Source organism: Campylobacter sp. RM12637 (assembly GCF_020137645.1).
Taxonomy (GTDB): domain Bacteria; phylum Campylobacterota; class Campylobacteria; order Campylobacterales; family Campylobacteraceae; genus Campylobacter_E.
Window position 1 is genome coordinate 57672 of record NZ_JACGAV010000002.1, and the last position, 57671, is coordinate 115342.

58 protein-coding genes, 4 tRNA genes and 1 pseudogene (2 of these 63 cut by a window edge) are annotated in these 57671 nt (G+C 28.1%); 29 read left to right on the plus strand and 34 right to left on the minus strand.

The window, feature by feature from the left end; genetic code table 11:
- The 5 genes in view from AVBRAN12637_RS01515 to AVBRAN12637_RS01535 are tightly spaced (at most 9 nt apart) and all read right to left on the minus strand, a layout consistent with a single transcriptional unit that may run on beyond the window.
- Window positions 1-600: the 5' portion of a 7-carboxy-7-deazaguanine synthase QueE gene (locus AVBRAN12637_RS01515; RefSeq protein ID WP_336615203.1), read on the minus strand. It extends 132 nt beyond the left edge of the window; only the first 600 of its 732 coding nucleotides appear in the window; it begins with the start codon at window positions 598-600; the stop codon falls past the left edge of the window.
- Window positions 600-1568, minus strand: coding sequence for a GTP 3',8-cyclase MoaA (gene moaA / locus AVBRAN12637_RS01520; protein WP_336615204.1), 969 nt, complete (start codon window positions 1566-1568; stop codon window positions 600-602). Before moaA ends, AVBRAN12637_RS01515 begins: the two co-directional genes overlap by 1 nt.
- A gap of 9 nt (window positions 1569-1577) precedes the next feature.
- Window positions 1578-2090: a helix-turn-helix domain-containing protein gene (locus AVBRAN12637_RS01525; RefSeq protein WP_214116919.1), complete on the minus strand. Its 513-nt coding sequence runs from the start codon at window positions 2088-2090 to the stop codon at window positions 1578-1580.
- Window positions 2080-2568, minus strand: coding sequence for a hypothetical protein (locus AVBRAN12637_RS01530; protein ID WP_336615205.1), 489 nt, complete (start codon window positions 2566-2568; stop codon window positions 2080-2082). Before AVBRAN12637_RS01530 ends, AVBRAN12637_RS01525 begins: the two co-directional genes overlap by 11 nt.
- Window positions 2568-3431 carry a UbiA-like polyprenyltransferase gene (locus AVBRAN12637_RS01535; protein ID WP_336615206.1) on the minus strand — a complete coding sequence of 288 codons (864 nt, stop codon included), beginning with the start codon at window positions 3429-3431 and terminating at the stop codon, window positions 2568-2570. Before AVBRAN12637_RS01535 ends, AVBRAN12637_RS01530 begins: the two co-directional genes overlap by 1 nt.
- 56 nt (window positions 3432-3487) lie before the next feature.
- Between AVBRAN12637_RS01535 and miaA the strand changes: the two genes are divergently transcribed.
- Window positions 3488-4357 carry a tRNA (adenosine(37)-N6)-dimethylallyltransferase MiaA gene (gene miaA, locus AVBRAN12637_RS01540; protein ID WP_336615207.1) on the plus strand — a complete coding sequence of 290 codons (870 nt, stop codon included), beginning with the start codon at window positions 3488-3490 and terminating at the stop codon, window positions 4355-4357.
- Window positions 4358-4408: 51 nt separating this feature from the next.
- Here the strand turns inward: miaA and dnaJ are convergent, their stop codons facing one another.
- The gene (gene dnaJ, locus AVBRAN12637_RS01545; RefSeq protein WP_336615208.1) at window positions 4409-5500 is read right to left on the minus strand and encodes a molecular chaperone DnaJ; all 1092 of its coding nucleotides are present in this window, start codon (window positions 5498-5500) and stop codon (window positions 4409-4411) included.
- 78 nt (window positions 5501-5578) lie between these two features.
- Here dnaJ and AVBRAN12637_RS01550 point away from each other — a divergent pair, with 78 nt between their 5' ends.
- From AVBRAN12637_RS01550 to AVBRAN12637_RS01620, 15 genes are all read left to right on the plus strand, one after another.
- Window positions 5579-6250: a response regulator transcription factor gene (locus AVBRAN12637_RS01550; RefSeq protein WP_214116928.1), complete on the plus strand. Its 672-nt coding sequence runs from the start codon at window positions 5579-5581 to the stop codon at window positions 6248-6250.
- The gene (locus AVBRAN12637_RS01555; protein ID WP_214116929.1) at window positions 6250-7470 is read left to right on the plus strand and encodes an ArsS family sensor histidine kinase; all 1221 of its coding nucleotides are present in this window, start codon (window positions 6250-6252) and stop codon (window positions 7468-7470) included. The genes AVBRAN12637_RS01550 and AVBRAN12637_RS01555 overlap by 1 nt, the downstream gene beginning before the upstream one ends.
- Window positions 7467-8030 carry a recombination protein RecR gene (locus tag AVBRAN12637_RS01560; RefSeq protein WP_214120267.1) on the plus strand — a complete coding sequence of 188 codons (564 nt, stop codon included), beginning with the start codon at window positions 7467-7469 and terminating at the stop codon, window positions 8028-8030. The genes AVBRAN12637_RS01555 and AVBRAN12637_RS01560 overlap by 4 nt, the downstream gene beginning before the upstream one ends.
- A complete protein-coding gene (locus tag AVBRAN12637_RS01565) occupies window positions 8020-8682 on the plus strand; it encodes a hypothetical protein (RefSeq protein ID WP_336615209.1) in 663 nt (220 codons plus the stop codon). The genes AVBRAN12637_RS01560 and AVBRAN12637_RS01565 overlap by 11 nt, the downstream gene beginning before the upstream one ends.
- Window positions 8679-10289 carry a protein-disulfide reductase DsbD gene (gene dsbD, locus AVBRAN12637_RS01570; protein WP_336615210.1) on the plus strand — a complete coding sequence of 537 codons (1611 nt, stop codon included), beginning with the start codon at window positions 8679-8681 and terminating at the stop codon, window positions 10287-10289. The genes AVBRAN12637_RS01565 and dsbD overlap by 4 nt, the downstream gene beginning before the upstream one ends.
- Window positions 10290-10343: 54 nt before the next feature.
- The gene (gene ndk, locus AVBRAN12637_RS01575; RefSeq protein WP_214116937.1) at window positions 10344-10757 is read left to right on the plus strand and encodes a nucleoside-diphosphate kinase; all 414 of its coding nucleotides are present in this window, start codon (window positions 10344-10346) and stop codon (window positions 10755-10757) included.
- A gap of 1 nt (window position 10758) precedes the next feature.
- Window positions 10759-11109 (plus strand): hypothetical protein, encoded by a 351-nt coding sequence (locus AVBRAN12637_RS01580; RefSeq protein ID WP_214116939.1) that lies wholly within the window; start codon window positions 10759-10761, stop codon window positions 11107-11109.
- 10 nt (window positions 11110-11119) lie between these two features.
- Complete coding sequence (gene rpmF / locus AVBRAN12637_RS01585) at window positions 11120-11266, plus strand: 50S ribosomal protein L32 (RefSeq protein WP_214116941.1); 147 nt, start codon at window positions 11120-11122, stop codon at window positions 11264-11266.
- Between the two features lie 5 nt (window positions 11267-11271).
- Window positions 11272-12261, plus strand: coding sequence for a phosphate acyltransferase PlsX (gene plsX, locus AVBRAN12637_RS01590; protein WP_214150181.1), 990 nt, complete (start codon window positions 11272-11274; stop codon window positions 12259-12261).
- Window positions 12239-13225, plus strand: a complete 987-nt coding sequence (locus AVBRAN12637_RS01595; RefSeq protein WP_239803065.1) for a beta-ketoacyl-ACP synthase III — start codon at window positions 12239-12241, stop codon at window positions 13223-13225. The genes plsX and AVBRAN12637_RS01595 overlap by 23 nt, the downstream gene beginning before the upstream one ends.
- A 234-nt stretch (window positions 13226-13459) precedes the next feature.
- Window positions 13460-13535 (plus strand) — tRNA-Lys (locus AVBRAN12637_RS01600).
- 20 nt (window positions 13536-13555) lie between these two features.
- Window positions 13556-13631: transfer RNA gene (locus AVBRAN12637_RS01605), tRNA-Glu, on the plus strand.
- Between the two features lies 1 nt (window position 13632).
- Window positions 13633-13708 (plus strand) — tRNA-Val (locus AVBRAN12637_RS01610).
- 16 nt (window positions 13709-13724) lie between these two features.
- Window positions 13725-13801 (plus strand) — tRNA-Asp (locus AVBRAN12637_RS01615).
- Between the two features lie 300 nt (window positions 13802-14101).
- Entirely contained in the window at window positions 14102-14539 is a 438-nt protein-coding gene (locus tag AVBRAN12637_RS01620) for a PH domain-containing protein (protein ID WP_336615211.1), read from the plus strand.
- Window positions 14540-14561: 22 nt separating this feature from the next.
- Here AVBRAN12637_RS01620 and AVBRAN12637_RS01625 read toward each other — a convergent pair whose 3' ends face one another.
- The 14 genes from AVBRAN12637_RS01625 to AVBRAN12637_RS01690 form a co-directional block, all read right to left on the minus strand.
- Window positions 14562-18398, minus strand: a complete 3837-nt coding sequence (locus AVBRAN12637_RS01625; protein ID WP_336615212.1) for an autotransporter outer membrane beta-barrel domain-containing protein — start codon at window positions 18396-18398, stop codon at window positions 14562-14564.
- A gap of 106 nt (window positions 18399-18504) precedes the next feature.
- Window positions 18505-19722, minus strand: a complete 1218-nt coding sequence (locus AVBRAN12637_RS01630; protein WP_336615213.1) for a flavodoxin family protein — start codon at window positions 19720-19722, stop codon at window positions 18505-18507.
- Complete coding sequence (locus AVBRAN12637_RS01635) at window positions 19722-20372, minus strand: hypothetical protein (RefSeq protein ID WP_336606717.1); 651 nt, start codon at window positions 20370-20372, stop codon at window positions 19722-19724. Before AVBRAN12637_RS01635 ends, AVBRAN12637_RS01630 begins: the two co-directional genes overlap by 1 nt.
- Window positions 20372-21142 (minus strand): ABC transporter substrate-binding protein, encoded by a 771-nt coding sequence (locus AVBRAN12637_RS01640; RefSeq protein ID WP_336615214.1) that lies wholly within the window; start codon window positions 21140-21142, stop codon window positions 20372-20374. Before AVBRAN12637_RS01640 ends, AVBRAN12637_RS01635 begins: the two co-directional genes overlap by 1 nt.
- Window positions 21143-21150: 8 nt before the next feature.
- Window positions 21151-21897, minus strand: a complete 747-nt coding sequence (locus tag AVBRAN12637_RS01645) for an ABC transporter ATP-binding protein (RefSeq protein ID WP_239803070.1) — start codon at window positions 21895-21897, stop codon at window positions 21151-21153.
- Complete coding sequence (locus AVBRAN12637_RS01650) at window positions 21890-22870, minus strand: FecCD family ABC transporter permease (protein ID WP_336615215.1); 981 nt, start codon at window positions 22868-22870, stop codon at window positions 21890-21892. The genes AVBRAN12637_RS01645 and AVBRAN12637_RS01650 overlap by 8 nt, the downstream gene beginning before the upstream one ends.
- A 3-nt stretch (window positions 22871-22873) precedes the next feature.
- A complete protein-coding gene (locus AVBRAN12637_RS01655) occupies window positions 22874-24838 on the minus strand; it encodes a TonB-dependent receptor (RefSeq protein ID WP_336615216.1) in 1965 nt (654 codons plus the stop codon).
- Window positions 24839-24842: 4 nt separating this feature from the next.
- Window positions 24843-25235: an ExbD/TolR family protein gene (locus AVBRAN12637_RS01660; protein ID WP_214116976.1), complete on the minus strand. Its 393-nt coding sequence runs from the start codon at window positions 25233-25235 to the stop codon at window positions 24843-24845.
- Entirely contained in the window at window positions 25219-25818 is a 600-nt protein-coding gene (locus AVBRAN12637_RS01665) for a MotA/TolQ/ExbB proton channel family protein (protein ID WP_214116978.1), read from the minus strand. The genes AVBRAN12637_RS01660 and AVBRAN12637_RS01665 overlap by 17 nt, the downstream gene beginning before the upstream one ends.
- 590 nt (window positions 25819-26408) lie before the next feature.
- Window positions 26409-26801, minus strand: coding sequence for an NfeD family protein (locus AVBRAN12637_RS01670; protein WP_214116980.1), 393 nt, complete (start codon window positions 26799-26801; stop codon window positions 26409-26411).
- Window positions 26798-27700 (minus strand): SPFH domain-containing protein, encoded by a 903-nt coding sequence (locus AVBRAN12637_RS01675; protein WP_214116983.1) that lies wholly within the window; start codon window positions 27698-27700, stop codon window positions 26798-26800. Before AVBRAN12637_RS01675 ends, AVBRAN12637_RS01670 begins: the two co-directional genes overlap by 4 nt.
- 15 nt (window positions 27701-27715) lie before the next feature.
- Complete coding sequence (gene fdh3B, locus AVBRAN12637_RS01680; protein WP_214116984.1) at window positions 27716-28291, minus strand: formate dehydrogenase FDH3 subunit beta; 576 nt, start codon at window positions 28289-28291, stop codon at window positions 27716-27718.
- A gap of 2 nt (window positions 28292-28293) precedes the next feature.
- Window positions 28294-31146 (minus strand): formate dehydrogenase subunit alpha, encoded by a 2853-nt coding sequence (locus tag AVBRAN12637_RS01685; protein ID WP_214116987.1) that lies wholly within the window; start codon window positions 31144-31146, stop codon window positions 28294-28296.
- Between the two features lie 18 nt (window positions 31147-31164).
- Window positions 31165-31362: a twin-arginine translocation signal domain-containing protein gene (locus tag AVBRAN12637_RS01690; RefSeq protein ID WP_214116989.1), complete on the minus strand. Its 198-nt coding sequence runs from the start codon at window positions 31360-31362 to the stop codon at window positions 31165-31167.
- A 127-nt stretch (window positions 31363-31489) separates the two neighbouring features.
- Here AVBRAN12637_RS01690 and coaE point away from each other — a divergent pair, with 127 nt between their 5' ends.
- From coaE to AVBRAN12637_RS01725, 7 genes are all read left to right on the plus strand, one after another.
- Window positions 31490-32122 (plus strand): dephospho-CoA kinase, encoded by a 633-nt coding sequence (gene coaE / locus AVBRAN12637_RS01695; protein ID WP_239803072.1) that lies wholly within the window; start codon window positions 31490-31492, stop codon window positions 32120-32122.
- On the plus strand, window positions 32109-32858 hold the full coding sequence (gene dapF, locus AVBRAN12637_RS01700) for a diaminopimelate epimerase (RefSeq protein ID WP_214119573.1): 750 nt from the start codon (window positions 32109-32111) through the stop codon (window positions 32856-32858). The genes coaE and dapF overlap by 14 nt, the downstream gene beginning before the upstream one ends.
- Window positions 32859-32899: 41 nt before the next feature.
- Complete coding sequence (locus AVBRAN12637_RS01705) at window positions 32900-33553, plus strand: dUTP diphosphatase (protein WP_214117007.1); 654 nt, start codon at window positions 32900-32902, stop codon at window positions 33551-33553.
- 2 nt (window positions 33554-33555) lie between these two features.
- Entirely contained in the window at window positions 33556-35358 is a 1803-nt protein-coding gene (thrS, locus tag AVBRAN12637_RS01710; protein WP_214150172.1) for a threonine--tRNA ligase, read from the plus strand.
- Window positions 35355-35879 carry a translation initiation factor IF-3 gene (gene infC / locus AVBRAN12637_RS01715; RefSeq protein ID WP_214117012.1) on the plus strand — a complete coding sequence of 175 codons (525 nt, stop codon included), beginning with the start codon at window positions 35355-35357 and terminating at the stop codon, window positions 35877-35879. The genes thrS and infC overlap by 4 nt, the downstream gene beginning before the upstream one ends.
- 265 nt (window positions 35880-36144) lie before the next feature.
- On the plus strand, window positions 36145-39000 hold the full coding sequence (locus AVBRAN12637_RS01720) for an autotransporter outer membrane beta-barrel domain-containing protein (RefSeq protein ID WP_336615217.1): 2856 nt from the start codon (window positions 36145-36147) through the stop codon (window positions 38998-39000).
- 153 nt (window positions 39001-39153) lie between these two features.
- The gene (locus AVBRAN12637_RS01725) at window positions 39154-39315 is read left to right on the plus strand and encodes a hypothetical protein (RefSeq protein ID WP_336615234.1); all 162 of its coding nucleotides are present in this window, start codon (window positions 39154-39156) and stop codon (window positions 39313-39315) included.
- Window positions 39316-39347: 32 nt separating this feature from the next.
- Here the strand turns inward: AVBRAN12637_RS01725 and AVBRAN12637_RS01730 are convergent, their stop codons facing one another.
- On the minus strand, window positions 39348-40121 hold the full coding sequence (locus tag AVBRAN12637_RS01730; RefSeq protein ID WP_214119567.1) for a 3'-5' exonuclease: 774 nt from the start codon (window positions 40119-40121) through the stop codon (window positions 39348-39350).
- Window positions 40121-40768 (minus strand): ribulose-phosphate 3-epimerase, encoded by a 648-nt coding sequence (gene rpe, locus AVBRAN12637_RS01735; protein ID WP_214117019.1) that lies wholly within the window; start codon window positions 40766-40768, stop codon window positions 40121-40123. The genes AVBRAN12637_RS01730 and rpe overlap by 1 nt, the downstream gene beginning before the upstream one ends.
- A gap of 118 nt (window positions 40769-40886) precedes the next feature.
- Here rpe and rpmB point away from each other — a divergent pair, with 118 nt between their 5' ends.
- From rpmB to AVBRAN12637_RS09765, 5 genes and pseudogenes are all read left to right on the plus strand, one after another.
- A complete protein-coding gene (gene rpmB / locus AVBRAN12637_RS01740) occupies window positions 40887-41081 on the plus strand; it encodes a 50S ribosomal protein L28 (RefSeq protein ID WP_214117022.1) in 195 nt (64 codons plus the stop codon).
- 18 nt (window positions 41082-41099) lie between these two features.
- Window positions 41100-42224, plus strand: coding sequence for a potassium channel family protein (locus AVBRAN12637_RS01745; RefSeq protein WP_214117036.1), 1125 nt, complete (start codon window positions 41100-41102; stop codon window positions 42222-42224).
- A 75-nt stretch (window positions 42225-42299) separates the two neighbouring features.
- Window positions 42300-42521: a YdcH family protein gene (locus AVBRAN12637_RS01750; protein WP_214117038.1), complete on the plus strand. Its 222-nt coding sequence runs from the start codon at window positions 42300-42302 to the stop codon at window positions 42519-42521.
- 395 nt (window positions 42522-42916) lie between these two features.
- Window positions 42917-43180: pseudogene (locus AVBRAN12637_RS09760) on the plus strand (methyl-accepting chemotaxis protein); the annotation flags it as partial.
- Window positions 43181-43306: 126 nt separating this feature from the next.
- Entirely contained in the window at window positions 43307-43621 is a 315-nt protein-coding gene (locus tag AVBRAN12637_RS09765) for a CZB domain-containing protein (protein WP_442862425.1), read from the plus strand.
- A gap of 389 nt (window positions 43622-44010) precedes the next feature.
- Here AVBRAN12637_RS09765 and AVBRAN12637_RS01760 read toward each other — a convergent pair whose 3' ends face one another.
- Window positions 44011-49542 (minus strand): hypothetical protein, encoded by a 5532-nt coding sequence (locus AVBRAN12637_RS01760; RefSeq protein WP_336615219.1) that lies wholly within the window; start codon window positions 49540-49542, stop codon window positions 44011-44013.
- Between the two features lie 177 nt (window positions 49543-49719).
- On the opposite strand from AVBRAN12637_RS01760, the gene AVBRAN12637_RS01765 reads away from it, so the two are divergent.
- Entirely contained in the window at window positions 49720-50370 is a 651-nt protein-coding gene (locus AVBRAN12637_RS01765) for a DNA alkylation repair protein (protein ID WP_336615220.1), read from the plus strand.
- Here AVBRAN12637_RS01765 and AVBRAN12637_RS01770 read toward each other — a convergent pair whose 3' ends face one another.
- The 11 genes from AVBRAN12637_RS01770 to AVBRAN12637_RS01820 all read right to left on the minus strand — a co-directional run.
- The gene (locus AVBRAN12637_RS01770; RefSeq protein WP_336615221.1) at window positions 50371-51303 is read right to left on the minus strand and encodes a Cj0814 family flagellar-dependent secreted protein; all 933 of its coding nucleotides are present in this window, start codon (window positions 51301-51303) and stop codon (window positions 50371-50373) included.
- Window positions 51304-51351: 48 nt separating this feature from the next.
- Entirely contained in the window at window positions 51352-53058 is a 1707-nt protein-coding gene (locus tag AVBRAN12637_RS01775) for a M24 family metallopeptidase (RefSeq protein ID WP_336615222.1), read from the minus strand.
- Window positions 53059-53067: 9 nt separating this feature from the next.
- Entirely contained in the window at window positions 53068-53544 is a 477-nt protein-coding gene (locus AVBRAN12637_RS01780; protein WP_214117762.1) for a cysteine permease, read from the minus strand.
- Window positions 53545-53573: 29 nt separating this feature from the next.
- Window positions 53574-53924 carry a 50S ribosomal protein L17 gene (rplQ, locus tag AVBRAN12637_RS01785; RefSeq protein ID WP_214117763.1) on the minus strand — a complete coding sequence of 117 codons (351 nt, stop codon included), beginning with the start codon at window positions 53922-53924 and terminating at the stop codon, window positions 53574-53576.
- A gap of 3 nt (window positions 53925-53927) precedes the next feature.
- On the minus strand, window positions 53928-54929 hold the full coding sequence (locus tag AVBRAN12637_RS01790; RefSeq protein ID WP_214117764.1) for a DNA-directed RNA polymerase subunit alpha: 1002 nt from the start codon (window positions 54927-54929) through the stop codon (window positions 53928-53930).
- A gap of 13 nt (window positions 54930-54942) precedes the next feature.
- Entirely contained in the window at window positions 54943-55569 is a 627-nt protein-coding gene (gene rpsD / locus AVBRAN12637_RS01795; protein ID WP_214117765.1) for a 30S ribosomal protein S4, read from the minus strand.
- 29 nt (window positions 55570-55598) lie between these two features.
- Window positions 55599-55991 (minus strand): 30S ribosomal protein S11, encoded by a 393-nt coding sequence (gene rpsK / locus AVBRAN12637_RS01800; protein WP_214117766.1) that lies wholly within the window; start codon window positions 55989-55991, stop codon window positions 55599-55601.
- 9 nt (window positions 55992-56000) lie between these two features.
- Window positions 56001-56366, minus strand: coding sequence for a 30S ribosomal protein S13 (rpsM, locus tag AVBRAN12637_RS01805; protein ID WP_214117767.1), 366 nt, complete (start codon window positions 56364-56366; stop codon window positions 56001-56003).
- Between the two features lie 3 nt (window positions 56367-56369).
- A complete protein-coding gene (gene rpmJ, locus AVBRAN12637_RS01810; protein WP_214117768.1) occupies window positions 56370-56483 on the minus strand; it encodes a 50S ribosomal protein L36 in 114 nt (37 codons plus the stop codon).
- A 419-nt stretch (window positions 56484-56902) separates the two neighbouring features.
- Window positions 56903-57187, minus strand: a complete 285-nt coding sequence (locus AVBRAN12637_RS01815) for a hypothetical protein (protein WP_336615223.1) — start codon at window positions 57185-57187, stop codon at window positions 56903-56905.
- On the minus strand, window positions 57188-57671 hold the 3' portion of the coding sequence (locus AVBRAN12637_RS01820; protein ID WP_336615224.1) for a hypothetical protein. The gene runs 284 nt beyond the window's last position; the window shows 484 of its 768 coding nt (coding positions 285-768); the start codon falls outside the window, past its right edge — the gene reads right to left on this strand; its stop codon occupies window positions 57188-57190. It abuts the gene before it with no gap.

Below are 57671 nucleotides of genomic sequence, written 5' to 3' on the forward strand. Positions count from 1 at the left end.
TAGATAAAAATTAGCGTCTTTATAAGCATTTCTTAATTCAAATAATTCTTGATTATCTTCTAAATCCGCCTTATCTAAAACGATTTTAAAAAATGCTTGTTTTGATAGCTTTAAAATTGAATTAATTGCTTCATAATTTATTCTTTTTTCCTTTGGCATTTTGCTATTTGCAAGTTTTACTCCCATTGCAAAATAACAATTTTTATAAAAATCGTATTCTTTTAAACAAATACTAGCATTAGTCTCAAACTGCACTAAATATTCATTTTTTACCAAATATTCTAAAAGCTCTATAAATTTAGGATTTTCTTGATGAATTAAAGGCTCTCCACCAGTAATTACTATCATAGGTTTGTGCTTAAATGATTTGATTTTTTGAATTGTAATTCCTGTTTCAAATTCCTTATACTCATCGCTAAATTCATTAGTATAAACAGCTCTTAAAGTATCGCAACCAATTAATGTTTTATTATTTTTGCTCTTAACAACTCCAAATCCATAGCAAGAGAAATTGCACCCCGCAAAACGGATAAAATAAGCAAGTCTTCCTGCAAATATCCCTTCACCTTGAATACTTAAAAATTCTTCAACTAATTTCATCATCCACCCGTTTGTGAAAACGACCTAGCAGAGCTTTTATTATCTTCTTCGCTCCATTTATTTTTCTCAGGTTTGTTTTCTAAAACCGTATTTAAAATCTCTAAAGCCTTATTAATATCTTTATTTCTTAAAGCCTTTTTAATACTCATAGCTTCATCAAAATAAAGGCAAGGTATCAAAAATCCTTCCGCACTAAGTCTTAAACGATTGCAGCTATCACAAAAATCGTGCTTGTGTGGATTAATCACACCAAATACATAATCTAACTCATCAATTTTATATAAACTAGCAGGAGAATTTGGCTCTTTCTCAAGTGCATTTATGCTAAATCTTTGCTTGATTTTATCTAATATTTCAACTTCTCTTAATCCACATAATTGTCCGTAAGCGTGTTCGTTTTCCATAAATTCAATAAATCTTATTTGAATATTTTTTTCTTTGCAAAACATAATCAAATCAATTAATTCATCTTCATTAATACCCTTTAAAGGAACGCAATTAATCTTTACTTTTAACCCTACTTTTAAGGCTTCTTCTATACCTTCTAAAACTTCTTTTAAAATATCTTTTTGAGAGATTAATTTTGCTCTTTGTGGCACTAAAGTATCAAGAGATACATTTATTCTTACAAGTCCTGCTGCTTTTAATTTTGCCGCTTGTTCTTTTAATAAAAATCCATTAGTTGTAAGTGCTAAATCCAAATCACTCTTATAATTAATTAGCATTTTTATGAATTTATCCAAATCAGCTCTTACAAGTGGTTCTCCACCAGTTAAACGGATTTTATCTACACCCTTATCCATACATAATTTTGCAAATAAAAATAATTCTTCATAGCTTAATAAATTTTCTTTAGGAACCCAATTAAAAGGAACTTTTGGCATACAATAAAGACAACGGAAATTACATCTTTGAGTAAGTGAAATTCTTAAATAATTTATCCTTCTTCCATACGAATCAATTAACATTTTTAGTCCTTATAAACTTTTTAAAATAATATTAATTGCTTGTGGGCTTTTGTTTAGAAGTAATGCTATTTCTTCTACGCTTTTACCATCTCCAAAAAGTTTTAAAATCTGCATTCTTTCAGCGTCTTCATTAGGACTTAGCCTAGTGATTGGCTCGTTTGCAAGTTCTAAATTTGCAATTCTACTATCTTGGTTTTTTGTAACTTCTTGAATACTTTCTTGAATAATACCTAAATCACTATTTAGCTCATTAATTCTTTCATCAATAATTGAATGTATTAAAAACTCACAATTTTGCATAATATTATCATTAAAATCATTTTGTTTAGCGTTATTTATCTCTGCTAGTTTTAATTTTTCTACATCTTTTTCAAGTCTATGAATAGATTTATAATTCTCATCAATAGCCTTTAAAACCCCATCTAATTTATCATTTAAATCTCTAAAACTAAGTCTTACATAAACAAATAATAAAACTATAAAAATTATAAATACAATATAAATTAATAAATCAATCCCCATTTTTTTCCTTTTTAATATTAATTAAATTCCTTTGAATATCAGCTACAAATAAATTAAGCCCCTCTGTATCATATCTTTTAATTTGAGTGATTTTAAAAGTATGCTCATCAATTGCAATAACAAAACAAGATATAGTTCTATCAACTAAAACAAGCCTTGCATAATATGTTTGATTAGGTTTTAAACTATCTTCAACACGAATATATTCATAATTTATTGAATTTGAATAGGTGCTATTATCTAATTTTATAAATTCATCTTTTTTAAGATTTTTAATCTCTAATAAATCTTTTTTAATATCACAAAGCATTTCAAAAAACAATTTATCTTCAGGATACATATCCATTTTACTAGCTCTGTGTCTATAATCTTGTAGAGATTTATGATAATTAATAGCATTATATTCTTGTAAAAATCTATCTTCTAATTCTTCACATTCTTGATAATCAATCCTAAATCTTGCTTCATACATAATCATTAGCCAACCTTTAAATCTATTATAAAAAATATCAAAAACACTATGCTAACAATAGCATTTATATCAAAAAAAGCTCTTTCTATTTTTTCTGTATTTTTTCTCACTATAAAATGCTCTATTATTAATAAAATTCCTACTATTAATAATCCTAAAAATCCGTAAAATCCAGCATTTACACTAACTAAAAAAACAAACCAAAACAAAAATGCAATCAAATGAAAAATCGCAGCTATAAATAAAGTAGCCGTTTTACCAAAACAAGATGGTATAGAAAATAAATTATTTGCTTTATCAAATTCTAAATCTTGTAAAGCATACAAACAATCAAACCCAGCAGTCCAAAAACAAACCGCAAAACATAAAGCAATAGAATAAGCACTAATAGAATTTGTAAGCACAATTTCACCTGCTACACAAGCAAATCCTAAAGATAAGCCTAAAATAATATGAGCCAAATAAGAAAATCTCTTAAATAAAGAATAAGAACCAAGTAAAGCTAAGGCAAAAAAGCTAAGATAAAAGCAAGTAGTATTTATAAAATACGCTAAAAGCACGAAAATTACAGCATTTGCGATTATAAATAAAAGCAAATTCCCACGCCCTACTCTACCATCTACACTAGGACGATTTTTTGTCCTTTCGTTTAAAATATCAATATCAGCATCAAGCAATCTATTAAGTGCCATTGCGTAATTTCTAGCACAAACAGCACAAAAAATAGCTAAGATAAAATTAAGCCAAATTGATGATAGGCTTAATTCATATAATTTTATAGCACTAAGCATTGAAATAATTAAGAAAGGTAAAGCAAAAATACTATGCTTAAATACGATTAATTCTAAAATGTTTTTTAATTTATTCATAACTCTTCCGTTTTTAATCTAGTTTATAATATTTTAATTAAGATTTAAGGATAAAGATGAAAAAAATTGCTCTCATAGGAACAACTGCAAGTGGCAAAACAAACCTAGCTCATAAACTTGCTAAAGCTTCAAATTCTATAATTTTAAGCCTTGATAGTTTATGTCTTTATAAAGAATTAAATATTATAAATGCCAAGCCAGATAATAAAATGCTAGAAGAGATTAAATACTTTGGAATAAATCTAATTAGCGTAAATGAAAATTATAATGTAGGGCTTTATTTTGATGAATACAAAAAGGCTTTAGAATTTGCAAAAAATAATGACAAAAATCTAATTATAACAGGTGGAAGTGGATTTTATCTAAAAGCAATGCTTGATGGATTAAGCCCTAAAATTAATGATATTAATCATAATTTAAGCCTTGATGAAATCTATAATCTAATGCTAAAAATTGATAAAAACTCAAACATATCAGCAAATGATACTTATAGGCTAAATAAATGGTATAGCATTTATAAAAGCACAAATGAAATTCCTAGCCTTTGGCTAAAAGCAAATACTCAAAAAGCACTTATTAAAGAGATTAAAATATACGATATTTTATGGGATAAAGATATTTTAAACGAAAGAATTAGGCTAAGGACTAAACAAATGCTTAGCTTAAATGCTTATGATGAAGTTATAAATTTATATAAGATTTATGGTGATACAAAAGCATTAAACTCTATTGGAGCTAAAGAAATAATTGATTGTTTTAATCAAAAAATATCTAAAGACGAATTAGAAGATTTAATCACAATTCACACAAGACAACTAGCAAAAAGACAAAGAACTTTTAATAAAAAATTTAATGCAAAAATATTTAATATAAAAAGCGAAGAAGATTTGCAAAACGCATATGAAAGTATTTTAAGCTCACTTTAATAAAAATATTTTTAATTCAAATTCTAAAAAGAATTTGAATTAAAATAAAAATTATTTAAACCAAGATTTAATAGTATCAAATATCCCGTGTTGTTGCTCTTTAGCATCATTTTTGATACCAAAACTCTCATTTAATTTTTCTAATAATTCTTTTTGTTCTGCATTTATATGTTTTGGATACATAATACTAAGTTGGACAAATTGATCCCCTGTTCTTCTTGTATGATGGTTTTTAACACCTTCGCCACTAATTTTTACAAGTTGTTTATCACTTAAGCCAAATGGAATTTGAATACTAGCTTCTCCTCTAATAGTAGGAACAATGATAGTAGAACCTAAAGCTGCTTGGGTAAATAAGATTGGAACATCTATATAAATATCATCACCTTTTCTAACAAACCTATCATCTCTTGTTACACGAAGTTTTATATACAAATCAGAACGCTCATTAGAATTAATCTCATTTCCTTTATTAGAGCATTTTAAAGTTACTCCGTTATCAACTCCTTCAGGAATAGTTACTTCTAATTCTTCTTTTTTATTTTCTTTTCCACTACCTTGACAAGATGAACATTTATCTTTTACTACTTTACCTTTACCGCCACACACATCACAAGTGCTAACCATTTGGAAAAAGCCTTTTCTAATAGCTATTTTGCCCTTGCCATTACATCTTGAGCAAGTAGTTGTAGTTTTACTTGCCGAGCCTGTTCCATCACACTTAATACAATTTGCTTTATAAGAATAATTAACTTTCTTTTTACAACCAAAAATAGCTTCTTTAAAACCTAATTCAAGAGTAATAAATAAATCTTCATCAATTTCTTCATCATCACTATCGCCAAAGCCACCAAAAATATCACTAAAAATATCACTAAAATTTGAAAATCCTTCAAATCCAAAGCCACCAGCACCTGAACCACCATTAAGACCAGCTTCGCCGTATCTATCATATCTAGCTCTTTTAGTGTCATCACTTAAGGTTTCATAAGCTACATTGATTTCTTTAAACTTTTCTTCAGCATCTTTATCGCCTTGATTTCTATCAGGATGATATTTCAATGCCAATTTTCTATAAGCTTTTTTAATTTCTTCAGAACTAGCATTTTTACTAACTCCTAGAATTTCATAAAAGTCACGCATCTTTTTCCTTTTGCAATTTATCATTTATAAATTAATTATTGTTAGAATGGAAAGACTTTAATAAATAAAGGTGAAAAAATGATTAATGTAATTATGATTGAAGACGAAGTGGAATTCGCTGAGTTGATTACAGAGTTTTTAGCAAGGTTTAACATAAAAGTTACAAATTACAGCACTCCTGCTGAAGGTTTAACTGCTAACTTTAGTAATTATGATTGTCTAATTTTAGACTTAACTCTACCTGGAATGGATGGATTAGAAGTATGCAAGGAAATTCGCAAGAAGTATGATATTCCTATTATCATTTCAAGTGCTAGAGGGGATACAAGTGATAAGGTTTTAGGACTTGGATTAGGGGCTGATGATTATTTACCAAAACCTTATGAGCCAACTGAATTGCAAGCAAGGGTATCATCACTTGTTAGAAGATACAAAAAAAGCTTACTACCACCTGAAGAAGAAGTAAGCACATTATTCAAAGTTGAGCATGAAAAACATGAAATTTACTATGATAAAAAACCACTAAGCTTAACACCGGCTGAATATGATATATTAAGTTATCTAGTGAAAAGACATAGCTATTCAGTATCAAGAGATGAGCTAGCTAATAGCTGTAGGTCATTAAGAGAAAAAGATAGCAAAAGCTTAGATGTAATTATAGGAAGATTAAGAAGTAAGATAGGCGATAGTTCAAAAGACCCTAAACATATATTCTCTGTTCGTGGTATTGGTTATAAGCTTCTTGGCTAATGCTGTTACACTCTATTCTTAGTAAGCTAATAGCAGTTTTTGCTATTAGCATTATACTTACTATTACAGCTATTATACAAATAACTCAATACTCCAATAAGGCTTTAAGAGCTGAAAGTATAAGTAGGCTTTATTTTGCAATATTAGCTATTAATAAATTGTATGCTAGTGGTGCTGGTGTAGAAATTGATAAATACTTACAAGATATTGATTTTCAAGAAATTACAGATAAGCGTTTTATGCGTGAGCTTTGCACAAGCAATGATAAGCCAATAGACCATAAAACTAATTTTGGACTAATTCAAGGAATTGTTTATAAAGACAAATATTATTTAAAACTCATAAATCAAAAAAATAATTCATTAAAAGTTTATGAAAACACCCACAATAATAATATAAATGATGGTTTAATTAAATTATTAATATCATTAATTATTATGATGTTTTTTGCTTCTTTAATATATTGTTATAATTTAATTCAACCATTAAAGGGTCTTACAAGACATATTAGGGATTTATCAAACGGAAAAAATAGCAATTTTTCTTATTATAAAAATGATGAAATAGGATTATTAACTAAAGAATTTAATAAAGCTACTAAAAAAAATAATGAATTAGTATTGGCAAGAAGATTTTTTTTAAGAGCAATTATGCACGAGTTAAAAACACCTATTGCTAAAGGAATGTTTGCAGCAACTATGCCAGAAAGCGAAAAAAATAAAAAAATCTTAATAAGTGTATTTAAAGGTATGAATGCTTTAGTAAATGAATTTAAGCAAGTAGAAGAAATATTATCTAAAAACCATGAAGTAGTCTTAAAAGAATATTCGTATTCATATTTATTAGAGCAATCAATCAGTGCTTTATATTTAGATAATTTACAAATTATTGATGTAAAAATGAACGAAGATAGAACAATAATAGTAGATGGAGCTTTGTTTATAATATTAATTAAAAATCTATTAGATAATGCTATTAAATACTCAAGCAACCATAAGTGTATAATTGAATTTCAAAAAGACTATATTAATGTAAAAAACATAGGAGAAGAAAAAGACTTTAATACAGAAGAGTATTTTAAACCATTTGCAAGGGGTAATGCAGAGCAAAGTGGATTTGGATTAGGACTTTATTTAATAAAATATATTTGTGATACTCAAGGATTTGAGCTTAAATATTTTTACGATGATGGCTATCATAACTTTAGGATTATATTGTGATACATTTTGATAATTTATGCAAAAGCATAGGAAAAATTCAAGGAATTGGCAAAAAAACTTCTTTAAAAATGGCTTATTATTTGTGTTATGAAAATAAAAATTTATTAGAAGAACTAATGAATTCTTTAGAAAATGCTAAAAAAAATATAAAAGAATGTTCTATTTGTGGTTGCTTAAGTGAAAATGAACTTTGTGATTATTGCATAAATGATGAATTAGATAATACAATTTGCTTAGTAGAAAGCCCAAAAGATGTATTTTTTATAGATGAATGTAAAGTATATGAAGGTAGATATTTTATACTTTCAAAAACCAATGAATACTATTTAAAAAAATTAGAAAAAATGATTTGCAAATACAATACAATAGAACTGGTTTTAGCCTACACACCAAGCGTTAGCACGGATACGGTGTGCTTTTATTTAGAAGATTATTTTAAACACTACAATGTAAAAGTAAGCAAAATCGCTCAAGGTGTTCCAAATGGTATTAAAATTCAAGATATTGATATTCACTCTTTAAGTAGTGCAATTTTAAATAGGGTAAGTATTGATGGGTAAAAAAACTATTATATTATTTTCATTATTAGCCTGTATTAGCGTAATATTAAATAGCATAGATGTTTATATTACACTTGATAAAAACTATCAACTAAAAGACAATGAAGGCACTAAAAATATCATCGCAAAACAAGCAAAAGCAATAGTAGATAAAATAGATAATTATGCAAAAAATCTTCCAAATTCTTTAAATTATAAAGAAAAAATTAATCTAATCAAAAAAGAAATTAATACGATTAATTTTGATAATTATCAAGAAAAAGCCTATGCTTTTAATGAGTTAGGATTTTATATAGCTCATTATTCTAAGGACTATGAGCATCAAAATATTTTTTTAGAAAAAGACACAAATAATAAATTTTATATAAAAGAACTGCTAGCAAAAATAAAAGATGAAGGATATACAAAAACTAATATTTTTTGGACTAACTACTCAATAAGACATATAATAACTTATATCAAAAAAGATAAAAATTTAAATGTATATTATGGTTGCACTATTGATTTAGATAAAATTAAAAACTTTAAAAAAATAAAGGCAAGTTATAACGATAAAGAAAAAATACTAATTATTTTTAGCACATTATTTATTATTTTTACAATCATATGTTTTACTCTTATACAATATAAAAAAACAAGGAAAAAACAATGAAATTTATTATAAACATTTTAATATTTTGCGTATTAGCAATTGCAAATCCACTACCACCAAATGAAGCATTTAAATTCCAACTTGAAAATAATTCTCAAGCAAATTTTATAAAACTTAATCTAAATCCTGATATTTATTTATATAAAAACGAAATAAAAGTCTTATTAAACAACGAAAATATCACAAATAAATTTGACTTAAGCAATGCGGTATTAAAGGATAATGTTGAAGTCTTTTACAATACTTTAGAATTTGATTTCCCAAATTTTACATTAAAAAATAACGACAATATTAAAATTTTTTATTTAGGTTGTTCTACTGAAGGATTATGTTATCAACCACTTGTAGCGTCTTTTAATTATCAAAATGATAAATTGGTTTTAGAATACGATAACAAAGAAGCTTTAAAACTAAAAAAAGAAAAACAATCTACACAAAATGAATATGAAAGCAAACTTTTAAATTCTTCATTTTTAATAAGTATTTTAACTTTTTTTGTATCAGGAATACTATTATCTTTAACACCTTGCACCCTACCAATGATACCTATAATATCTAGTATTTTGGCAAAAAGTAGTGGTAAAAATCCAATAATTTCAAGCATTATTTATGTATTAGGAATGGCTATTAGCTATACAATAGCAGGAATAATAGCAGCTTTAGTAGGAAGTGGAGTTCAAGTATTTTTTCAAAATCCAATTGTAATCATTCTATTTTCTTTAATTTTTGTAATTTTATCATTATCAATGTTTGGCTTATTTGAACTAAAAATGCCTAACTTTATTGTAAATAGCGTAAATAAAAAAAGCTCAAAATATAGTGGAATTATCGGAGTATTTTTAATGGGAGTCTTAAGTGCTTTAATAGTAGGACCTTGTGTAGCTGCACCACTTGCTGGAATTTTAATTTATGTAGCAAATAGCAATGATGTATTACTTGGAGCTTTTTCATTATTTTTTATGAGTATAGGTATGGGAATTCCATTAATAGCGATTGGTTTTGGTTTTAAATTTATAACTGGTTCTTGGATGCAATATGTTAATAAATTTTTTGGATTTATTTTATTAGGAATAGCAATATTTTTCTTAGAAAGAATAATAAATGAGAATATTACAAATATTTTATATGCCTTACTTGGTATTAGTTTTGTAGTATTTTTTGGCTTATTTGAAAATACTAAAAATAAATTCTTTTTATTTTTTAAAATTATTTTAGTTTTAATATTAGCTTATAGTTTTATATTATTAAACAAAACTTTTAATCCAAGTAATAATATTTCTCAACAGAATTTAGAATTCACACAAGCAAAAGAAAAATTAAATCTAAGTTCAAAAAATATTGTGTATTTTACAGCTAGCTGGTGTGAGAACTGCAAAGTTATGCAAAATACTACTTTTAAAGATAAAGAAGTTATAAATGAGTTGAAAAATTACAATTTAATCAAAATAGATTTAACTAACCCAAACCAATTTGAGCAAGAAATGGCAGAGACTTATAAGGTTTTTGGACCACCAGTTTTACTTGTTTTAAACGATAAAGGCGAAGTGCTAAAACAAATAATAGGATTAGTTGATGCAAAAACTTTATTAAAAGAACTTAATTTTTAAAGCTTAAATTAATTTATTTTTGTATAATATGAGCTTTTATTTTAAGGAGATTTAATGCAAAGAACTTTATCAATCATTAAACCTGACGCTGTTAAGAAAGGTGTTATAGGTCAAATTTTAAGTCGTTTTGAAGCAAATGGCTTAAGAATTGCAGCTATTAAAAAGCTTTATTTAACAAAAGAACAAGCAGGAGAATTTTACGCAGTTCATAAAGAAAGACCATTTTATAAAGATTTAGTTGAATTTATGACTAGTGGTCCTGTTGTAGTATCTGTTTTAGAAGGCGAAAATGCAGTTGCTAAAAATCGTGAATTAATGGGAGCAACTAATCCAAAAGAAGCAGCTAAGGGAACAATAAGAGCTGATTTTGCTGAAAGTATTGACGCAAACGCAGTGCATGGTAGTGATAGTTTAGAAAATGCTAAAATAGAAATAGAGTTTTTCTTTAATAAACTTGAAATAAATTAAAATGAAAATTGCTTTTAGTAAAATTAATTCGGTAAAATACCCTTTTAAGTTAGATTTTGATAATTTAATATTAGAAGGCTTTTTAAAGAGAAAAGATAATAAAATAGTTACACTAGACGCAATTTTAGTAGGCAATGTAATTCATTATTGTGATAGTTGTGCTGCTGAAATTGAGATTGAAATTAATGAAAAAATTAATTTAGATTTGAGCGATGGTGTATTTAAAGATGAAGAAAACGAATTAAGCGACACTATGGAATTTTATGATGGTGAAATAGACTTAATTGAAGTATTAAAAAGCGAATTAGCTTTATATTTAAGCGATTATTTTTATTGTCAAAAATGTAAATAAGGAGAATAACATGGCAGTTCCAAAGAGAAGAGTTAGTAAAACAAGAGCAGCAAAAAGACGCACTCATTACAAAATTGAGCTAGTAAGACCAATTAAAGATAAAGATGGTAGTTGGAAATTACCTCATAGAATTAATCCAACAACTGGCGAATATTAATACCTATGATAAAAGTTGCTGTTGATGCTATGGGTGGAGATTTTTCTTTCCCCCCAATAATTAGTGGAGTTATAAAAGCGTTAAAAGAAAAAGATAATTTTAGCGTTATTCTAGTTGGAGATGAAGAAAAAATAAAAAGTCAAATTCCATCAGAATTATCAAATAGAGTTGAATTTGTTCATACTACCGATGTTTTTGATATGGATGAAAATTCTACAGATGTTTTAAAACGCAAAGACAGCAGTATTTATAAAGCAGTTGAATTAGTAAGAAACCACGAAGCAAATGCAGTTGTTTCGGCTGGGCATAGTGGTGCTACAATGAGCCTTGCAACCCTTAGAATAGGTAGAGTAAAAGGTGTTTTAAGACCTGCTATCGCAACTTTAATGCCTACTTTTAACGGCAGGGTTTTGGTATTAGATGTAGGTGCTAATGTTGATTGCGAAGAAGAAAATTTATTACAATTTGCAATAATGGGCGAAGCTTATGCAAAAGAAGTAATGAATATAAAAAATCCTAAAATTGCACTACTTTCAAACGGAGAAGAAGATTGCAAAGGAAACAAACTTACAAAAGACACACATAAATTATTAAGAGAACATTTAAGCAATTTTATGGGCAATGTTGAAGGCGGACATATATTTGCTGGAGAATGTGATGTGGTAGTTTGCGATGGATTTACTGGAAATATATTATTAAAAACTGCAGAAGGTGCTGTAGGCATTTTTGCTAAGTTGTTAAAAAATGAGATTAAAAAATCATCATTGTCAAAACTTGGTTATATGCTTAGCAAAGGTGCATTTAATGCTTTAAAACAGCATTTAGACTACGACCAGTATGGTGGAGCTCCATTATTAGGAATTGATGGATGTGCTATCATTAGCCACGGAAAAAGCAATGAAGAAGCTATAAAAAATGCAATTTTTCAAGCTTTAAAATTTGCTAATTCAAATGTAAATAAAGTGATTGAAGATGAAATTAAAAGCTTGCATTAAAAGTATTGCTTCGTATTTACCAGAAAAAACACTAACAAATAAAGATTTTGAAAGTTTTTTAGATACAAGTGATGAATGGATATTAAAAAGAACAGGAATTAAGCAAAGATATATTGCTAGTGAAACTGAAAACACTAGCGATTTAGCATATAAAGCAGCTATAAAAGCTATACAAAGAGCTAAAATTCAAACTAATGAGATAGATTTAATAATAGTAGCTACATTAAGTCCTGATTATTTTACTATGCCATCAACTGCGGTAGTTGTAGCAAATAAACTTGGATTAAAAGGTGTAAGTGCGTTTGATATAAGCGCTGCTTGTTCTGGATTTATTTATATGCTTGAGCTTGCTCGTTCTATGGTTGAAAGTGGTGCTAAAAAAAATGTATTAATAATAGGAGCTGAAAAAATATCTTCTGTTCTTGATTATACAGATAGAACTACTTGTGTTTTATTTGGAGATGGTGCTGGAGCTTGCGTTGTAAGTGCAAGTGAAGGTAAAGGAATTATAGATATTCATACAGGAAGCGATGGAGAATTTAAAGATTTATTATGCACTAAGCGTTCAAATCAAACAAAACAATTAGAGCCTATTAAACTTGAAATGAAAGGCAATGAAGTATTTAAGGTAGCTGTTAAAACATTATCAGATGATGTGTCGTATTTATTAGATAAAAACAAACTTAAAACAAGTGATATAGATTTATTTATACCACATCAAGCAAATCTTAGAATTATCTCTTATGTTCAAGAAAAACTTGGCTTAAGCGATGAGCAATGTGTTGTATGTGTTGATAAATTTGGTAATACTTCAGCTGCGTCAATTCCAATAGCTATCAATGAAGCTTACGAACAAGGTCGTTTAACAAATGGCAAATTAATGCTTTTAGACGCATTTGGCGGCGGATTTACTTGGGGTAGTGCTTTAGCTTATTTTGATGGAATTGATTATAAGAATTTATAAAATTCAAATCATATTACTATTTATAAAAGAATTTAATTAAGTATATTTTTGTTATAAAATCTTGCAAGTATATTTATTTAACTTATTAATTAAAATTTTTACAATATTTTTATAAACTTGATTATTCAAATCTTCTTTATTTTCAAGAGATTTAGTATAAATATTATAAATTATTTTAATATTAATTTTAATTTAAGTTTTAAAATGTATAATCCAAACTTATTTTTATTTTAAGTCTTGTTAGCTCAGCAGGTAGAGCATCTCACTTTTAATGAGGGGGCCGCTGGTTCGAATCCAGCACAGGACACCATTTTTTTGATCCAGGTTTGAGACCCTTTCGTCTAGTGGCTCAGGACGCCATTCTCTCCGTTTGGAAACGAGAGTTCAAATCTTTCAAGGGTCGCCATGGTCGCTTAGCTCAGTTGGTAGAGCGCCACCCTTACAAGGTGGATGTCATAAGTTCGAGTCTTATAGCGACCACCATTCATTAAATTCGGTTGCGGCGGTAGTTCAGCTGGTTAGAATATCGGCCTGTCACGCCGGAGGTCGCGGGTTCGAGCCCCGTCCGCCGCGCCATTTAATTTCGCTTAAGATAAATCAATTTTCCCAAGTTTTTTAATAGGTCAAATTAATTTTTGTATAAATATTTTCTAACTCAATAATAACTACAAATATTTTAAAAATACATTACTAAAAGCAACAATAAAATATACTTATAAAAACCTAAATTTAAGTTATTATAAAACTTTTAAAAATATTAAAATTATTAATTCAAATTCTTTATAAATTTAAACACAAAATATATTTATCATTTAAGCTAGAATTAAAAATGGGGGGGGGTATAATACTTTTTTTAATTTTTTAAAAGGAGTTTTTATGTCTTATGTAGAACAAGTTTTAGGCACAGATGAAAGCGTTGTTTTAAAAGCCAAAGTTAGTGTTTTTGCTTTTATAGGAGATTTATTTGCTATTTTAGTTTTAGCAATTTTAAGTATTGCTATTCATCCTTTTATTGCTATATTTATAATCTTTCTTTTACTTCGTATGTTCATTATCATTACAACAACAGAACTTGCTTTAACAAATAGAAAAGTTATAGCTAAATTTGGCTTTATTAGAAGAGATACAATAGAGCTAAGATTAGAAAAAATAGAAAGTATCAGAGTTGGTCAAGGAATTCTTGGTAGGATTTTTAATTTTGGCACAATATTTATAAATGGTGCTGGTTCTTCTGCACCTGTTCCTTTTATTGGAGAACCAATAAAATTCAAAAAAAGTGTAGATGAATATATAGAAAATAAATTATCAAAATAAGCCCTATTTCTAGGGCTATTTTTTAAAACGAATATCTTAAAGTTCCGTTTATATTGTAGTTTGTATTATATTTTCCACTAAATGATTTTTCAGCATCTAAGCTAAACTTAGTATTTTTACCTAAGTTAAAATTAGCTCCTACACTTGCAAATCCACGACTATCTTTAAAGCCTTTTTCAACTCTTGTAGTTGTGCCATCGCTTAGAGTTATAGCAGGAGTGTTATTTAAATCAAACGCCCCGCCAACACTAGCTCTTAAACCAAAAGTATCATTAATATTTGCACCAGCACTTAAAGCAACTTTTGCTGCTCCCATAAATTTACCTTCGCTTTTTAAAGTAACTTTATCATTACCCTTTAAATTAGCCATAGGAACATATCCAAGGATTAATTCAGCACTAGGCTCAAGATAAAAATCACTTCCCATTCTATATCCAGCCTCAACGCTACCTAAAAACCCACTTCCGCTATCTTTTAAATCGCCTAACCAAACATTATCTTTAAATGTTGATTTATGATTGGTGTATCTAGCTGTAGCGTCAATAAATAAGCCATCATTACCAACTAAGCTAACATAAGCACCAATGCCGTGATTTTTCACCTTAGAATTACTTGAATTACTTGTGCTTTGACCTATATTTGCCATTACACCTGAATATAATTCGCCATAATTTGTGCTAGTTTGCTTATCTGCACCAAATTGCACTTCATAGTATTTTATTTTAGCACTATCAATCTTGCCTTCGCCACCAAAACTTCTAATCCAAATTCCAGCATTTTTGCCATCATTATTTCTTAGTTCGCCCATTCTTTTGTTTAGATTGTTCCATTCGCTAACATAAGAATAATAAGTCTGATTTAGCATATTTTTTGCATCTGTTAAAGCCTTAGTATTAGCACCTTTTAAAGTAAGTTCAATCTCATTACCATTAATGTTAGACCCTACTTTAATAGCTTCTTCAATTGCAGCGTTTTTAATATCTTTTTGTGCTTCTTCAATTGCTTTATCAAGGCTAGTTTCACTTGCTACAATCTTGCTTGTATCATTTGCAACTTTATTAGCATTTGCCATTACCTCATCACTTGCAGTTCCTTTTGCAACTTCATTTGCTTTTTGAGCAATTGCACCTACACTTGAGTTTGCATTATCTAAGATACTCTTATCAGCACCACTTTTGCTATCAGCACTAAAATTATCACTTGTCTTACTAGCATCAGCCCTACTTGCAGCCGCATTAACAGGATTTGCTACAACTGAATAATAAATATAATCCTCATCTCCTTGCTTTAATGTCCCGCTTAAGATATTTTTCTTATCTAATGAATATACACTTAGACCATCATAAACTCCGATTTTTGTAACGAAGTCTTCTGCTGTTGCATTTCCATTTCCAATCTTTAATAAAGCTAGTGGAAGATTTGCTAGATTAGTTGCATCAGCTTTGCCATTATTTACACTTAAACCAAGTAATCCTATTTCATTTGCCTTACCACTTGTGCTATTTCTTGCAATCATTGTGCCTAAGAATGTATTGTTTGTGCCACCCATAATAAATGTATTATTACTTGCATTTAAATCATTTGCTAAAATTCTACCTGTAATCTTAGAATTATTCGCATTTAATTTATCAGCTTTCATATCGCCAAATACAATAGCGTTATTTAAATTAATGCTTGAACCTTTTGAGATAGGGTCTTTATAAAAATTCGCAGCACTAACTTGATTTGCCAATACACCAGTAGTTAAATCATCACTAATATCAGCATTACCTATAACTTGAGCTTTGATAGCTGAACTATTGATATTTATATCTTTTGCTTGTAAAAGAGTTGTATTAGCACTCTTATCTAATTTATAAGCACTCTCTATACCTGTTAAGCTTAGATTATTTGAAGCTGCGATATTAGCGTCATAGCTAATCTCTCCGTGATACTCTCCTGCTTTTTTATCTAGCCTTTCTACATCTTCAACGATACCACTTAAGCTTAGATTTCTAGCCTTAACATCTTTATCAAATGATGAACTAACAGCATTGATTGAGCCGTAGTTTGTAACGCTTTCTCTAAATAAAGCTTTATTTGCATTTACATTAAACTCTGCGTCTTTTAGATTTGTTCCGTGTGTAAGTTTATTTATAACTGCATTTTTAAGAGTAATTGTTTTAGAGCTTGTAGCTTTATCGTTTGCTATGATATTTTCTGCATAAGTATTTGTTAGGCTTATATTTCCATCATTTACATTGATATTTGCAAATCTTGACATTGTGTTTTTAGCTTCATCATTGTCAATATAAGAAAATGCAGGATTATACTCTTGATTGCCGTTTTTATCTTTTACTCTTTCGCCACTTTCATCTCTTTTTTCTTCTAATAAATTTCCTAAAGCTTTTAAATCGCCCTTAGCAATATTTACATCACTTGCAAAACTTGAGTTATTAGCATTTAAATTACCTTCTGTAATATAAACACCGCCTGTATTTTCAAAACTACTAACAATAGTATTTATATCGCCTTTAGTAACTTTTACAACCCCATCTCCACTCATTTCAAAACCAGTTGTATCAATACCACCATTAGCTATCAAATCACCAGTTTCCATCTCTTCACTATCTACATATTTTAAAGCGTCTTTATAAAATGTAGTGCTATCAATATCATGAGAATTTGAAGTTGCTGCTTTAATCAGTGGTAAGAACTTTTCTTCATTATTCATTATCTCATCAAGTCTCTTCATATCTTCAGCACTTGCTATTTTTTCGCTATTTAAAAGAGTTGAGAAATACTTGTTTGCTAATTCTTTTTGATGAGCTCCACTTATGAATTTTCCATCAGTTTCTACATTACCATTTATTTTTGTTCCATAAATTTCTATATCGCCTTTACTCTTAACTCCATTTTGAATATCCGAAAGGATAAATCTAGCTTTGCCGTTTTGATTATCAATCGCACCTTGAAAAGTTGTGTTAAAGCCATAGAATGAATTATTTGCACTTGCTTTAGTATTTGCTGTAACTTTACCTTTTACAATAGAAGTTTCAAATTTAGCTAAGTTTGTGGTATTTACATCATTAACACTTGTAACATGATCGTTTTGAGGTTGGCTAGTTTTTCTAGCTACATAAGGAGTGCTTTCTTTTTTTGGTTTTCCCATAACATAAAGGTCTTTAGCATTTAATGTGCCTTTTATTTCTGCATCTTCTAAAATCACATCTCCATTGCCACTAATAGCTACGCCACCTTCATTAATAATACCTGACCAATCTACAAAAAGCACTCCATTATTAGTAACTGATTTTAATCCACTATCTGTTACATAAAGACCACCATTATTTACAATATCTGAAGTAATCTTAGCTGTATCTATAACCATATTAATATTTTTACCGGTAACTGCTTGAACTCTCTCAAGGTCTTTAGCAAATTCTAAGATTTCTTCTTTTTGTCCTTGAATACTTTCAGGATTATTGTAATAATAATCTCTTAAAGCTTTTGGCACACTTTGAGTAGAAACATTATTGGTAATGGTTCCATTAATTATCCCCGAAGTATTTTCAAGTACATCACCTTTAAAATCTCTTATAAGGCTTACTCCATCATTTGTAATATTACCACTTAAAGTAATTCTTTGCTCTGGTGTTGGATCAATTCCTTTGTTATCAAAACCAATCTGTTGATATTTGTCTTTTTCTGTAGTTATATCTTTAGTAGCATTGCTTGAATTAATTAGATAAAGATTTTCTTCTTTTCCAACTTCGTTTGAATTAACGCTTTTTGCGTTTAAGCTAGTGCTAAGAATTAATGCACTCGCAACTAATGAGAGCTTAAATACCCCCCCCCGTAATGTGTCTAGCCATGACATCTCCTTAAAAAAATAATTTTGCCTAAGCAAGTCGTGATGATAATTTATATAAATTAAATATAACTTAAATTATGTTTGATTATAAAAAATAATCAAACATAGAATTTCAATTTGCATTATTATGTAATTTATGCGGCATATTTAATCTAACTTCAGCAGCTTTATTATTAGAATCTATATCAAAAGCAGCACCAAAGCCTTTTACAAATCTACCTGATTTTATACTTAATTGTATAAAATGAAAATCTAGCATTTTGCTAAAAATATTTACTTCATTTCCATATTTTTCTTTTAAAACTTCAAATAATTCTTCTCTTCTATCATCAACTATTTTTGCATTTACTTGATATTTGAGCCTTTTTCTTGCAAATATTGTTTTAGCTTTACTCTCATCTTCTAAAAACATTATTTCTATATTGTTAAGGTTGTTTTTAATACTTGAAAAATGTTCAGCAACTTCGCTTATGAAAATAAACATTTCATCATTTTTAAAAATTATTGGAGCATAAGAGCAAATAACTTGATTATCTTTGCTAACACTAGCAATATTTACACTTTTAAAAGAATGTTTAAAATTTTTTATTTCTTCATCTAAATTATTAGAATTTATTTTTGTTTCGCTAACTAGTTCTATTACACTATAATGAAGTGTATCTTCACTAGCCTTAGTTTTATAATCTAAATGTAAAATTTCTCCATCATACAAAATATCCATTCCGCTATAAGTTATATCTATTAACTCCACATTTTGAGCATCTTTATTTGTATGATGCTTTACTAGTCTAAATAAAGAATCTTTATGGTCTTTATTCATATGTTCTTTTGCTTGTTGTAATTTCATGATTTTTTCCTTAATATAAATTGTAAAGTTTTTTGTTATTTTTAAATCGTTTTCATCGGGATGTTTTTTGCTATTTTTCCATAATTTCTCCTTTTCTTTTGTAATAATATAATTAGGGTTTTCTTTAGCTAATTTTTTTGCATTATTTATATATTCATCACTAATAGCTCCATTTACTGCTTGTATGCCTAGCACTTGATTATTTTCATTAAAAATATTAAAAAACATTTCTTTTTTATTTTTTATATACTCGCTGTTTTTATCTGCTCCACAAGTAAAAATTATGCCTAAAATCTTATTTTGTATTTTTGGCATATTGCTTGTGATATTGCCTTTTTCTAACCAAAATACTAAGAAAATATACTTATGCTTATCAATGTCTTTATAATGCTCTAAATTAAAGCAATCAATATTTAAAAGTTTAGCGATTTCTAAGGCTATTTTTTTACTGCTATTATTTTTGCTAAGATATAAAACAACCATTAATTCATCCTATATTCTATATTTTTTAAAAATACACAGCCTAAAGCTTGATTATCTAGTATTTTGTATTTCATATCTAAAATTAGTTTTTTTGTATGATTTGCAAAGAAGTCATTTCCAGTAATGCTTAAAATATTTATTCCGCTGTTTGAAATGCTAAATCTAACGCTAACTTTACTTATCCTTTCAAGTTTTAACATTTTTGCTTTTTTAGGATAAGAATTATCAAGTTCATTAAAAATTATATTGCTTTTGCAAAATTGTGAATTTGTATTTTTAGGATATTCTTTAACCATATTAATCTGATTGTTAGTAATAAGATTTTCTTTAGTTTCTTCTTTGTTTTCATTTGCTGTATTGCTTGTGCTTTTAGTATCTTGTTTTGCTTCTTTTTTAATTTTTACTTTTTTATTTGCTTTTAAATTTGTATTTTTTATATTTATTTCTTTTTGTATAACTTGCTCTGATAAATTATTTTGTTGGTTGAAAATCTCTTCTTGAAGGATTTTTTGATTATTTACAAAATCTTCTTTTTTTGTTTCAATTATTTCAATATTAATTTTTTTATTATCAATTATAATTTCTTCAGTGCTAAGTGGTATCGTTAGTGCGACAATGTTTATTATCAAAGAAATTATAAAAAATCTCATTATAATTCCTTTGACAATTCTTTCATATTTATAATAATTCTCGGACTTGCCCTAAGTATTGATGAAGAATTTGTTTTTATTAGATTATTGTTTTTGAATGCTTTAGTATGTTTTAAAAAATTGCTTATAATTTTTAAATCTCCGTCATTAAAATAAAAAATATAATCAGGATTTTTACTTATTATATATTCTTTATTTACTATTGGCGTTTGTTCTTTTAAATCACATATATTTTTCATACCAAAAGCTTTAATAACATCATTTGCTAAATTGTTATCACAAAATAACATTATAGGGTTTGATGAGAAAATAAACATAGCTGTTTTATCTTTTGCAAGATTGTGAAATTCTTTAATTCCTAATTCAAATTCTTTGATGATTTCTTGCGCTTTATCTTTTTTGTTTGTAATTTCTCCTAATTTAGCAATATTGTTTTTTAGCTCTTTGAAAGAATTAGCTTTAAAATCTAAAATTTTTATATTAAATTCTTTTAATTTTTCTAATCCTAATGAATGTTGACTTGTTATTACAACATCAGGTTTTAATTCTATTATTTTTTCAATGTTTGGTCTTGTGTATGTTCCTACGCTTGGTAATAGTTTTGTTTTATCTTCTGGATAAATGGTAGAAGTGGTGGTGTTAGCTATAGCTAAAATATTATTAAAACTATCTAGCTCATATAATATTTCTACAGCACTAGGTTCTAAGACAACTAATTTATTTGCATTTAAATTAACTAAAATTAATAAACTTAATAAAATTTTTTTCATTTTTTCTCCTAAAATATAACATTTAAATTATTTTTATTTTCATAAATATCACAATCAAATTCAAAAATATTTTTAATGTTTTCTTTATTAAAAACTATTCTTGTTTTGTCGTAAAATAAAATATTTTTATCTTTAACAAAAGCTATCTCATCACAAAATCTAATACTTGTGAATAAATCATGTATTACCATTAATATAAGCAAACCATCCTTTGCTAAGTCTTTTAATAATTGCATTAAAAATATAGAGTAATTAATATCAAGTGGAGCACAAATTTCATCTAATAATAAAATTTTTGGTTTTTTTATTAAAGCTCTTGCTAACATTACTTTTGCAAATTCTCCACCACTTAAATTATTAGTAAGATTATTTTTATAGTTTTGTATATTTAAAAATTCCATTATTTCATCAAGTTTTTTGTAATCATTTTGTATATAAAATGAATTGTTTTTACTAAATAAGCCCATCATTATAAAATCACTCACGCTAATAGGCATAAATTGATTTGATTTTTGTGGAACATAAGAGATTAAATTACTTAAATCTTTATGATTTAAGAGTTTTAGATTTTTATTTTTAAAACTAATTTCGCCTTTATATGAAAGCAAATTGATTATACATTTAATTAAAGTGCTTTTACCACAACCATTTTTACCCATTAAACCTATAAAATTTGATGAACTAAAATTTATATTTAAATTGCTAAAAATTATTTTGTCTTGATACGAGAATGAAAAATTTTTAATTTCAAGCATAGTTTTTCCTTAAAGCTAAATATATAAATAAAGGAACTCCAAAAAATGAAGTAATAATGCCTACAGGAATTTCTATGGGATATAATATATTAAATGCTAAGTTATCACAAAATAATAAAAAAATTCCCCCTATAAATATTGAATATGGAATTATTATTTTATTAGATGAAGTTTTAAAATACATTCTTAATGTGTGAGGGATAATTAAACCAATAAATGCTATAAGCCCACAAAAAGCTACAGAAAAAGCAACTGCAATGCATGCAATTATTAAAAATAGTTTTTTGCTTTTACTTGCATTAAGCCCTAAAGAATTAGCTTCTTCATCTCCACATAATAACAAATCAAGTTCATATCTTTTAATATAAAAATACAAAATACATATTATGCTTGCAATATATACAATTATTACTATATTCCAATTTGCATTACCTAAGTATCCCATTAGCCAAGCACTTATTTTAAAACTATCTTCTCCTATTAAATATATAAAAAAAGATGTTATAGAGGCCAATAGTGTTGAAGTGGCTATTCCTAAAATTAATAAAGTTGCCATATTTTGATTTTTTTTATAAATAGAAAATATAAAAAATGTAAAAAGTATGCAAGATAAAAATGCAAAAAGTCCAAAATAAATCTCACTTAAATTAAACATAAATGCAATTAAACTACCAAATGTAGCAGCCGATGCTATTCCTATTATATAAGGATCAGCTAGTGGATTTAAAAAACATCCTTGAATAACTGCTCCACTACTAGATAATAAAGCACCAACTATAAATGCTAATAGTATTCTAGGTGCTTTTAATTCTATAAATATTTGATACAAAATATCTAAATCATTTAAATCATTATTTAAGCTTATTAGTCTATATAATGCTTGAAAGCCGAAATTAGATTGAGGTGAACTAATTCCAAGCGATAATAACATACATATAATACTAATTAAAGCTAGAAATAATGATTTTTTCATTGTTTAAAATCTCGCTTTTACTTGCATATAATAAGTGCTTGTAGGTGCAACTTGGCAAGTTTGGCCACTGCAGTTTAGATTGTATTTTGTATTAAAGATATTTTTTGCTTCTAAACTTAAACTTATATTTTTGGTAAAGTCATAATTTAATCCAACATCAACTAAAGAATAAGCTTTCTTTTCTAATTGTGTATTATTGTTTAAATAATCCCAATTTGTTTTAGAATAAAACCTATAATCAGCATTTACGCTTAACTTGTCAGTTATTTTATAATTTGCTCCTAGGCTGATTTTGTAAGGTGATACATTTGGTATTTTTTGTCCTTCTTTGTATTTGTTTAAATTGTCTTTAACTACTTTAGCATCAATATATGAAAAGGTTTCAAACAGGTTTAATTTATCATCAAGTAAGCTTTGATTTAAGCTTATTTCAACTCCATATCTTTTTGTTTTAGCAATATTTTCATAAGTCCATTTAACAACAGGATAATGGCTCATATTTACATTTATTTCATTGTTTGTTAGGGTATAAAATAAACTTATACTTGCATATTGGTCAAATACTAAACCTTTTAATCCTAATTCATAATTTAAATAATCTTCTGATTTTAAATTATTAATAGAATAGTTTTTTCCATCAGCTTTATCGGTTAATTCGTAAGGAGATGGAGAATTAAACCCACGTTCAAATTTAAAATACACACTATTTGTATCCATAAATTTATGAGATAAAACAATATTTGCACCATAGTTGTTTGTGTTTTTTAAATCGTTTATTGTAGCTATTCCATCACTTCTATTTATATTGTATTTAGAATTTTCAAGTCTTGCACCAATATCAATTCCAAACGGATTAAAATCTAATTGTTCTATTGCATAAATAGAATGAGTATCTTTTTTAACTATATTTGTTGTTGTAGAAGCTCTTTTGCCTTTTGCATATAAATATTCATATCCTAATATTGTATTTGAAAAATCATAGTTTAGTTTTGTTTTAGCATTAGCCCCTATTTTTCTATCAAAAAATTGTTTATCTTCATAGTTATTATCTTGCAAATAAGCCATAAATTCTGTTAAAATATTTTCATTAATTTCATTACTATATTTTAGATTATAGTTCTTTCTACTGCTAGTTTTCGTTGAATCTTGACTTGCTAGAATTTGATTTTTGCAAATAAAGCCAAATCTTGAAATTTCATATTGAGTACAAATTATTCCTTCATATCTTCTATCTTGTTCAATTTCTTGCTCGGTTAAAGCTTGACTTTTTCTATATTCATTATGCATATAATTTGCATTGATATCTAAATTTTGATAGTCTGTTAGTTTAAATTTAAACCCAATATCAGTATTTAAAAGTTTATTTAAATCTGCTCTTTGATATCCTTTTTCATCTATATAATTAATTCCAAAATGAGAATATATTTTATCATTTATATTTGCACCAGCACTTGCTCCTATACTTTTATGAGAAAAAGAACCAAACCCAAGAGTAAGATTTGCATAATCTTTTTTTAAGCTTGATTTTGTAATTACATTGACAACACCACCACTAGTGCCATTTCCATAAACTACACTTCCTCCTCCAGAAATAACCTCAATTTGCTCAATATCATTTACGCTTATTGTATTAAAAGGAATTCCAAGATGTGATGTATCTAATGCGTTTTGACTAACTCCATCAAACAAGATTTTTACCCTTGCATTAGCTCTACTTCCTTGACCTCTAATATCAATTGCACTGCCTATACCTACAGGATTTAAAGAAACACTAGGAAGATAAGATAAAATTTCTCCTAAATCGTGATAATTCTTTTTATTTAACTCTTCTTTATTTATGACAAATAAGTTTGAGCTAACATCAGCTAAGCTATCGCTAAATCCACTATCGCTAATTACTTGAGTATCAAGCAAAGTATCAGCATATAATGCACCAATTAATGAAAATGCTAAAATAGTTTTTTTCATTTTTTTACCTTTCTATATTTAATTTGATTTTATTAATGTTTGAATTTTTAATAATAGATATTGTTTTAATTAAGTTGTCGTAGCTTATTTCTTTATCAGCACTTAATAAGACAATATCTGAAGATTTTATATATTTGTTTATATCATCTATAAAAATTAAATCTTTATTGTTTTTTATGTATAAGTTTAAATCTTTATTTAAGATCACTTCTTTTATATTATTTTCTTTAGTTGTGTTTTCGCTATTATTTGTTTTTGGTAGACTTATTTCATAATGCCAGTATTTAGAAAATGTAGTGCTTAGCATAAAAAATATAAGTAATATAAAAATAACATCTATCAAATTCAACATAGAAATTTCTATAAATTCAGGTTTTTTTCTATTTATTCTTCTCATTAAAAGCCTTATTAAAATAATTTAAATTAAGGTAGATTTCGTTATTTAAATAATCAATTCTTTTATTGAAAATGATATGAAATACAAGAGCAAAAATAGCTACAATTAATCCGAATGCAGTTGTATATAAAGCTTCACTAATTCCAGCCGCTACTAATTCTTCATTTGCTTCTTTACTAAGAGCTGCAAATGAAGAAATCATACCAGTAACGGTTCCTAAAAGACCAAGCTGAGGACATATACTTATGCTTATACCTAAGATAAAACCATTCTTCTCAAGTTTTTTTATTTCATTAAAGTGAATATTTTCTAATTCAAATTCATTTAAATTATTTTTTTCGTATATATTTATAGCTTTTTGTATGCTATTTGATATAGAATTTTTATTTGAACATATATTTTTTAATTCAATTAAATTTTTATCATATATTGCTTTTTTTATTTTGATTTTAAAATTATTATTAAAAGAAAATTGACATAAATATATATTTGTTATTTTTTCTAATATCACAGCAAAACTAAGCACTAAAAGAACAAAAATAGGCCACATAAATAAACCACCAATTTGCATTAAGTTTAACATTAAATACCTTTTTTTTAATTTATAATGAAAAGAATTTTCATAATCATTATATAAAATTATTTCTTAAATTGTTTTTAAATTGAAACTAATTTGTTAATTAGCAATTGTGATTTTTAAATTAGCTATTACTTTGATTATATGTTTTAATACTTTTAATTTAGGGTTTTTACTTGTTATAAATTAAATAAAATTTAAAGAATTTAAAATAGGAATCAGTGCTAAAAAAGGGGCTAAAGCTTAAATAAACATATTGCTTAGATTTATATTTGCATTTTTAGTTAAAACACGCTTTCTATATAAATTAAAATTCGCTCTCATCTCCAACTAAAAGTGTATTTATAATACATACAACAGCATACTTTGTACATTTATCCATTTCACCTTTAATTCCAAATGCTCTATCTCTTGGAAGATAATTTGTATAAATTAAATATAACTTAAATTATGTTTGATTATAAAAAATAATCAAACATAGAATTTCAATTTGCATTATTATGTAATTTATGTAGCATTTATGGTTTAAGTTATGTAATATTATTGTTTGTGGTTGTATTTTATAAATTAAAAAATATTATTGAAAGTTATAAAAATTAATCTTGTTTAATTTTTACTTTATTATTGTGGATTTTTTCAATTTTTACAATTTCACCTTCTTTTAAGGTTAAATTATCAGTTGTTTGCCAAAATGAGCCTTTATAATAAATCATACCATTTTTAACAACGCCTTCGCCTTGAGTATTTAAAAAATCATCGTCATAATTCTCTACTTTTTTAGTTTTAACAAAAAATTTAAAAATTATAAGTAAAACAAGAGATATAACAGCAATTAATATTATTTGTAATTCTAAATCTAATGGCTTTATTAAATTAATTGCACCGACAATAATAAATCCTATAGCAAAAAATATTATATAAAAACTACCGACTAATAATTCTAAAATTCCTAAAAATATTCCTATACAAAGTAAATATAAGCTACTCATTTTTTGCCTACAAATTCTTTTAATACACTTAAAGCTCCTATTAATTCAGTGCTTTCATAAGGAACTAATATTTTATCTTTATTTTCACTTTTTGCTAAAGCTAAAAATGCTTCTACTCTGCCTTTAGCTAATAAAAACTCAGCTGCATTAATGTTTTGTGCCATTGCTTCATTTATGTTATTCATAGCTTCTTTTTGACCTTGAGCTAATGCAATTTGTTCGTATTTTTTAGCATCAGCCATTCTTTCTATTGCTTCAGCATTTAAAACTTGCTCTTGCTTTAATGCTTCAGCGTTTTTTATAAGTGCTACTTTTTGTGCTTCAGCATTTAATTCTATAGCTCTTTTTTCTCTTTCAGCTTTCATTTGCAAATTCATTGCTTCTTCTATGCCACTAGGAACAGAAATTTCAGAAATTTCCACTCTCATAATTTTTACACCCCAGTTATCAGCAGCATCTCCAAGTGCAATTTGCAAAGCACTATTTAAACTATCACGACTACTTAAAGTATCATCAAGATACATACCGCCAATCTCGCCCCTAAGAGTTGTCATAGCTAAATTTGATATAGCTTTTTTATAATTTTCAACATTATAAAATGCCATTTTTCCATTTGTTACTTTTAGAAAAACTATCCCATCAACTAAAATATTTACATTATCTTTTGTAATAACTTGTTGTTTTTCTATATCTATTAGTTGCTCTTTAATAGTAATTATTGATTTAACCATATCAATAAAAGGAAAGATTAAATGAAATCCTCCACTTAATTCTTTGTGAAATTTACCTAATCGCTCAACTATTACAATATCGCTTTGCGATACTATAATTATAGACTTTATTAAAATGACTATTATTAAAGCTAGTAAAACTCCAACAAAAATTAAAAATTCCATCATCTCTCCTAATTTAAATTAAATAAACATATTACTTAAATTAACATTTGCATTTTTAGTTAAAACACGCTTTCTATATACATTAGAAACTTCGCTCTCATCTCCAACTAAAAGTGCATTTGTAGCACATACAGCAGCACAAATAGGCACTCTTCCTTCGCTTATGCGGTTTTGTCCGTAAAGTTCTCTTTCTTCATCACTATTTGTCTCTTCAGGACCTCCTGCACACATTGTACATTTATCCATTTCGCCTTTAATTCCAAATGCTCCATCTCTTGGAAATTGTGGAGCACCAAATGGACAAGCATATAAGCAATAACCACAACCAATACATTCTTTTTTATCGTGTAATACGATACCATCTTCACGAATATAAAAGCATTTAACAGGGCAAACTTGAGCACAAGGTGCGTCAGTGCAATGCTGACATGCTATTGTCATTGACACTTCTTTGCCTTCAATACCATCATTTAAAGTAATTACTTTTCTTCTTTTAATACCAACAGGAACTTCATGTCCGCTTGAACACGCAACTTGACAAGCAAAACAACCAATACAACGATTTTTATCAACAAAAAACTTCATTCTAGCCATTTTTATGCCCTTTCTATCTTGCAAAGTCCAGCGTTAAATTCGCTAATTTGTGTATTTGGATCAAAACCATAGTTTGTAACCGTATTTGACATTTCGCCTATTGTATAAGGTTTAGTGCCTTCTGGATAGTTATGACTTAAATCAACTCCTTGTAAAACACCAGCGAAGTTGTAAGGTAAGCAAATTCTATCTGGAGTTACACTTCTATTGTGAATACATTTTACTTTAATCTTAGTTCCTTGCGGGCTATGTATCCACATCATTTCTCCATCGCCAATATTGTGTTGCATTGCAAGCTCTGGATGAACATTAGCAAACATTTCAGGTGTAATATCAGCTAAATATTTACTAGTTCTCTCAAGCATACCAGCACCACTTAGATTTACTAAACGCATTGAGCTAATGATAATAGGAAAATCCTTGCTCCAGTCTTGTTTTTGTTGCTCGCTCTTAAACATTGTAGTAACACGGAAATTTGGAGTTGTTTGGTCGTCAAATGTTGGATATTTTTGCACCAAATCCCATCTTGGTGAATGCACTGGCTCTCTATGTTTTGGAATTTGGTCGCTAAATTCCCAAACTATAGTTCTAGCTCTTGCATTTCCTAAGCAACAAGCACTTTTTTCACGGCATTTTTCTAATATAATTCCTGAAATATCTGTGCTCCAAGAATTACCCATTAATTCTTTTTCTTCATCACTTAATGTAATACCAAATACTTGCTCAATATTATCTTTTTTAATTTCAGGATAACCACCTTTAACCTTAGAACCAACAGGAGTGAATGAATTATCAGCTAACTGACTAACTCCATTATGCTCAAGTCCAAATCTATTTCTAAAGCCCATTCCACCTTTTTCATAAGGCACATTTGGGTTCCATAAAATAGCAGTTCCAGGGTGTTTTGCATCCCATACAGGCCAAGGTAAGCCATAATATTCGCCTTTTACATCTCCACCAATACCCATTAAAGTATCAGGGTCAAAATTAGCCCAATTTGCTTGATGTTTTCTTAAACGCTCTGCACTAATACCACGAAGACCAATTGATAATAAACCATTACTCATTTCTCTTGTAGCATCATCAGGCCATTTCGCATCAACATCATCAGGAATTACCTGAACTAATTTATGATTTTGAAGTTCAAGTTTCATACCACGAGTATATTCTGTATAAAAGCCAAATTTCTTAGCAAACATAAACATAATCTCTTGGTCTTCTTTACTTTCATAAATTGGTTTTACTACTTGACTTCTCCATTGCATAGAACGATTTGTAGCTGTTACATACCCTTCTGTTTCAAATTGAGTTGAAGCAGGAAGTATATAAATTCCATCAGGGCGATCTGCTAAAACTGCAACTTCATTTACAAATGGTTCAGCAACTACTATTAAATCAAGTTTTTTAAGTGCTTCTTGAATTTTAACAGTGTGAGCCATAGAAGTAATTCCAGTTCCTTGAACCCAAAGAACTCTAACAGGAGCATTTGAATGAGTTGTATCCGTGCCATAAGGAACTACGCCTTTAACACCTTGCCACCAGCGAGATAAACTAAATCCTTTTTCGTGCATCCATTTTTTGCCACCATTTGCACTATCATCTACGAAGCGTTTTTGCATATCTTCATAGCTAACTCCCCAAAAATTGCAAAAATGTTTCCAAGCACCTTCAGCTAAGCCATAATAAGCAGGAAGTGTGTCTGCTAAACATCCCATATCTGTTGCACCTTGAACATTATCGTGACCACGAATAATATTAGTTCCGCCACCAGGTTTTCCAATATTTCCTAACACTAATTGTAAAATAGCTAAAATACGAGTATTTGAACTACCAACTGAATGTTGAGTAATACCTAATGACCAAAATAGTGTAGCAGGTTTTGTAGTCGCAAATAATTTTGTAACTTGAATTAGAATTTCTTCACTACATCCGCAAATATCAGCAACTTCGCTAGGAGTATATTTTTTAGCTTCTTCACGAATTAAATCAACTCCATAAGACCTATTTTTGATTATTTCTTTGTCTTCCCAACCATTTTCAAAAATAAGATTTAACATTCCATATACAAATGCAATGTCAGTTCCTGGACGAATTCTTACATAAATATCAGCATGAGCTGCACTTCTTGTAAAAATAGGGTCAACTACGATTAAAGGAGCATTATTTCTATCTTTAGCTTGTAAAATATGCTTAAATCCAATAGGGTTTGCAACTGCTGAGTTTGCACCAAACATAATCATACATTTTGTATTACCTACAACATCACCAAAGTGATTTGTCATAGCGCCATATCCCCAAGTATTAGCCACACCGGCTACTGTTGCGCTGTGTCAAATTCTAGCTACGTGATCTATTGAGTTTGTTCCCCAAAATGCAGCAAATTTTCTAAAATAATATGCTTGTTGATTGTTAAACTTAGCTGAACCTAAAAACATTACGCTATCAGGACCGCTTTCTTTTCTAATATCTAGCATTTTATCGCCGATTTCATTTACAGCTTGTTCCCAGCTAATTCTTTCCCATTTACCATTAACTCTTTTTAATGGGTATTTAACACGACATTTTGATTTGGTTAAATCAATTTGGTCAATTCCCTTACAGCAATGACTTCCAAGTGAAATTGGATGGTCTATTGCGTTATTTTGTCTAACCCAAACACCATTTACTACTTCAGCTTCTATACCACAACCAGCACTACAAATAGAGCAAACTGTGCGAACACTTTTACTACCTTCATAAGGCATTTTAACTTTTTCATCTGCCTTTAAGGTTGCGTTTGTCGCACCAAATGCGGTAGTGCTTGCACCTGCAACTGCTGCAAGTTTTAAAAAGCTTCTTCTACCTAAATTACGCATTTAAATCCTTTCTATAAATTAATATGCAATTTTATAAAATTTTTCCCAGTGAAGGGTCTTTTTATATAACACTTCTTTTTTCTTTGCACGACCAGATACTACACCAGAGCTATTATTTTCGCTACTTGTTGCTGCATTTAAACCTACGCTAGCAACAGCACAGGTAGCTCCAGCACTTAATGCTTTTTTAAGAAAAGCTCTTCTTTTGTTCTCCATGGCTGCCTCCTTACTAAAATTTTAAAAAGTAACCTAAATAATACATTATTGCCTTAAAATTAGGCTTAAGAAAATAAACAAAATTATCTAAAAAATAATATTATGATAATGATAAAAAGAGTCGGTTTTGATAAGAAAAATTAAGATAAAAAAACACCTATTTTTTAAAAATATTTATGTAATAACATCTAGCATTGCTTGTGGTAAATCTACATTTTTAAATATTGCTAAAGAAAATGAAATATTTTGCATTAGTGCTGATGAAATTTCTTCAAAAGTTTTTTGCTACAAATGGAAACAAATTCGTAAAAAATTAAATATTTCAAATTCCTATTTCAAATTCTTAAAAGAAAAAAAACAAGCAGTGGCAAATGTGATTTTTAATGATAAAACAGCTAAGAAAAAATTAGAAAAAATAATGCACTCAAAAATCAAAAAAGAAATTCTCAAAAAAATCAAACAAAATAAAAATAAAATAATTTTTGTAGAAATTCCCTTGTTTTTTGAAAATAGCAATTATAATTTTTTGCTTAATAAAATTGTGATTTATTGCCCTTATGAATTATCTTTAACAAGACTTATGAATAGAAATAATTTAACAGAATTTGAAGCAAAACTAAGATTAAATTCTCAATTACATATAGACAAAAAAATAAAATTTGCAAGTTATTTAATCAAAAACGATGGTAATTTAGAAGATTTTAAAGATAACTCGCTAAAACTTATTCAAAAACTAAAGGAAAAACATGGAATTTCATAAATACTACGCAAATGGAAATGATTTTATTATTTTTCAAACTGATAATTTAGATGAAAATTATTTAAGTAAATTAGCCATAAAATTATGTAATAGACATAGTGGAATAGGTGCTGATGGGCTTATTGCAATCAAAAAAAATGATAAAGATTATGATTTTACTTGGGGATTTTACAATCAAGATGGCTCAAAAGCTAATATGTGTGGTAATGGTGCAAGAGCTGCGGCACATTTTGCTTACACTCAAAATTTAGCAAATAAAAATATGAGTTTTTTAACTGGTGCAGGGATTATTAAGGCGACAATTTTTGATGATGATTTTGTAGAAATTAGACTAACCAAAGCTAAGGTTATACACGAAAATTTAGTGGAATTTCAAAATGTATTTTGCCTAATTGATACAGGTGTGCCACACCTAGTAACTCTTGATGGAGTGCAAAACTACAACGAAGAAAATGCTAAATATTTAAGAGAAAAATATGATGCAAATGTAAATTACGCAACTTTTAAAGATGGGGTTTTATATGTTAGAACTTATGAGCGTGGAGTTGGAGAAACTTTAGCTTGTGGAACTGGAATGAACGCTTGTTTTTATTATGCTAGAATGCTTAAATTAGTTGATGAAAAGGCTACTATTTATCCAAAAAGCAATGATATTTGCGAAGTGAGTTTTAAAGATGATTATTTATATTTTAAAGCACAAGTTAAAAAAATTTTTAGCACTACGCTTGATTGTTAAATAATTTTGCTAGTATTTTGATATTTTTTGATGTAGAAGGGATGATGAAATTACAATATACTAATGATATGTTAAGCTTACAACAAGCTTTAAATAACGCAACTTGCGGAATTGGTTGGGAAAAAGGTTATACAAAGGAAAATCGCTTAATTGATTTTGCTCGTTGTATTTATATGGAATGTGCTGAACTCGTTGATTCTATGCCTTGGAAACATTGGAAAAGCATAGATGCTAGTTGGGATTTAGAAAATATTCAAATTGAATTAGTTGATATTTGGCATTTTATTTTAAGCCTTGCAATTATGCAAAATCAACAAAAAGAACTTATAAACACGATTTCAGAATTTAAATTCAATAAAACAAATAAAAATTTAAATGATATTTTAGAACTTTCAAGAGAATTAATTCACACAAGTAGTGCAAAAGAGCTAAACATAACGCAAATTACAGAAATATTTTTAAAGCTAATGTGTAGTTGTGAGTTAGAATTTACAAGACTTTATAAAATCTACATTGGTAAAAATGTCTTAAATAAATTCCGCCAAGATAACGGCTATAAAAATGGAACTTATAAAAAACTTTGGAATGGTAAAGAAGACAATGTAATCTTATATGAACTACTAGAGCAAAATGATATAAACTATGATAGTTTGTATAAAAATCTTAATGAAATTTATAAAAATTTAAAGGATTAATAATGGAAATAATAGGATATTACGATAAAGATAAAAATATTTATGATACTTTAAGCACTGATGGAGCAGGACTTGAGCCAATTTTCTATGATGATAGTCCTATGGCACTTGAAATCATTCGCCATAGCTGTGCTCACCTTTTAGCTGAAGCTATTACACAATTATATAAAAATGCTAAATTTTTCGTAGGACCTTGCGTTGATGAAGGTTTTTATTATGATTTTAAAGTAGATGAAAAAATCAGCGAAGAAGATTTAAAAGTAATTGAAGATAAAATGAAAGAACTTGCGAAAAAAGGCTCTCCTATGGTAAAAAATACGATGAGCTATGAAGCTGCTTGCGAAAAGTTTAAAAACGATGAATTAAAACAAGCAGTTTTAAGTCGTTTAAGTGGAGAAATTAGCACATATTCTCAAGGTGAATTTACCGACTTATGTCGTGGGCCACATTTACCACACACCAAAATGCTTAAGAATTTTAAATTAACAAAATTAGCAGGTGCTTATTTAGGCGGCGATGAAAAAAATGAAATGCTAGTTAGAATTTATGGTATCGCATTTGCAACAAAAGAAGCTTTAAAAGACTACCTAACAATGATAGAAGAAGCTAAGAAAAGAGATCATAGAAAACTAGGAAATGATTTAAAATTATTCACATTTAGCGAGCAAATTGGTGGTGGCTTACCATTATGGCTTAAAAATGGTGCAAGAGTTAGAAATAAATTAGAGCATATTTTATATAAAGCTCATAGAGTTAGATTTTATGAGCCTGTTCGTGGCCCTGAATTGCTAAATTCTAGCGTTTGGAAAACAAGCGGACATTATGCAAACTATAAAGAAAATATGTATTTTACTAGAATTGATGAGCAAGAATACGGAATAAAACCAATGAACTGCGTAGGACATGTATTCTGCTATAAAAGTGAAGGTAGAAGTTATAAAGATTTGCCTATTAAATTCTTTGAATACGGAATGGTTCATCGCCATGAAATGAGTGGGGCTTTACACGGGCTTTTAAGAGTTCGTGAATTTACTCAAGATGATAGCCATATTTTCTGTATGCCAAGTCAAATAAAAACCTTAGTAAAAGAGATTTTAGATTTTGCTAAAAAAATTATGGTAACTTTTGGATTTGAATGGGAACTAGAAATCTCAACAAAACCTGAAAAATCAATAGGAAGTGATGAGATTTGGGAAGTTGCTACAAAAGCTTTAATGGAAGCTTTAGATGAAGAAGGTATTAAATACGGAGTTGATGAAGGTGGTGGAGCTTTCTATGGTCCAAAAATTGATATTAAAATCCTAGACGCACTTAAACGCAAATGGCAATGTGGAACTATTCAAGTAGATTTTAACCTACCTGAAAGATTTGAGCTTGAATATACAGATGAAAACAATGAGAAAAAACGCCCTGTAATGCTTCATCGTGCTTTACTTGGAAGTTTTGAAAGATTTTTAGGCATATTGCTTGAACATACAGCAGGAGAATTACCATTCTTTATAGCTCCAATTCAAGTTATGATTTTACCAGTAGGTGAAAAGCATATTGAGTATTCAAAAGCATTACAAAAGGAATTATTAGAGCTTGGAGTTGATGCTGATATTAATGAGAAAAACGATACTTTAGGTAAAAAAATAAGAAATGCAGAAATGTTAAAAGTGCCTTATATAGCAGTAATCGGAGATGAAGAAATAAATAATAATCAAGTAGCTTTAAGAGATAGAAGAGCTAAACAACAATCAACACTTACAATGGAGGAATTTTTGAAACTAATTAAAGAAAAACAAAACGAGGTAGTATTTTGAGTAAAGAAAAAGATGTATTGTTAAATGAAGAAATAGATTTAGCAGAGGTTAGATGTATAGGTGATGATGGAGCACAATATGGCATAATTAGTAGCGATGAGGCTAATGCACTTGCTAATCGTTTAGGGCTTGATTTGGTATTAATCGCAAAAGATGCTAAGCCACCTGTTTGTAAGATTATGGACTATGGCAAGTTTTGTTATCAGCAAGAAAAAAAGCTAAAAGATGCTAAGAAAAAGCAAAAGGTAGTAGAAGTTAAAGAAATCAAACTTTCTGTAAAAATTGCTCAAAATGATATTAACTATAAAGTTAAACACGCTATTGAGTTTTTAAAATCAGGAAAGCATGTTAGATTTAGAGTATTTTTAAAAGGTCGTGAATTAAGCAATCCACAATCAGGCGAAGAACTGCTTTTAAAAATTTATGAAGAAATTAGCGATATTGCAAATATGGATAAAGCACCTTTATTTGAAGGTCGCTACATTAATATGCTTTGCACCCCAAAAAGCACTAAAAAATAAAAACTTATCATTAAGGCAATTAATTTGCCTTAATCTTTATAATAATTATTGAAATTTATTGATATTTTTTAAAAAAAATCATTTATATTTATTAATCTTTAAGTTAGATTTTAAGATAATAGCATTTCAATTTTTTTTTAAAGGAATGTTATGAAACAAAATTTTAGTGTAACGGGGGGGGGTATTTAAACTCTCATTAATTGCAAGTCTATGTATCTCTTCAAACTTATTTGGTGCAACAATAAATGTTGTAGATAAAGCTAAGGTGGAAAGCTTTGATTTTAAAACTTTTCCAGATATTCATAAACCATTTAATGACAATTTTGGTCCTTTTGATAATAAACAACGAGATTATTACAAGACAAATCTTAAAAATATCACAGATATTACAGAAGAAAGTGCTGATAATGTAAATGTATATATTGAAGAAGGATTAAGTAACAAAAATTTTCCTATAAGTTTTGATAATTCTTTTTGGAACAATGAAGTTTTAGCAGATAAAATTATTAGTAACAGTAATAATATTACTATAAAAAATTCTTTAATTAAACCTTATTTAGGAGCTATAAAATTTAATAATGGAAATCAATTTATAGCTGAAAACAGTTTTGTTAATTCTAGTATTAAAAATTTTAATGAAGTAAAAGCTATAAATTCTTATTTAGACAACATAGAAAATGGGCAAGGAATAAAAATTGATTTAACAAATTCTGCCGTTAATTCTATTTACAAAACTACCGGAACAATTGATGCAAATGGAGGACGCATTAATGGAATATCATATTCTAATGTTAATCTAAATGGGACAAAAGATAATTTGGTAAAAGTAGATAATTTTTATGAAACAACAGGATCAATCAATCACGCTGATGTAACAAATATAGAGTTTGGCAAGGATTTAACAATTAAAAACTCTAATATAGGATTAATAAGTGTTAGTAAAAATTTAACAATTGACAAATCTACAATAAAAGAGATAAAATCTACTGGAATTTTAGGAATTACAAATTCAAATATAGCTACTTCAATAAATTCTTATGATAAGGTAACATTGACTGATAGTATTGTTGGTGGTAAAGTAAGTGGTATAAATTCTATTGGTGAATATAAAGGTAGTCTTGATTCTAAAGGCTCTACATTCAATGATGATATTTATGTTACAAAACTAACCCTAAACACTAGTGAGAGCGGAAAGCAAAGCAAGGTAAAGGCTATTAAGACTATAAGAGCAGGTGCTTATGATATAGATAGGCTTGATACAGGTGATAAATATTATATTGGTGGTAGCATTATAGGTGAAGGAACGATTAAAAATAGCACTATAAATATGCAATTATCAGGTTCTAAAGGCTATACAACTTCAGCATTAATTAACCAAGATAATTTTTACAATGAATTTGCTGATGAAAAAAATGAGAATAGCCTAACTATAGCAAACACAAGTAGTATAAACTTAGATAATGTAATAGCTACAAATAGTGTTAGAGCACATACTTTAGATATAAAAAATTCAAAAGTAGCAAAAAGAGTTCTAGCAAATAGCCTTACTTCAAATAACACAGCTTATTATCTAGGAGCAAATAAAGAAAGCTACACAGGTGCAATAATCTCAAGAGAAAACACAAGTGGAGCAAACAATGAATTAGTATTGCTTAATGTTATGAGTGATAATAAACTAGATATAAATAAAATCAACGCAAACCTACCTTTAGCAATACTTAAAAAAGGAACAGGAACAGCAGAGCTAAACACTTTCTTTAAAGATTATAAGATTAGCGATGGAATAAGTGATTATGTGATAAATAATGATTATATTGCTAGTGCAATGCTAGGGGATTATCTAACCTATGCAATCACTACTACAAAAAATGGCAAAGTAAGTGATACAGGACTTAATGCAAATAATATTGCTAGCATTGCAAACGGCGATAAGACAAGTGAGCTAGGTAAATTAGTAAATCAAAGTGCAGGTGATTATAATGGTAATGAAGGCTTAAAAGCTGCATTAGATAATCTAGCTAAACAAACAGTTAGTATAAGCCCTGAAGCTCCAGACAATTCTAAACCGGATACAGGTGTAACAAATCCTGATAATAAACCAGACAATTCTAAACCTGATACAGGTGTAACAAATCCAGACACAGGTGTAACAAATCCTGAAAATAAACCAGATAACAAACCTGATACTAGTGTAACAAATCCAATTGATAAAAACCAAATAGCAGATGATTTTATAAAAGATATTAAAATCAACAAAAACGCTAAAGCTCAAGCTCAAGTTATTTCAAAGGGAATAAATCTAATCAATACTTTTGCTTGGAATAATATGAATAAAAGATTAGGCGAAATTAGAGATTTAGATAAAGAATTAGGCGTTTGGGCTAGAGCTTATTATACAAATGCAAGTATAGATGATGTAAAACTTAATTCATTTGAAGTTCAATTTGGAGCTGATAAAGCTAATAATTTTGCAGATGGCAATGTAATTACAGGAATTATGGCTAATATTTCTAATTCTAAATCTAGTGATGTTTTAAAAGGAAATAATTACGGGTTTGGTCTATATACAAGCTATATTTCAAACAATGATTTATATGCTGATTTAGTAATTAAAGCAAATCATTATAAAGTTAAATACAATTCAGAGCTTTTAAAAGGTTTAAAAGATAGCAAAACAGGATTTATTGCAAGTTTTGAACTTGGTAAAAGATTTGATTTAAATAGATTTTATGTTGAGCCTAGCATAGAAGCTATATTTGATTATACACCTAAAACTAACTTAGAAAATAACGCTATAAGCATTACAAGTAAGGCTAATTCTAATTTACATATAAAACCTGCAGTATTCTCAGGATTTAAAGTAAATGATAATGCTAATATAAGACTAGGTGCTGGTTATATTATAGATGTTAATAAGCCAAGTGGTTCTATAATAATCGCAAAATCAAGCAAAGCAAGTGAAATAATAGAAGGTAAAAGAGATAATAAATTTTACTTAAATCTAACAGGTGATTATAAGTTTAATGATAATTTAAGATTAAACTTAGGTTACGAAAGAACTTTCGGAGCTGATTTTAATATTGACAATCAAATTAACGCTGTTGTAAGATATACATTCTAATTACAAAATCTTTAGCCTTAGTGCTAAAGATTTCTTTAAATATTTTTATCAAAAATTACATTGACTTTATATTCTAATTTAATAATAAAAATATGCTATCTTTTAAGTGCTTAATAAAAAGCATAAAAATGTTTAAATATTACAATTGTGTAAATATTTTTAAAAGGTCGTGAATTAAGCAATCCACAATCAGGTGAAGAACTGCTTTTAAAAATTTATGAAGAAATTAGCGATATTGCAAATATGGATAAAGCACCTTTATTTGAAGGTCGCTACATTAATATGCTTTGCACCCCAAAAAGCACTAAAAAATAATAAAGTGGCTTTTAATAGCCACTTTTAAATTCTTATTTTTTCATCTTAGAGCGTGAATATAAAATCAAATCATTACTTGTTTTAATTTGTGAACCTTTTAAAGAATTAATACAATAATTCAAAATATCAGCACAAGCTTTCGCATCACTTAAAGCCCTATGATGAGTGCTAATGATACCTAATTCATTTTTTAAACTATCAAGACCATATTTATCACATTCAATACAACGCCTTGCTAACATAATCGTGCAAAGCTTTCTATTAATCAATGGAGCATTTAAGTATTCAAGACTTTCTTTTGCGATAAAACCATAATCAAAAGATACATTATGAGCTACAAAAATAGCATTACCTAAAAACAATCTAAAATCAGCTAAAACCCTAGCACTTCTAGGAGCATTTTTTAGCATTTGCGTTGTAATTCCTGTAAGCTCAACTATATTTTCAGGCACTTCGTTTGCATAAATAAAGCTTTCAAATTCATCTAAAATCTCGCCATTTTTTATCTTAACAGCACCAATTTCTATGATTTGCCCATTACTAATTGAGCCTGTGCTTTCAATATCAACAACACAAAAAATCTCATCTTGAATTAATTTATTTCTTGAGTTTAAAAATACTTCTTGATTTTGTTTTAGCGTAATATCAAGCCCTAGCATTAAAAGAGTTTCATAGGTTATCTCAAAATTTAAGGCATTTTCGTATTGGTTTTTTAAATCTTTATAATTAATACTACTTGTAAGTAGCCTTTCTAAAATCTTATCACAATTAGCAATTTGTTTTTTATAAAGCTCGTTATAATCCATCAAAATTCCATTTTTAAAGAATTAATTGCGACTTTATAATCATTACTACTAAACACATAATTTCCAGCCACAACTATATCAGCCCCTGCTCTTTCAATATCTGCAATATTTAAGCCATTTACTCCGCCATCAACTTCAATGAAGCATTTATAATTATTCTTATCAATCATTTCTCTTAAGGCACTGATTTTTCTAAGAGTGCTTGGTATGAAGCTTTGACCACCAAAACCAGGATTTACACTCATTAAAAGCACCATAGAAACTTCACTTAAAACATATTCAATCTCATTTAAATTCTGGTGTGGATTTAATACTATTGAAGGATTTACGCCGTGTTTTTTAATATAATCAATCAATCTTAAAGGATGAGTAGTAGCATCTATATGAAAGCTTAAGAATTTAGGTTTTATATCTAAAAATAAATCAACAAATTTATCAACTTCTCTTACCATCAAATGCACATCTAAAGGAATAGTAGCAACTTTAGCAATAGCTTTTGTAGTGCAAGTTCCAATGCTTAGATTTGGAACATAATGTCCGTCCATTACATCAATATGCAATAAATCAGCACCAGCAGCCTCAACTTTTTTAATATCTTCAGCTAAATTTAAAAAATCAGCAGACAATAAACTAGGAGCAACATACATTTTTTAATCCTTAAAATTATTTTTTATAGAATATCATTAAAACTTAAAAAAAAAATTAAGCTTAAGATGCTATGATTAATACTTTTATTTTTACAAGAACACAAAAAAAGGATTTACGATGTCAAAATTTTGTCAATTAACAGGTAAAGGTCCTATGGTAGGAAATAATGTTAGCCACGCTAACAATAAAACAAAAAGAAGATTTTTACCTAATTTACGCACTATTCGCATTGATTTAGGCGATGGCACAACTAAAAAAATTAGAGTTGCAGCTTCAACATTACGCACACTAAAAAAAAGAAGAGCTAACTAATTTTTATAAAGAATTTTTATGAGCTTTTTTAAAAAGCTAGGCAAATTGCTCGGTTGGGCTGAAAGTGGAAAACCTGAAGTTGATATAAATACCGAGTTTTACGAACAATTAAAACCTTTTCGTCTCCCATTAATAGCAGTTGTTGTAATGATGCTATTTGGGGCGATTGGTTATATGCTTACTAGTAATTTTTCATTACTTGATGGGATTTATCAAGCAGGTATGACTTTTACAACTTTAGGTTATACTGAAGTAGCTACAATCACTCCTGCTGGTAGATTTTTTACGATTTGCTATGTATTATTAGGCTTTGTTACTTTTACTTTTTCAATAGGTATTGTGATTGAAGTTCTAAAAAAAGGCGAATTAACAAGAATTATTAAGGAAAAACGAATGCTATACAAAATAGCAAGATTAAAAAATCATTATGTTATATGTTATCACAACGAATTTACCCAAGAATTAGCAAAACAATTTAAACAAACATATACACCTTTTGTAGTAGTAGATGATATACCAGATTTTGAAAAAATTGCTGAAGCAAATAAATATCCATTCTATATTAAATGCCCGCCACATAGTGATTTGGCATTTTTAAAAACACATTTATCAAGTGCGAAAGGAATTATTTCTCTTAGCCCAAATTCTGCTGATAATATAGCAATAATTGCTAGTGCTAGACTATATGAAAAAGATATAAAAAGAATTAGTCCTTATTCTATAATAACGATTTCAAATTCCGAACACGACGCAGCAAGACTTAAAAAACTAGGGGCAAATACGGTTGTATTAGCTACGAAATTAGCAGCTCAAAGACTTAGCGTTGTAAGTGTAAGACCTGAAATGGAAAATCTATTAGAGCAATATTTATACACAAGAGACCAAAGTATTGATATTGAAGAAGTTAAAGTTCCTGATGAAAGTTGGGTTAGATTTAGAAGATTAAAAGATGTAGCTTTTAGACAATTAGCAAATGTTAGCGTAATCGGAATAAAAGATGCAAATAATAATTTTTTACCTATGCCAAAAGGTGATGCAATGATTGGAACGGGGACTAAATTATTGTTAATAGGAACTCCAGAAAGTATTAAAGAAGTTAAAAAAATTATTAAAAATAAGCAAACTCCTGAAAGTTTAAAATAAAATATAAATGTTATCTGTTTGTAATTTATTTTAGTTACCATATTAATACACATTACTAAAAATTAAGGAGAAGTTATGTTACACGAACATAGAGAGTTAATCACGAATTTAAAAGGTAAAGACGCACATTTTGATAAGCTTTTTGAAGCTCATAATGATTTAGACCATAAGATAAAAGATGCTGAAGAAGGTAGAATTCATTTAGATGATTTAGAAATAGCTAGAATGAAAAAGGAAAAATTAAAATTAAAAGATGATTTAAATAATTATTTAAATTCTATTAAAAATAAAGCTTGATGGGGGGGGTATTTATGTTTTTTAACAAAGATAACACCCTCCAAAATGAATTGCAGGAAAAACTAAATAGAGCAATAGCAGAAAAAGAAAAGTTAGAAGCTGAAATTGCGAAATTAAAAAATGAAATTACTGCAAAGGCAAATAACGAAGAAGAAGATAAAATCAAATTCTCACTATTTGACATTATGGTAAAAGGTATGAAAGAAAGCGTTTCTTTTGTTCAAAAAGATATTGAGGGTGATTTATCAAGAGCTCAAGAAATAGAAACTCTTTCAGCAGATTGTGTAGATATGATAGTAAATCTTAAAAAAGTATCTGAAAGTATCATAACATCACTTGAAAAAATCACTGAATCATCAAGTAAATCTCGTGATACTGCACAAAATCTCCATAGAAGCGTTGATGAAATTACAAATGTAATTAATTTAATCAAAGATGTATCAGACCAAACCAATTTGCTAGCTTTAAATGCAGCTATTGAAGCAGCTCGTGCTGGTGAGCATGGTCGTGGTTTTGCTGTGGTTGCTGATGAAGTTAGAAAACTAGCAGAAAAAACCCAAAAAGCAACAGCTGAAGTAGAAATGAATATCAATTTATTAAAACAAAACGCTAATGAAATGTTTACGCAAAGCGAATCGGTAGAGCAAATATCACAAGATTCAAACGCACACATTGGAACATTTTCGGAGCAATTTGATAGATTATCGCATATATCTAAAGATATTAAATTTAATGCGAGTGCTATCAAATACGAAGTATTTACATCTTTAGTAAAACTTGACCATATCTTATTTAAAGCAAATGGATATGCAAATGCACTAAGTGAAAATCCAACAAAATTAAGCGACCATTTTAGTTGCCGTCTTGGTAAGTGGTATCAAAATGAAGGTAAAGAAATGTTCGGACATCTTCCTTTATATTCTAAAATTGATACTCCGCATAAAAATGTTCATGAAAGCATTAATCAAGCACTTGGATATATTGCAAACAAACAAACTAATAGCAAAGAAATTGTTGAGCTTTATAAAGAAGCAGAAAAATCAAGTCTTGAATTATTTATGATTTTTAGACATTTATTAGGCGAATTTATTAAAAAATAATTCACTAATCTTATTAGGGTTTTAGCCCTAATAAGTCTGTATATTTACAAAATTTATACTTCATCTAATACTAAAATCAACTTTTATTTTTTATTTTAACAACCCTTTAAAATACTAATATAAAGCTAAAAATAACTTTTATAGTTCTATCTACTCCTAGAAATTATCGGCAAAATATCTTAGTTTAAAATATACATTTTGACATAATTAGCAGAATTTAAAAATTAATTACATAAAAAATATCCAACCAACAAACTCAAAAATATATTAATTGAAAATATTTTAAAGCAATAAAATCTTTATTAGTTATATCAAATAAAAAAGAAAATAATTGTGATAGTAAAAATAAATTCTAATTCGTAATAACTATTACGAATTAGAATTCTTCATTAGAATTTATAGCTAAAGCCCAAGCTACCTTTTAATTCTTTATCAGAATTTGTGTAAAGATTGCTTCCTAAATTGATATTAAAACTAGCATTAGGGTTGATTTTATAATCTACACCAAAATTTAAATTCACACTTGTATCGCCCTTTTTACCTTCAATGATATTTTCTTTAACTTCATCTATTAACAACATATCAGGCTTTTTAGTTAGTTCTTTGCTAAGTGCAACAGATAAAAATCCATCAAGGCTATCTAGCATAGAAACTCCACCTTCTAATTTAGCTGATAAAGTATGCTTTAATTGGCTATCCCCACTTATACTAAGACCATTTGTGCTAATTGCAGTCGGCTTATAAGAAGTCAAATCATATCTTAAACTTGGCTCAAAATAATATTTATCCCCAAATCTAACCCCACTTTCAAAACTAGCTGTATAAACATTGTGATTTTTATCAGCTTTAATTCCTAATTTATCTGCCTCATAAGAGCTTGATATATTGTGGTAAAAAGCATTAGCACCTATAAACACTCCATTATTAAACACATTCATAGCATATAAACCAATGCCTTTTGAATCGCTATTAGCATCTACATTTCCTTTAGTTTCAGCCGTTCCAAAACTAGCAGCTACACCTAAAGTTAAATTAGAATTGCTAAGTTCATTTGTCTTATCAGCACCAACATTAAAATTCTTATAACGAATTGAACTATATTCGTATTTGTTATATCCCATTTGATTATCTAGCCAAAATCCATTACCTACTTTTTGATTTTTTACCAATCTTAATCTATTGTTTAATGTATTGTTTTTAGTATTTGCTATGTAATCAGGGCTTGTTAGAATGAAATTAGCCGTCCCAACAGCGTCTTTATCAAAATCTATTAAATCAAACATATCGCCTAAAACAACTTCTAAACTAGAAGTATTAACATTATTGCTATTAGCACCATTTGCTATATTGCCTAAATCTTGACCCGAAATAACACTATCAACATTACTCTCATCTATTAAATCATCGCCTTTAATACCAATGCTCCAAATAGCATTTCCTTTAGCATTAGGATTAAAATGCGTAAATCTATCGGCTAATTCATAATTTGCCACTTTTGTTTGATAAGTTACTTTAAAAAAGTCCTTGCTAATTCCTGATTGAGAATTTGCATCACTTCTTTGTGAATTAGTAGTGTTATTAACTATTGCTATAGGGATAAAACCTTCTTTATCTTTTAGCATAGTAAGGTTTGTATTCGCAAGTTGTATTGTATTGTTAGCACCACTTATAGCTTCTCTTACTATTATAGCTCCACTATAAATATCGTGGAATGAAGTATCAATTCCACCACCATAAATATAAAACTTAGAATTATTAGCTACTAAAGTATTTACTGCTACTTGACCTTTTATATGAGTATTTGTTGTATCTAGTTTATCAACCCTTACGCCGCCATTTAATTCTGATTGTTTTGTAGTGTAAGTTCCGCTATCTTTTTGTATATTAGCATCATATACATTACTTGAGCTATCATCTTTGCCTAAAAGCTTAGAATTAATAGTAGAGTTTGCAATATTTACTAAATTAGAATTGATATTTGATGAGTTGATAGTAGAGTTTGTAATGCGTGCAGAATTTGATTTGATATTTTCTGCTGTAACATTTAAATCTTTTATATTTAAATCCTTAGTAATATCAACTTGATTTGCCGTAATTACATTACCTTTTTCCATAGATTTACTTGTATCAAGGCTAAAGATTGCATCAGTAGCACTAACTTTACCACTGAACTTATTTCCTTGATTAGCATATAAAGTTTTACCTACATTTAAATCTTTTTCAAATGTTGTATTATCTACGCTTACATCATTTGTAGTAGTTGTTATTCCACCAAATTTACCCCCACTACCTTTAATATCACTCAATTCAACATCGTTTGTATAAACAACTTTATTACTAATTAAGTCCCCATTACCTGTGATTTTTGATGAAATCGTCCCATCAACTATCTCAATAATACCTTCATTTTTAATATCGCCTGTGATTTGAGATTTGCCATTAAGTGCTAGGTAGGTAGTATCATCAAGTAATGTTAAATTATTTGCCGAACTTCCCTCATCAAGAGTAATTTTTGCATTATTTTTTAAAGTCAAATCATTAAAATAACTAGCTTTAATATCTGACTTACAATTTGTATTATCCTTACAATCAATTGTAGTAGCTCCATTAAATTTTGTATTAAGTGCGTTAAGATTGCTTACTACAACTTCGCCATTAAATATAGATTTACTCGTATTAATAGTGCTAGCATTAACTTTTGAATCTTTAGAGAATGTAGTATCTAAAACTGCTTCAATTGTATTGGCATTAACTATAGAATTAAATGTAGAATTATTAGACTTTAAAGTATCTTTTACATTAACTTCTTTATTAAATACTGATTTTTCTGAAGTTATATTATTTGCCGATACAAAACCATTAAAAGTTGAGCCGCTATTTGCAATTATGCTATCAGTTGCAGTGGTTGTGCCGTTAAATACTGAACCGCTATTTGCCGTGATAAAATCTGATTTTATATCTTTTTCAAATGTAGCTTTATCATTTGCTGTTAGTTTGTGTGCTGTAAATGTATCGCTTATGGTTGCATTTGTAATGCTTAATTCATTAAACTTACTATTATTAAGACTTGAAGTGCAATCAGCATTTTTACAATTAATATCCACTAAACCTTGAAAATTAGTGTTATTAGCCATTAATTTCTCTACATTTACTTTAGATGTAGCACTAAAAACACTATTAGTATCAGTAGTTAAACTAGAAGTATTTACTAAAGCTTTAAAGGTTGAGCTTGTAGAGTTTATAGAATTACTTGCATTTACACTACCGCTAAAAATTGAATTAGTAGAAGTGATTGTATTTGCTGTAACATTTGCAAAGCTTGAATTGTTTGTAGCTGTTAGAGTAGCTGTATCAATTGCATTAGCAAATGTTGAACTATCAGCTGTAATTGAATTATTCTTAACTATGCTTCCATTAAATGTAGAACCTACTGCATTAATATCTGTTGCATTTATTGTGCTCGTGGTATCAAATATAGAATTTGAATTAGCATTTAATGTAGCTGTATTTACTATAGCTTTAAATGTTGTATCACTTGAAGTGATTGAATTACTTGCTGTTATGTTTTTATTGAATATAGAATTTTTAGAACTTTCTAAATCTTTTGCTTCCACTACTCCATCAAATGTAGCACCATTTGAAGTAATTTTATTAGTTGCATTTACATTTCCTACAAATTTTGAGCCACTATTAGCAGTTATACTATCGGTTGCAGTGGTTGTGCCGTTAAACACTGAATTAGTAGAAGTGATAGTATTTGCTGTAACATTTGCAAAGCTTGAATTATTTTTAGCTGTTAGAGTAGCTGTATCAATTGCATTAGCAAAAATTGAACTATCAGCTGTAATTGAATTATTCTTAACTATGCTTCCATTAAATGTAGAACCTACTGCATTAATATCTGTTGCATTGACTATGCTTGTAGTATCAAATATAGAGCCTTTTTGAGCGTCTAAGAATGCAGTTTTTACTTCTTTTTCAAATGTAGCACCATTTGAAGTAATTTTGTTAGTTGCATTTACATTTCCTACAAATTTTGAGCCACTATTAGCAGTTATACTATCAGTTGCAGTGGTTGTGCCGTTAAACACTGAATTAGTAGAAGTGATTGTATTTGCACTTACATTTTTTGCAAATGTTGTATCACTTGAAGTGATTGAATTACTTGCTGTTATATTGTTATTGAATATAGAATTTTTAGAACTTTCTAAATCTTTTGTATTTACCAACCCATCAAATGTAGCACCATTTGAAGTAATTTTGTTAGTTGCTGTAGTAGTTCCTACAAATTTTGAGCCACTATTAGCAGTTATGCTATCGGTTGCAGTGGTTGTGCCGTTAAATACTGAACCACTATTTGCAGTAATTGTATTTGCACTTACATTTTTTGCGAATGTTGTATCACTTGAAGTAATTGAATTACTTGCTGTTATAGTGTTATTAAATATAGAATTTTTAGAACTTTCTAAATCTTTTGCTGTAACTTCTCCATTAAATATAGCACCACTTGAAGTAATTTTGTTAGTTGCATTTACATTCCCTACAAATTTTGAGCCACTATTAGCAGTTATGCTGTCATTAGCCTTTGTATTCCCATTAAATATAGAACCATTTTCAGCAATAATAGTGCCTGAAGTTATACTGCCGTTTAAATTCGCACCATTTGTTGCCTTTAACTCATTAGTTACATTAATATCTGCACCTATTGTAGAAGTTCCTATTTCTGCATTAGTTGCTGTAAGTTTGTTTGTATTATCTATTTTAGAATTTTTTATATCTAATTTTGTTTTTGCATTAATATTTGCATTATTTGAAGTTGTAATATTATTAAGAGTAACATTTTGAGCTATTATATTGTTATCTTTATTTAATCCGCTATTTTCAATATTTACTTTATCTAAAGTAACATTTGCAAGATTGGTAGCTCCCGTTGCCCCACCTATACTAACATCTTTGAATATTCCACCAATAATTGTTAAAGAACCATTTTTATCGCTTTTACTATTAGCATTTATAGATTGATTAGTAAGATTTGTATCGGTAATTATAACATTTGCACCATCTTTTATAACAATCTTATGTGAAGTTGGAGTGGAAGTCGTTTTTGATAAATCCATATTATTAATATTAATTTTATTATCCAAAACTATATTACCACTAACATCTATTTTGCTAGTATTATCTAATAATAAATTACTAAATATAACAGTTGTTCCCTCTATATTAACTTTTGATATATTACCTTGCAAATTACTAGAAGAATCTCCTATAGTAATACCACTACCCTCAGATTTTAATGTAACATTTGAACCATTCGTGCTATTATTTGTAACTTTTTTTATAGTAGAACCACCTTGCCAATTATGAAAAGTAGAAGTTTCATCTATTTTTAATTCACCAACAATAGCATTGCGAAAAGTATTTGTAAAACTAGATTTATTAGATAACTCAAAAACATCAATATCCATTATTCCATTTTTTCTAATAATTGAATTATCTAATGATAAATTACCTATTTTAATCGCTTGTGTCCCATCAACAACATCTATTGTAGAATTATTTTTTAAAATCATATTATTTACTTTAAAAGAGTTGCTGTTAGCTGAACTTAAATTAAATTTTAACTTATCTCCTATAATAGTATCTACATCAGTTTTACTATTTGCACTGCTGCTTTTAAAAGTACTATTAACTAAATCAACTTTTCCAGTAGAAGTTAGACTTCCAGTAATATCAAGAGTTGCTCCATTACCAATAATATCTTGAGTTGTATTGTATGGAGTTTTAACTTCTATAGTTTTACCATCAATATTACAAGGGTTCTTGTCGTTACATACAGTGTTTAATTCTTCAGCGTGTAAATACCCCCCCCCGCTGATTGCTAAACAAGTTAATAAAGATAAACTTAGTTTATTTCTCATAATTATTCCTTGAATTAAAATCTTTTAATATTATCAAAATTTAACTTTAAATCTATGAAAATAATAAAAATTTGTAAATATTTGTTAATTAGTAATTTCTTTTTAAGTTTAGTTTTAGAATTTAAAATATAATCTTTAAATTCCAATTATTTATATTAGCATTTAAAAGGAGCTAGGTTGAAAGAGTATTTAACAAAATTTATTGATAACAATTATAAAGAATTTCATAAAAAATTAGTTTTTAGCAAATATGAAATTTTAGGAGTTCGCTCAAATATATTAAAAGACTACGCAAAAAAACTTCAAAAAGAAAATACCTTTGATGAATTTTTTAATAAGTTTTTAAAAGATGAGAAATTTTATGAATATCTACAAATAATTGCCTATGGGATTAATTATGAAAAAGACTTCTCAAAAGCACTAAAATACACTAAGCTTTATTTAGATTTCGTTGATAATTGGGCTAATTGTGATACTTTAGTGCCTAAAAGCTTTAAAAATCAAGATATAAAAGCTTTTGTAAATGAATTAATTTGCGAAAACCATATATACAAAATTCGTTTTGGGATAATTTGTTATATGAAATTTATCGCTTATAAAGATGGGTTAAAAGCTATATTTAGTATAAAAAGTGATGAATATTATATAAATATGGCTAGAGCTTGGTATTTTCAAGTAGTTTTAGCTAAAGAATTTGAATTAGGCATTTCGTTTTTAAGTTCGCACAAATTAGACGCTAAAACACTTAAAATGACTTTACAAAAATGTAAAGATAGTTACCAAATTAGCCAAGAGAATAAAGCAAAACTAATGCAGATTTTAGTCTAATCAAGCCTTAGTTTTGTCTAAAAACTTAGCCACTTCGGTATTAGTTTTTAGCAATTCATCAATGCCTAAATGCTTAATCTCATCAGCCATTTTTAATAAATCTTTATGCTTGTTAATATCTTTATTTATATTATTGTAATCATCTTGCATAGCTAAAGCATATTTTAAAGCATCTTTGCTTAGCCTTGTTGTCCCACTATCACTTGCAAATGGATTTATGCTTTGTAAAAATCCTATAAATTTCTTTTCTTTTTCATTATACATAGAAAAATCAGGGCTAAAAGCAAGTTCTTTATCAACGCTAATATTTTTTGGCTCGAAACTAAGCTCTATTACGCTAAAGCCATCTGCTTTTATGCTTTTTGCATATTCTAATTCTTCGTTATTTTTATAAATATTCGTGATTTTGTATTTGCTAACATCATTTATATAATCAAAACTAACCTTGCTATAACCAAAATCTATGCTAATGCCACTTGGATAATCTTGATTGTTGTGAGTAATTTGCGTAAATAAATCATAATAATGCTTAATAGTATCGGCTAAATCAATATTGCTAAATGTCTTGCCCGAATCTTTCATCACCGAATATACATTCATTTTTTCATTAAATCTAACTATTTCTTTTAGTGTGCTTGAATGTATTTTAAAATCATCTGGTAACCCTGAAGCCTTGTTAAAATCAGCTCCTAAAAAACCATCATTATCTACGCTATAGCCAAACTGAATGCTAGATTTTGCTTTATTTAATTCGTTTTTATAATCAAGCTCATTTTTTATACTATTATTTAAAGTGCTAAGTAAAGTTGGCGTATTATTTGATATAGTTTTTGTCGTAACTTTGGCTAATTCATTTGTAAAAAACTCAGATGATATTTGTTTGCTTTTTTTGATTTTAGTATCATTAAATAATGCAATATTTTCTACTTTCATTAAAACTCCTTTAATTATTTGTTTAATAGCAAATAATATTCCTAAAGTTTAGTTTAATGCTCTCGTTTTAAATTCCAAAAACTGCTTTAACTCATCATCTAAAAATACACTTATGGTATCAAAAACCCTTTTATGATAATCATTTAACCAATTAATCTCATCTTGATTTAATAATTTTTTATCAATCAAATCAAGCTCAAAAGGATAAAGCGTAACTATATCAAAGCTTAAAAAATCTCCATATTCACTGCTAAAACAATGCTTACTAATTGCTAAATTCTCAAGTCTAATTCCGTATTTGTTATTATGATACAAACCTGGCTCAATTGATGTTAGCATACCCCTTTTTAATTTAGTATGTTCGCTAATATTAGCATTTAGCGATAAAACTTGTGGCCCTTCATGAACATTTAAAAAATACCCTACCCCATGTCCCGTGCCGTGCAAATAGTCAAATCCGTATTGCCATAATTCTTTTCTTGCAATACTATCTAATAAAGGCATTTTTATATTTTCAGGTGCTATGGTTTTTGATATTGCGATATGTGCTTTTAAAACCAAAGTATAATCTCTAATTTGCTCTAAACTTGCGTTTTTTATCTTAAAAACTCTCGTAATATCAGTAGTGCCGCACTCATATTGAGCCCCACTATCAAGTAATAATAAGCCTGATTTATTAAGTAATTTTGAAGTTTTTGCGTTTGCTTTATAGTGAATTATTGCGGCGTTTTCATTAAATGCTGCGATAGTATCAAAAGAATTGCTGATAAAATACTCATTTTCTTGTCTAAATTGTGTGAGAACTTCATCAATTTTTAGCTCATCAACTAAGTTTAAATTAGTATTTTCTAAGTAATAATTAAACTTAGTTAATGCAATAGCATCAATTATATGAGCTTGTTTTATGTGCTTTATTTCTATATCATTTTTACAAGCTTTATGTATGGTGCTAGGCAAGATTTCATTTACTAAATTTGCATTTATTAAGCTAATAATTTTTGCATTCGTATTGGCAAAATCACACAATACATTACCACTTAAACTAGATAAATCCGAATAAAACTCATCGTAATTTTTATAAATTATATTTAAATCTTTTTGAATATTTTTAAGCTTTGTTGGCTCTATATAACAAATCGCATTTGTTTGTGAAATTATCATATAGCTTAAAAATACAGGGTTAAATTCCACATCTTTACCACGATAATTTGTAAGATAAGCTATATCGCTAAGGCTTGAGATTACGCAATAATCAATGTTTTTATTTTTTAATTCATCTTGGACTTTTTTTATTTTATTAGCACTTAAATTACTTATGAATTTTTCGTTTTGTTTATAGATTGGCTCTTGTGGGAGTTCTTTATCGTAAAAATCTTTATAAAAATTATCATAATCTATTATATTAACAAGGTTTTTTAGCTTTTCATAATTATTTTGAGATATGGTTTTTAAATCAATTAAAGCCTTTTTAGTGCTTAGATTGTTTTTAATATAGTCTATATAATCAGGGCTTTTGATTAATCTAATGCTATCTTTTAACTCATTTTCAGCTTGTAAAAAATATCTACCATCAGTAAATAAAATTGCATCATCAAGGCTAATTAAAAGCGAGCCAGCAGAACCGCTAAATCCACTTATAAATTCTCTAAGTTTAAAATATTCAGAAATATACTCACTCAAGTGATAATCAGCCGTTAGTATTAAAGCAAAATCAGCATTATTGATTTTTAAAATATCTCTTATTTTCGTAAGCATTTTATCTCCTTAGTAATATCCTAAACATAAAGTATTTGTGAGTTTGATTTTTTTCTCAAAAGGCTCGGGTGCAAAATAACAACATTTTTCTATATAAATATGAGAATTTAAAGGTATTTTTAACTTTGTAAAAAAATCATTTAAATCAATAAATTTTATTCCTGCAATCTCTACTAATTTTATTACATTTAAAAGATTTGAATTATTATTTGGATTTAAATGTGATGGCGCTAGATTACTCATAGAACAAAAAGCACTAGCTAATACTAATCCACTTAAATTAGAGCATTTAGGGATTAAATTCTCATATTTTTTAGCTATTGTATTTTTATCTAAAAATACAATTCTAGAATTTGGATATTGTGCGTATTTTATATTTTTCCAAAATTTATAAGCATTTTGAGAAATATCAGCTAGGGTAAAAAGTTCTTTGTTTAATATATAGTTTTCTAAAGTTTGATTATTTGGGAGTGTTATTTTATTCATAATATTTTGAGTGCCGAAGCACTCAATTATTATACTAGCTCAATATAAGCTAAAGTAGCCGCATCACCACGGCGAGTTCTTGTTTTAATAATTCTTGTATAGCCACCATTTCTTTCTTTGTAATTTGGAGCTATTTCATTTACTAATTTATTTGTGCATTCTTTGTCTTGTAAAGCTGCAAATACTGCTCTATGAGCGTTAAAATCTCCAACTCTTGCACGAGTGATTAGTTTTTCAATGTATGATCTTAATTCTTTAGCTTTTTCTAAAGTTGTTTCAATCTTACCATTTTTGATAATTGCAATGCTTAAATTCTTTAGTAAAGCTGCACGATGAGTGCTAGTACGACCTAGCTTTCTATATCCATGTCCGTGTCTCATTTATTATCCTTTAATTTCTTTTATTTTTTCAATAAGTTTATCTTTATAAGCATCTACAGAATTTGAACCTATCGGATAGCCTATTTCTTTCATAGCAGTAGTAATTTCATCCACTGATTTTTTACCAACATTTTTTAAATTATTTACATCGCTTTCACTCATTAAAGCTAATTCGCCTATAAATTCAATGCCAGCTTTTTCTAAACCATTATTACTTCTTACGCTTAAACCAAGTTCCTTAACGCTTTTTAATAAAGGAGATAAATCAATTTCTTCAGTTGTTTCTTCCCCTATTAATCTAGGACTTGTAGTTGCAATTTTATTAAATACCATCATTTGTTGATACATAGCATCTAAAGCATTTTTAAACGCATCTTCAGGTGTAATTTGACCATCAGTTGTTATTTCAAATACAATTTTTTCATAATCAGGATTATCTTCGTGTAATACCTTTTCTATTGAATAATTTGCATTTCTAACTGGTGTAAAAAACGCATCAAGAGCTATAAAACTACTATCAGTTTTTTCTCTTAAATCTTCGCTTGCTACATAGCCAATACCTTTTTCAATAATTAATGTGAAGTCTAATTCAGTGTCTTCATTTATAGTAGCAATGTAGTTATCAGGATTTACAACTTCAATTACATTATTAGCTAAATCACTACCTTTAATTTCTCTTGGCCCTTTAAAGCTAAAGCTTACTTCTTCTCTTTTACTATCTTCGTTTTTAATTTTAAAACGCATATTTTTGATATTAATAATAAATAAAGAAATATCTTCTACCATACCTCTTTTGCTATCAAATTCATGGCTTACTCCATCAATTTTAATAGCAGTTGCTGCATAGCCAATTGCACTAAGGCGTAAAAGCCTGTGCAGTGGATGTGCTAATGTAATGCCAAAACCAATTTCAAAAGGCCAAGCACTAATGCGTGCTTTATTTTCGCCGATATTTTCAATAGTAAAATCATTTGGCATATGAGCTGTTGTAACTACTTTTCTCATTTGCTACTCCTTATTACTTAGAGTATAGCTCTACTATGAATCTTTCCTCAACAGGAATGACAACTTCTTCTCTCTCAGGTTTTCTTGTGAAAATTCCATATTTTTTATCTTTTTCAACATCAACCCACTCAACAATACCTGTTTGATTTGTAAGTTCAACTGCTCTTACTATTTGAGGATTGTTTTTGCTTTTTTCTACAACTTCAATTTTAGCGCCTGGTAATACTCTATAACTTGGAACATCTACTCTTTTACCATTTACTAAAATATGTCCGTGAGTTACAAGTTGTCTTGCAAAACGGCGAGTTGTAGCAAAACCCATTCTATAAACAACATTATCAAGTCTTTGTTCTAAGAATTGAATTAAAATAGAACCTGTATTTCCATCTTTTCTAGCAGCTTCTTGGAATAATTTTCTAAATTGCTTTTCGCTTACACCATACATAAATTTAGCTTTTTGCTTTTCTCTTAATTGTAAGCCGTATTCGCTAATTTTACCTCTTCTTTGACCATGCTGACCTGGTGCATAAGGTCTTTTATCTAAAGCACTCTTACCAGCTAGTCTTCTTTCACCCTTCATTGCAAGGCTAACGCCTAATCTTCTTTCAATTTTCTCTACTGGTCCAGTATATCTTGCCATACTATTTCTCCTATATTCCTATACTTATATTATACACGACGGCGTTTTGGTGGTCTGCAACCATTATGTGCTAATGGTGTAATATCTTTTAAGAAAGTAACTTTAATACCTTCAACTGCACCAACACTCTTAACAGCAGTTTCTCTACCGCTACCAGGACCTTGAACACGAATACCAACTTCTTTAATTCCGTGTTCTTTAGCTTTATTTAAAGCATCTTCAACCGCTTGTTGAGCAGCAAATGGAGTTGATTTTTTAGAACCTTTAAATCCTAAACCACCTGCACTACTCCATGCAATTGCATTTCCCATTTCATCTGTAACTGTTACCATTGTATTGTTAAAAGTTGCACTAATATATACTACACCTTTAGCAATATTCTTTTTAACTACTTTTTTCTTAACTACTTTTCTCTTAGCCATTATCTATCCTTACGCTTTTGCACCAACGGTTTTTCTCTTACCTTTGCGAGTTCTAGCATTTGTTTTAGTTTTTTGACCACGCACTGGTAAACCTTTTCTATGTCTTAAACCACGATATGAACCTAAATCCATTAAAGCTTTAATGTCCATAGCAACTTGTTTTCTTAAATCACCCTCAACTAAATAATGTTCTTGGATTTCTTTACGAATATTTGCTGCTTCATCTTCGCTTAATTCATATACACGCTTGTTTGGATCTATTCCAACTGCTGCTAAAATTTTGCGTGAAGTAAATAAACCTATACCATAGATATAAGTTAAGCCATATTCAATTCTTTTTTTCTTTGGTAAATCAACACCTGCAATACGAGCCATACCTTATCCTTGTCTTTGTTTGTGTTTTGGATTTTCGCAAATAATACGAACAACGCCTTTTCTCATAACGACTTTACATTTGTCGCACATTTTCTTAACAGATGGTCTTACTTTCATCTTGTCTCCTAAAAAATAATTTGCTTTCCACTTTTTTACAATCTGCATTTTTAGGTATCACGAATTACCAACTAATATTTAAATGGTGGAAAATTCACTCAAATATTACTTCTTCACACAGATAAATTGCAAAAGTGCTAATATTATCAAAACAAAATTAATATAGGTTTAAATATTAAATTTATTTGTCTTTGATAATTCTAAAAATTTCTTAGCAATCTAATCTCAAACTATTATTTAAGAATTAATTTATAGATTTTACTTTTTTAATTCATAAAGTTTTAGATAACTTTTAAAGTATGTGAAATATCCCAATATAAATGAAGTTTAAAAATCCTAGATAAAAATAAAATAGAACATATAATAAAAATTATTTAATTACGGATTCAAATTCCACTTGGAATTTATTTCCATATTAATTAAAATATTTTAAATTTCTTTAATAACTTAATTACTATATAAATTGCACTAAATATAAAAACCCAAGGATATAATGTAAGTAATAAAGAAAAAATACCGATACTAGATACAATAGATACTATTATTGTCGTAATTGCAATTAAAATAAATTTTTTCAATATATCGTTTTTTGCATATTTTAATAACTCATTTGTATTTGTTGTGCCATCTATGGCATTTTTATGAAAAGCTTTTGCAAATTCACCTTGCTTAAGACCTTCTAAATTATTTATTAAATTTTTCATTTATTCTCCTATGTATTTAATGTTAGTTTTTGAAGTAAGTTTATAGATGGTTATCATTTCATCGCCATATTGTAAAATCATTTTTTTTAGATTGGGCTCACAAATTTGCAATGTGTTATAAGGTATTTTCCTAATTTTACTTATAGAAAAATAAGAAATAGCGACGATAATAATATTAACAAATGCAAAACCAAAACCAATCATAGGAATTAGACAAAGAACTATTAAAGAAGCGCTAGATATTAAAGCTATTTTACTTTTATTATCTAACTTCTCTAAAGCACAATTTGCTTCGTAAATAGGCTGAGTAGTGCTTTGGCATTCATATACTATATTTGCTCTTTCTAAAATAACATTTATATTTACGCTCACTCCGTTAGGATTTGGCTTGCCTACGATTGCTAAAGTGCCTTTTATTCTAAAATTATTATTTACTTTAGTTTCTGTATTGATTGTAGATGTAGAACTATAAGAATTAGAAAAA

Bases quoted from the DNA above. Each gene is read 5' to 3' on its own strand.
- moaA (WP_336615204.1), bottom strand. From the start codon at position 1,568: ATGTTAATTGATTCGTATGGAAGAAGGATAAATTATTTAAGAATTTCA.
- AVBRAN12637_RS01525 (WP_214116919.1), bottom strand. From the start codon at position 2,090: ATGGGGATTGATTTATTAATTTATATTGTATTTATAATTTTTATAGTT.
- AVBRAN12637_RS01530 (WP_336615205.1), bottom strand. From the start codon at position 2,568: ATGATTATGTATGAAGCAAGATTTAGGATTGATTATCAAGAATGTGAA.
- AVBRAN12637_RS01535 (WP_336615206.1), bottom strand. From the start codon at position 3,431: ATGAATAAATTAAAAAACATTTTAGAATTAATCGTATTTAAGCATAGT.
- miaA (WP_336615207.1), top strand. From the start codon at position 3,488: ATGAAAAAAATTGCTCTCATAGGAACAACTGCAAGTGGCAAAACAAAC.
- dnaJ (WP_336615208.1), bottom strand. From the start codon at position 5,500: ATGCGTGACTTTTATGAAATTCTAGGAGTTAGTAAAAATGCTAGTTCT.
- AVBRAN12637_RS01550 (WP_214116928.1), top strand. From the start codon at position 5,579: ATGATTAATGTAATTATGATTGAAGACGAAGTGGAATTCGCTGAGTTG.
- AVBRAN12637_RS01555 (WP_214116929.1), top strand. From the start codon at position 6,250: ATGCTGTTACACTCTATTCTTAGTAAGCTAATAGCAGTTTTTGCTATT.
- dsbD (WP_336615210.1), top strand. From the start codon at position 8,679: ATGAAATTTATTATAAACATTTTAATATTTTGCGTATTAGCAATTGCA.
- ndk (WP_214116937.1), top strand. From the start codon at position 10,344: ATGCAAAGAACTTTATCAATCATTAAACCTGACGCTGTTAAGAAAGGT.
- AVBRAN12637_RS01580 (WP_214116939.1), top strand. From the start codon at position 10,759: ATGAAAATTGCTTTTAGTAAAATTAATTCGGTAAAATACCCTTTTAAG.
- rpmF (WP_214116941.1), top strand. From the start codon at position 11,120: ATGGCAGTTCCAAAGAGAAGAGTTAGTAAAACAAGAGCAGCAAAAAGA.
- plsX (WP_214150181.1), top strand. From the start codon at position 11,272: ATGATAAAAGTTGCTGTTGATGCTATGGGTGGAGATTTTTCTTTCCCC.
- AVBRAN12637_RS01595 (WP_239803065.1), top strand. From the start codon at position 12,239: ATGAAATTAAAAGCTTGCATTAAAAGTATTGCTTCGTATTTACCAGAA.
- AVBRAN12637_RS01620 (WP_336615211.1), top strand. From the start codon at position 14,102: ATGTCTTATGTAGAACAAGTTTTAGGCACAGATGAAAGCGTTGTTTTA.
- AVBRAN12637_RS01625 (WP_336615212.1), bottom strand. From the start codon at position 18,398: ATGTCATGGCTAGACACATTACGGGGGGGGGTATTTAAGCTCTCATTA.
- AVBRAN12637_RS01630 (WP_336615213.1), bottom strand. From the start codon at position 19,722: ATGGTTGTTTTATATCTTAGCAAAAATAATAGCAGTAAAAAAATAGCC.
- AVBRAN12637_RS01635 (WP_336606717.1), bottom strand. From the start codon at position 20,372: ATGAGATTTTTTATAATTTCTTTGATAATAAACATTGTCGCACTAACG.
- AVBRAN12637_RS01640 (WP_336615214.1), bottom strand. From the start codon at position 21,142: ATGAAAAAAATTTTATTAAGTTTATTAATTTTAGTTAATTTAAATGCA.
- AVBRAN12637_RS01645 (WP_239803070.1), bottom strand. From the start codon at position 21,897: ATGCTTGAAATTAAAAATTTTTCATTCTCGTATCAAGACAAAATAATT.
- AVBRAN12637_RS01650 (WP_336615215.1), bottom strand. From the start codon at position 22,870: ATGAAAAAATCATTATTTCTAGCTTTAATTAGTATTATATGTATGTTA.
- AVBRAN12637_RS01655 (WP_336615216.1), bottom strand. From the start codon at position 24,838: ATGAAAAAAACTATTTTAGCATTTTCATTAATTGGTGCATTATATGCT.
- AVBRAN12637_RS01660 (WP_214116976.1), bottom strand. From the start codon at position 25,235: ATGAGAAGAATAAATAGAAAAAAACCTGAATTTATAGAAATTTCTATG.
- AVBRAN12637_RS01665 (WP_214116978.1), bottom strand. From the start codon at position 25,818: ATGTTAAACTTAATGCAAATTGGTGGTTTATTTATGTGGCCTATTTTT.
- AVBRAN12637_RS01670 (WP_214116980.1), bottom strand. From the start codon at position 26,801: ATGAGTAGCTTATATTTACTTTGTATAGGAATATTTTTAGGAATTTTA.
- AVBRAN12637_RS01675 (WP_214116983.1), bottom strand. From the start codon at position 27,700: ATGATGGAATTTTTAATTTTTGTTGGAGTTTTACTAGCTTTAATAATA.
- fdh3B (WP_214116984.1), bottom strand. From the start codon at position 28,291: ATGGCTAGAATGAAGTTTTTTGTTGATAAAAATCGTTGTATTGGTTGT.
- AVBRAN12637_RS01690 (WP_214116989.1), bottom strand. From the start codon at position 31,362: ATGGAGAACAAAAGAAGAGCTTTTCTTAAAAAAGCATTAAGTGCTGGA.
- dapF (WP_214119573.1), top strand. From the start codon at position 32,109: ATGGAATTTCATAAATACTACGCAAATGGAAATGATTTTATTATTTTT.
- AVBRAN12637_RS01705 (WP_214117007.1), top strand. From the start codon at position 32,900: ATGATGAAATTACAATATACTAATGATATGTTAAGCTTACAACAAGCT.
- thrS (WP_214150172.1), top strand. From the start codon at position 33,556: ATGGAAATAATAGGATATTACGATAAAGATAAAAATATTTATGATACT.
- AVBRAN12637_RS01730 (WP_214119567.1), bottom strand. From the start codon at position 40,121: ATGGATTATAACGAGCTTTATAAAAAACAAATTGCTAATTGTGATAAG.
- rpe (WP_214117019.1), bottom strand. From the start codon at position 40,768: ATGTATGTTGCTCCTAGTTTATTGTCTGCTGATTTTTTAAATTTAGCT.
- rpmB (WP_214117022.1), top strand. From the start codon at position 40,887: ATGTCAAAATTTTGTCAATTAACAGGTAAAGGTCCTATGGTAGGAAAT.
- AVBRAN12637_RS01745 (WP_214117036.1), top strand. From the start codon at position 41,100: ATGAGCTTTTTTAAAAAGCTAGGCAAATTGCTCGGTTGGGCTGAAAGT.
- AVBRAN12637_RS01750 (WP_214117038.1), top strand. From the start codon at position 42,300: ATGTTACACGAACATAGAGAGTTAATCACGAATTTAAAAGGTAAAGAC.
- AVBRAN12637_RS01760 (WP_336615219.1), bottom strand. From the start codon at position 49,542: ATGAGAAATAAACTAAGTTTATCTTTATTAACTTGTTTAGCAATCAGC.
- AVBRAN12637_RS01770 (WP_336615221.1), bottom strand. From the start codon at position 51,303: ATGAAAGTAGAAAATATTGCATTATTTAATGATACTAAAATCAAAAAA.
- AVBRAN12637_RS01775 (WP_336615222.1), bottom strand. From the start codon at position 53,058: ATGCTTACGAAAATAAGAGATATTTTAAAAATCAATAATGCTGATTTT.
- AVBRAN12637_RS01780 (WP_214117762.1), bottom strand. From the start codon at position 53,544: ATGAATAAAATAACACTCCCAAATAATCAAACTTTAGAAAACTATATA.
- rplQ (WP_214117763.1), bottom strand. From the start codon at position 53,924: ATGAGACACGGACATGGATATAGAAAGCTAGGTCGTACTAGCACTCAT.
- AVBRAN12637_RS01790 (WP_214117764.1), bottom strand. From the start codon at position 54,929: ATGAGAAAAGTAGTTACAACAGCTCATATGCCAAATGATTTTACTATT.
- rpsD (WP_214117765.1), bottom strand. From the start codon at position 55,569: ATGGCAAGATATACTGGACCAGTAGAGAAAATTGAAAGAAGATTAGGC.
- rpsK (WP_214117766.1), bottom strand. From the start codon at position 55,991: ATGGCTAAGAGAAAAGTAGTTAAGAAAAAAGTAGTTAAAAAGAATATT.
- rpsM (WP_214117767.1), bottom strand. From the start codon at position 56,366: ATGGCTCGTATTGCAGGTGTTGATTTACCAAAGAAAAAAAGAATTGAA.
- rpmJ (WP_214117768.1), bottom strand. From the start codon at position 56,483: ATGAAAGTAAGACCATCTGTTAAGAAAATGTGCGACAAATGTAAAGTC.
- AVBRAN12637_RS01815 (WP_336615223.1), bottom strand. From the start codon at position 57,187: ATGAAAAATTTAATAAATAATTTAGAAGGTCTTAAGCAAGGTGAATTT.